Origin of the sequence: Extensimonas perlucida, assembly GCF_007655255.1 — a bacterium.
GTDB classification, from domain to species: domain Bacteria; phylum Pseudomonadota; class Gammaproteobacteria; order Burkholderiales; family Burkholderiaceae_C; genus Extensimonas; species Extensimonas perlucida.
This window is the reverse complement of record NZ_VMYE01000025.1, coordinates 1-49,387: the sequence shown is the minus strand read 5'-3', so window position 1 is coordinate 49,387 and position 49,387 is coordinate 1. Positions and strand designations below refer to the sequence as shown.

General features: G+C 65.6%; 49 protein-coding genes and 3 pseudogenes. 9 read left to right on the top strand and 43 right to left on the bottom strand.

Annotated elements, in window-relative coordinates; translation table 11 throughout:
• The 3 genes and pseudogenes from FK527_RS15470 to FK527_RS15460 form a co-directional block, all read left to right on the top strand.
• A pseudogene (locus FK527_RS15470) lies at positions 1–131 on the top strand (IS481 family transposase); the annotation flags it as partial.
• Positions 128–355 (top strand): hypothetical protein, encoded by a 228-nt coding sequence (locus FK527_RS15465; protein ID WP_246072838.1) that lies wholly within the window; start codon positions 128–130, stop codon positions 353–355. The pseudogene FK527_RS15470 and the gene FK527_RS15465, both read left to right, overlap by 4 nt.
• Positions 356–357: 2 nt before the next feature.
• The gene (locus FK527_RS15460; protein WP_144735372.1) at positions 358–1,227 is read left to right on the top strand and encodes an ImmA/IrrE family metallo-endopeptidase; all 870 of its coding nucleotides are present in this window, start codon (positions 358–360) and stop codon (positions 1,225–1,227) included.
• Positions 1,228–1,284: 57 nt separating this feature from the next.
• On the opposite strand, the gene FK527_RS15455 is transcribed toward FK527_RS15460, so the two are convergent.
• The 8 genes from FK527_RS15455 to FK527_RS15420 form a co-directional block, all read right to left on the bottom strand.
• Positions 1,285–2,034, bottom strand: coding sequence for a TIGR03747 family integrating conjugative element membrane protein (locus FK527_RS15455; protein WP_144735370.1), 750 nt, complete (start codon positions 2,032–2,034; stop codon positions 1,285–1,287).
• Positions 2,031–4,190 (bottom strand): type IV conjugative transfer system coupling protein TraD, encoded by a 2,160-nt coding sequence (gene traD / locus FK527_RS15450; protein ID WP_144735368.1) that lies wholly within the window; start codon positions 4,188–4,190, stop codon positions 2,031–2,033. The genes FK527_RS15455 and traD overlap by 4 nt, the downstream gene beginning before the upstream one ends.
• Before the next feature lie 10 nt (positions 4,191–4,200).
• Positions 4,201–4,752, bottom strand: coding sequence for an integrating conjugative element protein (locus FK527_RS15445; RefSeq protein ID WP_144735366.1), 552 nt, complete (start codon positions 4,750–4,752; stop codon positions 4,201–4,203).
• Positions 4,749–5,327, bottom strand: coding sequence for a lysozyme family protein (locus tag FK527_RS15440; RefSeq protein ID WP_027350516.1), 579 nt, complete (start codon positions 5,325–5,327; stop codon positions 4,749–4,751). Before FK527_RS15440 ends, FK527_RS15445 begins: the two co-directional genes overlap by 4 nt.
• Positions 5,312–6,058, bottom strand: coding sequence for a TIGR03759 family integrating conjugative element protein (locus tag FK527_RS15435; RefSeq protein WP_425460456.1), 747 nt, complete (start codon positions 6,056–6,058; stop codon positions 5,312–5,314). The genes FK527_RS15440 and FK527_RS15435 overlap by 16 nt, the downstream gene beginning before the upstream one ends.
• A gap of 14 nt (positions 6,059–6,072) precedes the next feature.
• Complete coding sequence (locus tag FK527_RS15430) at positions 6,073–6,720, bottom strand: hypothetical protein (RefSeq protein ID WP_095377285.1); 648 nt, start codon at positions 6,718–6,720, stop codon at positions 6,073–6,075.
• Positions 6,717–7,301 (bottom strand): PFGI-1 class ICE element type IV pilus protein PilL2, encoded by a 585-nt coding sequence (gene pilL2, locus FK527_RS15425; RefSeq protein ID WP_144735364.1) that lies wholly within the window; start codon positions 7,299–7,301, stop codon positions 6,717–6,719. The genes FK527_RS15430 and pilL2 overlap by 4 nt, the downstream gene beginning before the upstream one ends.
• A gap of 180 nt (positions 7,302–7,481) precedes the next feature.
• Positions 7,482–8,078 (bottom strand): helix-turn-helix domain-containing protein, encoded by a 597-nt coding sequence (locus FK527_RS15420; protein WP_144735362.1) that lies wholly within the window; start codon positions 8,076–8,078, stop codon positions 7,482–7,484.
• Positions 8,079–8,189: 111 nt separating this feature from the next.
• On the opposite strand from FK527_RS15420, the gene panE reads away from it, so the two are divergent.
• The gene (panE, locus tag FK527_RS15415; protein ID WP_144735360.1) at positions 8,190–9,116 is read left to right on the top strand and encodes a 2-dehydropantoate 2-reductase; all 927 of its coding nucleotides are present in this window, start codon (positions 8,190–8,192) and stop codon (positions 9,114–9,116) included.
• A gap of 93 nt (positions 9,117–9,209) precedes the next feature.
• On the opposite strand, the gene FK527_RS15410 is transcribed toward panE, so the two are convergent.
• The 24 genes from FK527_RS15410 to FK527_RS15290 all read right to left on the bottom strand — a co-directional run bounded on the left by FK527_RS15410 (position 9,210) and on the right by FK527_RS15290 (position 30,763).
• Positions 9,210–11,480 carry a helicase-related protein gene (locus tag FK527_RS15410; RefSeq protein WP_186298450.1) on the bottom strand — a complete coding sequence of 757 codons (2,271 nt, stop codon included), beginning with the start codon at positions 11,478–11,480 and terminating at the stop codon, positions 9,210–9,212.
• Between the two features lie 99 nt (positions 11,481–11,579).
• Complete coding sequence (locus FK527_RS15405; RefSeq protein WP_024889622.1) at positions 11,580–11,885, bottom strand: hypothetical protein; 306 nt, start codon at positions 11,883–11,885, stop codon at positions 11,580–11,582.
• Positions 11,886–11,986: 101 nt separating this feature from the next.
• Positions 11,987–13,096: a DUF6094 domain-containing protein gene (locus tag FK527_RS15400; RefSeq protein WP_144735356.1), complete on the bottom strand. Its 1,110-nt coding sequence runs from the start codon at positions 13,094–13,096 to the stop codon at positions 11,987–11,989.
• Positions 13,097–13,161: 65 nt separating this feature from the next.
• The gene (locus tag FK527_RS15395) at positions 13,162–13,812 is read right to left on the bottom strand and encodes a hypothetical protein (protein ID WP_144735354.1); all 651 of its coding nucleotides are present in this window, start codon (positions 13,810–13,812) and stop codon (positions 13,162–13,164) included.
• A gap of 84 nt (positions 13,813–13,896) precedes the next feature.
• Positions 13,897–14,262, bottom strand: a complete 366-nt coding sequence (locus FK527_RS15390) for a hypothetical protein (RefSeq protein ID WP_003141031.1) — start codon at positions 14,260–14,262, stop codon at positions 13,897–13,899.
• 89 nt (positions 14,263–14,351) lie between these two features.
• The gene (locus tag FK527_RS15385; protein WP_033990364.1) at positions 14,352–14,963 is read right to left on the bottom strand and encodes a DUF3275 family protein; all 612 of its coding nucleotides are present in this window, start codon (positions 14,961–14,963) and stop codon (positions 14,352–14,354) included.
• Positions 14,964–15,018: 55 nt separating this feature from the next.
• Positions 15,019–15,570, bottom strand: a complete 552-nt coding sequence (locus tag FK527_RS15380) for an STY4534 family ICE replication protein (protein ID WP_144735352.1) — start codon at positions 15,568–15,570, stop codon at positions 15,019–15,021.
• Positions 15,571–15,914: 344 nt separating this feature from the next.
• Positions 15,915–16,280, bottom strand: a complete 366-nt coding sequence (locus tag FK527_RS15375; RefSeq protein WP_144735350.1) for a DUF3085 domain-containing protein — start codon at positions 16,278–16,280, stop codon at positions 15,915–15,917.
• A 66-nt stretch (positions 16,281–16,346) separates the two neighbouring features.
• On the bottom strand, positions 16,347–17,144 hold the full coding sequence (locus FK527_RS15370; protein WP_144735348.1) for a GTPase: 798 nt from the start codon (positions 17,142–17,144) through the stop codon (positions 16,347–16,349).
• A 291-nt stretch (positions 17,145–17,435) separates the two neighbouring features.
• Positions 17,436–18,152: a DUF5983 family protein gene (locus FK527_RS15365; RefSeq protein WP_144735346.1), complete on the bottom strand. Its 717-nt coding sequence runs from the start codon at positions 18,150–18,152 to the stop codon at positions 17,436–17,438.
• Between the two features lie 249 nt (positions 18,153–18,401).
• Positions 18,402–18,794, bottom strand: coding sequence for a hypothetical protein (locus tag FK527_RS15360; protein ID WP_003141051.1), 393 nt, complete (start codon positions 18,792–18,794; stop codon positions 18,402–18,404).
• Between the two features lie 25 nt (positions 18,795–18,819).
• Positions 18,820–19,056, bottom strand: coding sequence for a hypothetical protein (locus FK527_RS15355; protein WP_144735344.1), 237 nt, complete (start codon positions 19,054–19,056; stop codon positions 18,820–18,822).
• A 799-nt stretch (positions 19,057–19,855) separates the two neighbouring features.
• Complete coding sequence (locus FK527_RS15345) at positions 19,856–21,898, bottom strand: DNA topoisomerase III (protein WP_144735342.1); 2,043 nt, start codon at positions 21,896–21,898, stop codon at positions 19,856–19,858.
• A gap of 279 nt (positions 21,899–22,177) precedes the next feature.
• Positions 22,178–22,627 carry a single-stranded DNA-binding protein gene (locus tag FK527_RS15340; protein WP_144735340.1) on the bottom strand — a complete coding sequence of 150 codons (450 nt, stop codon included), beginning with the start codon at positions 22,625–22,627 and terminating at the stop codon, positions 22,178–22,180.
• Positions 22,624–23,175, bottom strand: a complete 552-nt coding sequence (locus FK527_RS15335) for a DUF3158 family protein (protein ID WP_124175341.1) — start codon at positions 23,173–23,175, stop codon at positions 22,624–22,626. Before FK527_RS15335 ends, FK527_RS15340 begins: the two co-directional genes overlap by 4 nt.
• On the bottom strand, positions 23,172–23,951 hold the full coding sequence (locus FK527_RS15330; RefSeq protein WP_144735338.1) for a PFL_4669 family integrating conjugative element protein: 780 nt from the start codon (positions 23,949–23,951) through the stop codon (positions 23,172–23,174). The genes FK527_RS15335 and FK527_RS15330 overlap by 4 nt, the downstream gene beginning before the upstream one ends.
• A gap of 189 nt (positions 23,952–24,140) precedes the next feature.
• Entirely contained in the window at positions 24,141–24,893 is a 753-nt protein-coding gene (locus tag FK527_RS15325; RefSeq protein ID WP_144735336.1) for an OST-HTH/LOTUS domain-containing protein, read from the bottom strand.
• Positions 24,894–25,130: 237 nt separating this feature from the next.
• Complete coding sequence (locus FK527_RS15320) at positions 25,131–26,315, bottom strand: STY4528 family pathogenicity island replication protein (RefSeq protein WP_144735334.1); 1,185 nt, start codon at positions 26,313–26,315, stop codon at positions 25,131–25,133.
• Between the two features lie 3 nt (positions 26,316–26,318).
• Positions 26,319–26,879, bottom strand: coding sequence for a DUF2857 domain-containing protein (locus FK527_RS15315; RefSeq protein ID WP_144735332.1), 561 nt, complete (start codon positions 26,877–26,879; stop codon positions 26,319–26,321).
• Positions 26,880–26,896: 17 nt separating this feature from the next.
• Complete coding sequence (locus FK527_RS15310) at positions 26,897–28,540, bottom strand: ParB family protein (protein WP_144735330.1); 1,644 nt, start codon at positions 28,538–28,540, stop codon at positions 26,897–26,899.
• Positions 28,533–28,781, bottom strand: a complete 249-nt coding sequence (locus FK527_RS15305) for a hypothetical protein (protein WP_029578162.1) — start codon at positions 28,779–28,781, stop codon at positions 28,533–28,535. The genes FK527_RS15310 and FK527_RS15305 overlap by 8 nt, the downstream gene beginning before the upstream one ends.
• On the bottom strand, positions 28,765–29,631 hold the full coding sequence (locus FK527_RS15300; protein ID WP_024889635.1) for a ParA family protein: 867 nt from the start codon (positions 29,629–29,631) through the stop codon (positions 28,765–28,767). The genes FK527_RS15305 and FK527_RS15300 overlap by 17 nt, the downstream gene beginning before the upstream one ends.
• A gap of 41 nt (positions 29,632–29,672) precedes the next feature.
• Positions 29,673–29,891, bottom strand: coding sequence for an AlpA family transcriptional regulator (locus FK527_RS15295; protein ID WP_032963682.1), 219 nt, complete (start codon positions 29,889–29,891; stop codon positions 29,673–29,675).
• A gap of 110 nt (positions 29,892–30,001) precedes the next feature.
• Positions 30,002–30,763, bottom strand: coding sequence for a hypothetical protein (locus tag FK527_RS15290; protein WP_144735328.1), 762 nt, complete (start codon positions 30,761–30,763; stop codon positions 30,002–30,004).
• A 515-nt stretch (positions 30,764–31,278) separates the two neighbouring features.
• On the opposite strand from FK527_RS15290, the gene FK527_RS15285 reads away from it, so the two are divergent.
• The 3 genes from FK527_RS15285 (at position 31,279) to FK527_RS15275 (ending at position 34,909) form a co-directional block, all read left to right on the top strand.
• Positions 31,279–31,935 carry a hypothetical protein gene (locus FK527_RS15285; protein ID WP_029578164.1) on the top strand — a complete coding sequence of 219 codons (657 nt, stop codon included), beginning with the start codon at positions 31,279–31,281 and terminating at the stop codon, positions 31,933–31,935.
• On the top strand, positions 31,932–32,636 hold the full coding sequence (locus FK527_RS15280) for a hypothetical protein (RefSeq protein ID WP_029578165.1): 705 nt from the start codon (positions 31,932–31,934) through the stop codon (positions 32,634–32,636). Before FK527_RS15285 ends, FK527_RS15280 begins: the two co-directional genes overlap by 4 nt.
• A gap of 419 nt (positions 32,637–33,055) precedes the next feature.
• Entirely contained in the window at positions 33,056–34,909 is a 1,854-nt protein-coding gene (locus tag FK527_RS15275) for a tyrosine-type recombinase/integrase (protein WP_144735326.1), read from the top strand.
• A 244-nt stretch (positions 34,910–35,153) separates the two neighbouring features.
• On the opposite strand, the pseudogene FK527_RS17825 reads toward FK527_RS15275, so the two are convergent.
• From FK527_RS17825 to FK527_RS15260, 3 genes and pseudogenes are all read right to left on the bottom strand, one after another.
• Positions 35,154–35,222: pseudogene (locus FK527_RS17825) on the bottom strand (SEC-C metal-binding domain-containing protein); the annotation flags it as partial.
• Positions 35,223–36,619: 1,397 nt separating this feature from the next.
• Positions 36,620–38,860, bottom strand: coding sequence for a P-loop NTPase family protein (locus FK527_RS15265; RefSeq protein WP_246072836.1), 2,241 nt, complete (start codon positions 38,858–38,860; stop codon positions 36,620–36,622).
• 340 nt (positions 38,861–39,200) lie between these two features.
• Entirely contained in the window at positions 39,201–39,827 is a 627-nt protein-coding gene (locus FK527_RS15260) for a LysR substrate-binding domain-containing protein (RefSeq protein WP_124074592.1), read from the bottom strand.
• A gap of 106 nt (positions 39,828–39,933) precedes the next feature.
• Here FK527_RS15260 and FK527_RS15255 point away from each other — a divergent pair, with 106 nt between their 5' ends.
• On the top strand, positions 39,934–40,233 hold the full coding sequence (locus FK527_RS15255; RefSeq protein ID WP_003282197.1) for a helix-turn-helix domain-containing protein: 300 nt from the start codon (positions 39,934–39,936) through the stop codon (positions 40,231–40,233).
• 26 nt (positions 40,234–40,259) lie between these two features.
• On the opposite strand, the gene mobH is transcribed toward FK527_RS15255, so the two are convergent.
• The 3 genes from mobH to FK527_RS15240 all read right to left on the bottom strand — a co-directional run bounded on the left by mobH (position 40,260) and on the right by FK527_RS15240 (position 43,985).
• Positions 40,260–42,110, bottom strand: coding sequence for a MobH family relaxase (gene mobH / locus FK527_RS15250; RefSeq protein WP_144735322.1), 1,851 nt, complete (start codon positions 42,108–42,110; stop codon positions 40,260–40,262).
• A gap of 203 nt (positions 42,111–42,313) precedes the next feature.
• Positions 42,314–43,234 carry a nucleotidyl transferase AbiEii/AbiGii toxin family protein gene (locus FK527_RS15245; protein ID WP_144735321.1) on the bottom strand — a complete coding sequence of 307 codons (921 nt, stop codon included), beginning with the start codon at positions 43,232–43,234 and terminating at the stop codon, positions 42,314–42,316.
• Entirely contained in the window at positions 43,227–43,985 is a 759-nt protein-coding gene (locus tag FK527_RS15240; RefSeq protein ID WP_186298449.1) for a type IV toxin-antitoxin system AbiEi family antitoxin domain-containing protein, read from the bottom strand. The genes FK527_RS15245 and FK527_RS15240 overlap by 8 nt, the downstream gene beginning before the upstream one ends.
• 230 nt (positions 43,986–44,215) lie before the next feature.
• Here FK527_RS15240 and FK527_RS15235 point away from each other — a divergent pair, with 230 nt between their 5' ends.
• Positions 44,216–44,581, top strand: a complete 366-nt coding sequence (locus FK527_RS15235) for a DUF3742 family protein (RefSeq protein ID WP_425460457.1) — start codon at positions 44,216–44,218, stop codon at positions 44,579–44,581.
• A gap of 7 nt (positions 44,582–44,588) precedes the next feature.
• Here FK527_RS15235 and FK527_RS15230 read toward each other — a convergent pair whose 3' ends face one another.
• The 5 genes and pseudogenes from FK527_RS15230 to FK527_RS15210 all read right to left on the bottom strand — a co-directional run bounded on the left by FK527_RS15230 (position 44,589) and on the right by FK527_RS15210 (position 49,192).
• On the bottom strand, positions 44,589–46,112 hold the full coding sequence (locus tag FK527_RS15230) for a conjugal transfer protein TraG N-terminal domain-containing protein (protein WP_144735315.1): 1,524 nt from the start codon (positions 46,110–46,112) through the stop codon (positions 44,589–44,591).
• A 15-nt stretch (positions 46,113–46,127) separates the two neighbouring features.
• Complete coding sequence (locus tag FK527_RS15225; protein WP_144735313.1) at positions 46,128–46,481, bottom strand: hypothetical protein; 354 nt, start codon at positions 46,479–46,481, stop codon at positions 46,128–46,130.
• The gene (locus tag FK527_RS15220) at positions 46,478–47,884 is read right to left on the bottom strand and encodes an integrating conjugative element protein (RefSeq protein ID WP_144735311.1); all 1,407 of its coding nucleotides are present in this window, start codon (positions 47,882–47,884) and stop codon (positions 46,478–46,480) included. The genes FK527_RS15225 and FK527_RS15220 overlap by 4 nt, the downstream gene beginning before the upstream one ends.
• A gap of 10 nt (positions 47,885–47,894) precedes the next feature.
• Positions 47,895–48,839 carry a TIGR03756 family integrating conjugative element protein gene (locus FK527_RS15215; protein ID WP_144735309.1) on the bottom strand — a complete coding sequence of 315 codons (945 nt, stop codon included), beginning with the start codon at positions 48,837–48,839 and terminating at the stop codon, positions 47,895–47,897.
• Positions 48,836–49,192: pseudogene (locus tag FK527_RS15210) on the bottom strand (TIGR03757 family integrating conjugative element protein). Before FK527_RS15210 ends, FK527_RS15215 begins: the two are co-directional and overlap by 4 nt.
• Positions 49,193–49,387 lie beyond the last annotated feature (195 nt).

The following is a 49,387-nucleotide window of genomic DNA, read 5'->3' as shown; positions in this document are numbered from 1 at the left end:
ACAACCACCACTTGCCCCAATCAGCCCTGCAGAGCAAGACGCCTATGCAGGCTATGAGTGGGTGGTACGATTCATACCCTCATTTGTTCCATCGGCGGCCTTATGATCGTCCGGGACTGGACAGCTATTGAAGGTTCTCAAGCCGGGGGAAAGAGATGCCGCACTCGTGATGTGGCTGGTTGACCACGCAGATGCTGATCCAAGCCTTGTTGAATTCGTGCTACAAGATCCCTCGATCAGCATCGATGTTTTTTCAGCCGCGGCTGGAGTCAGGCATCGGGGAAATGCAAGGCCTGATCCCGCGACGCTCATCGCCCGAATCAAGAAGGCCTTTGACGACGACGAGGACGACTGAACATGGACGAGGCGGATGTCAGGCAGAGAGCGCGCGCGTTTGTCGCGAGAGTCGATGTTTCGAACATCCGAGAAGACCTGTCCCCGTATGTGAACGCGGCTAACGCCAAGGTCAAGAAGGATGAGCTTGGCGATGGGGAGTCCGGCTATACCGTTACCAAGCCGAACGGGAAGCACATCATCACGGTGAATTCGCTGGAAACCGAAGAGCGCCAGCGCTTCACTGTCTGCCACGAAATAGCTCATATCGTGCTCGACTTGGAATCAAGTCACGACGAGGTGCCGTCATGGTCCTATGCAAAGCGACATCCGAACGAGATCGCCTGCGACACGTTTGCCGCTGAACTGCTGATGCCCTATCAGCAATGGCTCTCCGCTGTTCCCAAGGAAGAGCCCTCCCTGGATCTCATCCAACACATGGCCGACTTGTTCGGCACATCATTCCCTGCAGCGGCGTCAAGGTTTGCCAGTCTTAGTGACATGCCGTGCGCATTCGTCACCATGGAGCGCGGTGCGGTGCGATATGCCGCACGCTCAACGGCCTTGCGGCAAGCTGGGGCCTGGATACCTCCCAGGTCGGTCATTCCAGCAGGCTCCGTAGCTCACCGAATCCGCTCTTCAGGGAATAGCGCTACTGAGACGGGGGAAGTTTCACAGGATGTCTGGTTCGACAACTGGGAGAAGGGCCTTGATCTATGGGAACTTTCAAGACATTACCAGCGCACCGATACCACCATCTCCTTGCTATGGTTCGACGGCGACGATTTGCCGGAGGTTGAGGTAAACCGCTTCGGCACACGTGTCGAAGACGATGGAGGCTTGGCTGAATTGACGGGAGAGCTGCCATGGCCGGGGCGAAGCAGGCGCCGCTGAAAAGCCATCACGGCCACGACCGCAAGGAGGTTACTCTTATGCGCCATTCGCGCGTTCTTACAGGTACTTCTTGAATGTCGCCGCCGCAATGCACACCGCCACGCCGAGCAGTGCGGCGCTGGGCAGCAGGATCAGCAGCGGGTTCATGCTGACCGGTAGCGCCAGGTAGGTCACCCACGGGAGTACCGCCAGCGGGATCAGGCTGGCCCTGGCGCGGTGATAAACGAACCCGGACTCGCGCCCCGCGCCGAAGCGGCGGATGTCCCGGCGCACCAGACCATCCACCAGCCCGACGAACGCGGTCATCAGGAACAGCGGCAGGGTCAGGCACAGCACCAGCAGCCGCACGAGGAAGATCAGCGTCGTATAAGCCGCCGCGATCAGGTAGCTCTCCACGTTCACGTAGACCAGGCCAATGTAATAGCGGAAAGCCTTGGTCGGGCGATGGCTGCCGGCGCTAGCCTGCGCCGAGGCGTCGCGCATCCAGTCCAACAAGCCCGTCTTCACGAAAACCCACTCGTAGGTGCCCTCCACCAGCCAGCGCGCGGTGCGTCCCGGCTCCTGCACGACGGCGCTCCGGGTGAAATGGGTGGAGAACTGATTCAGTTCGTAGTCGAGCATGCCCTGCGCGTGGCGCCAGCCCTGGTCGGGCCAGAACAGGTGCATGCCGACACATTCGATGACGATGGACAGCAGCAGCGAGGCGACCAGCACGCCGAACAGGCGCCATGGCAGCGTGACCACGCTGGCGACCAGGCCGCGTTGGCGTGCCTGCTGTCGCTCGGCGGTCGCGGCGGGCTCTTTCACGATGGCGCCTCTTCATCCGGCGTGCCTTCTTGCACTTCCTCGGCCAGATCCGCTGGCAGCGCGTCGTCGTCGAGCAACCGGGGCAGCCCGTTGCCCTCCCACCATTCGCCCGCCTCGGCATAGTGCTGGCGCATGTAGCCGGCCAGCTGCTGCAGGTCCCGGGGCATGGCTTCGTCCGGATCGGGCGCAGGCAACGGCATGCGGACCTTCCACAGGTTACCGCCTTCGATGAGGGCGAAGCACTGCCCCTTGGGCAGGCCGACCACGTGCGCGGGCTCGATGAGCGGCACGCTCGACGTGCTGATGCGGTCCTGCGCGTTGCTGGTGAAGTCGGTCGGGCCGTGGATGTCGGAACTGTCGGTGGCGCCGCTGACCAGCGTGGTGGTGTAGACCTCCACCTTCGGCAGTTGTCGTGTCAGCAGTTCGGCGGTGGCGGTCTCGCGCACCCGCAGCATGAACAGGTTGTTGAAGTTGCCGATGACCTGGCCGGCCTTGGCGCGATTGCCGATGCGCGCCTCGATGTCCGAGAGCGTCTGCGTATAGGCCGTGACCTGCATGCCCGCACCGCCACCCTTGTTGATGAGCGGGATGAACTCATCGCCCATCAGTTCGTTGAACTCGTCCGCATGAACGTTGATGGCGACCTTGGCATCGGCCGATGCCCCCGGCAAGCCGTCGTCGATGCCGTGCTTGTAGATGTGCCCTGCCACCGACACCAGGTCGCTGAACATGCTGTTGCCGACGGCCGCCGCCACTTCGGCGTCGGACAGCGCATCCAGTCCCACATAGACCACGGCCCGCTTCCTGATGATCTGCATCCAGTCGAAGATCGGGCGCGGGTCGGACAGGTCGGAATAGTTCGGCGCGAGCAGTTGCGCGATCTTGCCGGTGGTGAGCTTCTCCAGCAGCGGCAACAGCGAAGCGACGATCTTGTCGAAGTAGGTGCGGTCGTAGCGCACCGCGGAGCGCAGGCCGTCGAGCACCGCGTCGTAGGTTCGCGTCTGCGACAGGTACTGCTCCAGTGCCACCACCCGCTTCTCTCGCCCGACCATGTGGCGCGGGATGGTCTTGTCGTTGAGGCGTCCTTCGAGCTGGACGATCACCTCCCAGGCCTTGGGCTCGGTTCGGGCGAAGAAGTGCTGGGCGTACTCGATGAACAGCGCGTCGATGTTGACGACGTGGCGCTGGATCAGCAGGTAGTCTGGCCGCTGCCCCAGTTCCACCAGGGCACGCGCGATGATGTTGACGAAGCGCCAGGCGAACTCTCGGAACGCGGCGCTGTTGCCCTCGCCGGAAAGCTGCCCCGCAACGCGCGTGGCGACCTCCGAGATGCGCCCGAACCGGCCCACGGCGTTGTAGCGTGCCGAGATGTCGGGCCAGCCCAGGTGGAACACGTACATTTCGCCCTCGCGTCCGGCTCGCCTGGCCTCGACATACATGCGCTTAAGCAGATCGGCATCGCCCTTGGGATCGAAGACGATCACCACCTCGTGCTCGCCATGGACCTTGCGGCGGATGTCCTGGGTGATGAACAGTTCGGCCAGGCGCGTCTTGCCCACGCGCGTGGTACCGAGCACCAGGGTGTGGCCCACACGCTCGCCCAGCGGCAGGGTGACGTCGGTCTCGTGCGGCTCGATGCCATGCAGGCGCGGCATGCCACCCACTGGCGGCAAAGGCCGGACCGGGTTGAGCGGGTTGTCCCAGGCCAGTGCCCGCGCCAGCCTAGGCAGCGGCGGCGGCGCGAACTCCAGCCGCTCCTCCAGGCGGCGCGCCAGGCGGTAGAACGTCGTCGGTTCGGCGTAGCGCCGGAACTCGGGCTTGTAGGTCTGCGTCAGCCGATGGGTGTGTCGTTGCTCCCAGCGGAAGCCACGCCCAACGAACAGACGGTACTGGCTCACTGGCACGTCACGGCTCGTCATCACGTAGCGTGGCAGACGACGGATGTGGCGGCGGTACCGCAGGATGGCCCAGGCGTCGCGCAGGCGAATCGCGCCGAAGGCCAGGAAGGCCAGCGCGCTGCCGAGGCCGAGTACCGGATTCAGCGCGAGCGACCACGGTGCCACCACGCACACCACCGCGGCGCCTGCGCATACGGCAACGGTGTATAGCTCCACCGCTGGCCGCAGCAGGACTTCGACGGCGTGCGGCTGGGCCATCGGGCAGTTCTCACTGTTCGATGCCGGTGGCGGTCACCAGCACCGGGTAGTGGCGCAGCCCCAGGCGCCCGGCCAGTTCGTCCCCGGACGCCGGTGCCAGCATCAGCCCGGGCGCCAGGGCACGCAGTGACGCCAGTGCCTGCGGTGACTCGACCTGGACCACCAACCCCACGGCCCCGAGCTCGCGCAGCGCCGGGGCACGCTGGCGCAGCCAGGCATGGGAGCGCTGGTCATCACCAACCAGGAACATCGGCGTGAGCCCCGGCGCCTGGATCGCCCGGGGAGCCACATCGCCAGGGACCAAATGGGCCGAGCGCACCGGCAGCATGGCCGCCTCGCCAGAAGGCCCTTCGGGCAGGCGTGGCATCTCGATCCTGGGTGATGGCCGGTTTCCGGTGCGCGGTTGCAGGTCGAGGGCCTGGTAATAAGGCAGCGCGGAGGCCCTGCCGCGATCCTCGACGACGATCAAGGGCGGCGATTGTGCGAAAGCGGCTGGCACGGACACGAGCGGCAGCAAGCCGATCAGCCACGGCACAGCCGGACGGAAGATTCGAGGCTTCATGGCAGGGTTCTCCGGTTATCCGAGCCCCGCGCTGGCTCGCCCAGTACGCGGGCCAGGTGGCGGCCAACACTCTGGCGGTAGCGCGCAGCGGGTGCGCCACCAGCGGGACGGTGGTAGCGGCCGATCGTGATCAGCCAGTCCTGGCCAGGCGCGTGCTGCTCGCGCAGGATCTGCGCGGCCAGCGCCAGGTTCCGATAGGGATCGAGCAGTTCGCAGGGGTGGTCGTAGCGGTGACGCTGGTAGCCCAAGTTGATCTGGCCCAGGCCGGCGTCGATGCGGGTGCGCGGCACGTCGCGCAATGCCAGGTGCAAACCGGCGCAGGCCTCGGTACGGGTGGCGAACCGATGCGATGCCCCGGCCACGTTGAGCGTCCAGGGCCAGGGCACCAGGCGGCCGTGGTACCGGGTGCCACTCTCCTGCAAGGCCACCGCGTACAACACCGCCGCCGGAATGCCCGCACGCTGTGCCGCGAACTGGTAGGCCGGCGGCGGAACCTCCCCGGCCTTCGCCTGGCCGAGTGCCCAGCAAGCCAGCAGCAGGAGCGCGAGACGCGCGAGGCCTACTGTCGCTGCCATTGGCCGCCGACCTGGCGCACGACGGCGGGCAGTTCGCCCTGCAGGCCGAGGGACAGCCAGCGGCCACCGTCGTGGTTGAGGGTGATGTGCCGGGCGCGCACCTTCGCCGGGTCGATACGGGCCCGGCGTGCCCATTCACGGATGCGCGCGTCGTCGGCGCGACTGCCGACGACATAGACATCGAACTCGACGCCCGACGCCTGCAGCCGCTGCACGGCCTGGTCGCAGGCGGTACAGCCGTCCTTCACGAAGATGGCGGTTCGGTCGGTGCCTGATGCGATGGCGGTGCCCGCGCCGGTCGGCTTGGCACCGGGTAGGTTGACCCTCGCCATGCCCGGCGCGATCCGTTGCCAGGCGGCGTTGTAGGCACGCTGGTAGGCCAGCGTCTTCTCGACCCGCCGGGCTTCGGCCCGAACCTGCAATTCCGCGTAGTGGCGGCGCTCCTCGTCGGAACGTGCTTCGATGCCGAGGGCCGTGAGCGGGTCGAGACTGGGCGAGTAGACGCCCAGCGGCCCCTGCATCAACTCGCGATAGCGCGTCCATTCGTCCGCGCGCAGCCCCCAGTCCTGCGCCCGCTGTTCGTCGCTGCGAGCGATGGCCGCAGGCGCTTCACGGCTCGGCGCCGTCCTGGCCGCGGTGGTTGCGCCGGTGGGCTGCGCGAGCGCCGCCTGCACGGCGGAGGCGGCCAGCAATGCAACCAGCAATGGCGGGGTCAAGTGGCGCGGGACCATCGGTGTGGGCCTCCTTATCGGGGCGGGATGGGCAGCCTGCGGATCTCGTCTCCCCGCCGGAAGACGGCGCCATCGCGCTCGATCCCGTCCAGTCGCCAGCCACCCTCCGACTCTCCGACGCGCAGCAGGCGGACATCGGCCAGCCCGGTGCCATCGGCAGGCATCACCGACACGAAGTGTTCTCCCGCACGCAGTTCCACTCCGATCAGGCGGAATGAAGGCTCAACAGGCTTGGGTTGGGCCGCCACAGGTTGGGATGGCCGTGGTGCGGGCAGCTTGGGCTGGCGCGAGACCGGGCGGGCTTCCAGTCGCGTGACGCGGGTTTCCAATGCGTGCAGCGCATCGGTGGCGGCGTATTGGGCCTGCGCCAGCTCGATCGCCGCCAGCCGCTGGTCCAACGCCGCGGTGTCCTGCTCGTAGCGCGCCTGCGGCAAGGCGGCGGGCTGAGTATGGCGTTGTTCGATCCGATGCGAGAGGCCGTCCAGTCGGGATTCGAGCAGGGACACCTGCGCGGTGGGCGCGAAGGCCTGGGTCTGTTCCGCCAGCCCGGACAAGGCCATGTGATCCACCAGCACCACCGCGCTGACGAGCAACAACCAGGTTGCGGCCGCGACCCGCAGCAGCGTCGTGCGCTGGCCCGTCGCCGAGTCCCGGATGGTCATGGCGAAACCTCCCGGATCAGCGGAGGGGGCTCCGCCGAACGGTTGATTTCCGGTGGCTTGGGCTCGTGCGGCGTACGAGCCTCCCTGAGCCTGCGGATGAAGCACACCTTCCGATCGCCGTCGTCAACCTGCAGATCCCAGGCGGGGCCGGCCAGGGTCAAGAGCGCGTCGCGCAGCAGGACCGGGCCGAGCCGGTAGTGAGCCGCCGGCAGCGGCAAGGCCAGCAGATCGGCGGACTGCTCATCGCACAGCCGGTAGCCGGAACGCAGGACGAGGTGCCGGAGGGCATCCCCGACGGTGGCGCCCAGCGTGCCGGGGACCTCCACATCCACCACTTGCAGCAACAGGTCGTGCTGGGCCGCCGTCGGCGCGAGTTCAACCAGGGTGTAGCGGCCATACCGCGTCACCGGCACGAACTCCATCACGGCTTCGGGCGCGATGTCGGTGACTTTGGATGCGGGCGTCGGTGGCACGGCGTTCGTCATCGCGCAGCCGCTGGCCATGGCGGCCAGGAGCAAGCCGGGCAAACGGATCAGATGGCTGCGTCCGGCAATACGGAAGGGCTGGCAGGATGGGCGCATGGATCGGTGTCCTGAAACAACGAGCCATCACCATCGCCGCGCAGGCCCTTTGTCACAGCAAACAATGCGAATCCGTCGGCTCCCGATTTGCCGAAAGCAAATGCCTGCAACCGCGCGGTCGCCAGGACGCATGTCGGGATCATGCCGCGGCGAATGGTCGTGCCGGGGCGATCTCGCCGCCTACCGCCGCGTCCGATCGTTGATCACGATATAGAAGACAGCCGGCTCGCCGCCTTCATTGCGGAACTCATGCACGCAATCCGAAGGAAAGAACAACGTATCTCCGGCAGCGACGTCGAAGCGCCTGCCGTCGATGACCACGGCAAGCGCCCCCTCATGCACGACGAGAAACTCCTCCACGCCCGCATGGTGGGGGGGAAACTCGACGGACTTGCCCGGTGGCAACACGTTGAAGGCCAGATCGACCGCGCCGTCCTCGAACAGCGGCGAAAGAGATCGGCGTTCGAAGCCGGAAGCGGGGTCGTGATAGACCGCCTGGCGCTCCCTGCCATGCAGCCTGGGCTGGCGCGCATGGAATCCCCCCAGGAGTTGAGACAGGCTGACCTGCAGTGCCGCGGCAAGCTTGCCCAGCACCGTGGCAGTGGGAACCGAGGCGCCACGTTCGATCTTGGAGATCATCGCGCGGCTCACGCCCGACAACGCCCCGAGCCGATCGAGGGTGAGCTGCGCCTCCAGGCGCAGACGTCGAAGATTGGCTGGGAGCGCTTCGGCGCGCTCACCTTTCTGCCTGGTCTGGGGAGCAGAGGAGTTCGGCATGGGCCGCGATCAAGTCAGGATGGATGCGTGGAGTCTCGATGGCGCTGAAATCGATCGCGCCACAAATTTCTACTATAGTAGAAGTTCTCAACTTCAAACAGGAGCATGGCCATGCGTCTTCTGGTGCTGGGTGCTGGTGGGATCGGGGGCTATTTCGGCGGGCGTCTGGCCGCGGCCGGCGTGGACGTGCGTTTCCTGGTTCGGCCGAGACGCGCCGCACAACTCGCCGAGACCGGGCTCGTCATCAAGAGCCCTTTGGGTGACCTAACCCTTCCCGTGAAAACAGTCGTCGAGGCACCGCCTTCCGTGGATGCCGTGCTGCTGGCCTGCAAGGCCTACGATCTTGAGGGCGCGATGGCTGCCATCGCGCCCGCCATCGGCCCCTCGACATGCATCGTTCCGCTGCTCAATGGGGTGCGGCATCTGGATCACCTGGATGCGCGCTTCGGCGCCGAGCGCGTTCTGGGCGGCCTGTGCCACATCGGTGTTGCGCTCGGCCCGGCCGGTGAAATCCAGCATCTCAACACGCTGCAGCGCCTCGCCGTCGGCGCACGCACCCACACCCAGCAGGACGCGGCGCAGGCGCTGCATGGATTGATGGAGCGCGGCGGTTTCGCACCTGTGTTGAGCCAGGACATCCTGCAGGAGATGTGGGAGAAGTTCGTATTCCTCACGACCTATGCCGGCATGACCACGCTAATGCGCGCGCCCGTTGGCGCAATCGTGCAGGCACAAGATGGCGAAGCGCTGGTGCGCCAGATGCTTGGCGAATGCGTGGCTACCGCCGCCGCCTCAGGGTACATCCCATCGCAGGACGCCTATGCCCGCATGTTCACGACGTTGTCCGAGCGCGGGTCCACCGGCACCGCATCGATGCTGCGCGATCTGCAACGTGGTGGCCCCACCGAGCATGAGCACATCATTGGGGACATGCTGCGACGCGCGCATGAAGCTCGACTGGATGCGCCGCTGCTGAGGGTGAGCCTTGCACACATGCAGGCCTACGAGGCGACCCGCATGGCCCATGGCGGTGGATGAGGCCCTGTCTTCCACTTCCCGGATCGATGTCACAGTCAGGATGGCCAAAAAAGAACGGCCCCCGGAGGAGCCGTTGAAGTGAAGCAGTGAGGTTCAGCACACCAACTGTCGTGCCAGCGCGACTTCCACCGAATCTCCGTCCTGATTCAGGACATCAAGCCCGGACTCCGGCACGTCGCCCGACGTGCTCTGCGACACCATGATCTTCCGGGCCATCAACCCCAGGCAGGTCATCTGCGAGGAGTTGGCGTAGCCGAGGTAGATCACTCGCACCGGCTGCTTCTGGCCGATGCGCCAGGAGCGCCGGGCGGCCTGCTGCAACGAATACACGTTGTAGCCGGACTGGAGGAACACGATGGTCGGGAACTCCAGCAGGTCCAGGCCGGTTTTCACCAGCTCGGGATTGGTGATGAGCACGTCGATGCCACGGTCGAGCTGCTCGGCGATCCAGTCCTCGCGGCGGGAGGCATCCACGCTCGCGCGCAGCACCGCCACCTTGAAGCCTTCCTGCTCCAGCAGCACCTTCAAACGCGACGTGGTGTCGCGCGTGCCGGTGTAGACCGAATAGACCAGGGTCTTGCGACCTTCTGCCTTCTCCTGCTTGCAGATCTCGATCAGCTCGCGTTCCTTGGGCATCACCTCCAGCTCGTTGAACTGAGCCGGCACGAACGCCAAGGTGTTGCGCGTGCGCGGATGCACCACCGTTTCCGACCGGAAGCAGCAGTCCGGCCAAGCCAGCAGCACGTTGAGGACCACACCGAGCAGCGTCGTGTCGCGCTTCGCCAGGGCCTGCTTCAGCTCCTGGGTCAGCCGACCCGCCAGATCGCGGTAGGCCGCGGCTTGCGCCGTGTCCATCGCGACTTCGCGGAACTCCTCGTCGTAGGGCGGCAGCACGTTGCCACCGATGTCCTTCAGCTTGAGGAAGACCGTGAACGGCAGGACGCAACGCAGCACGCCCTTCGGACCGAAGCCCGGCGCCTTGACCGTGCGCACCGATACCTTGGTGCCCTTGGCCGTCTTGTGCGCCGTGCCCGTGCTCTCGGAATAGATGTCCTTGAGCACGCCGTGATCGCGCATGAACGCCATCGCGGCCGAGGTCATGCTGCCGCTCTTCGTCGGCCGGTAGCCGTCTTCGATCATCCGCCCCGGCAGGGCTCGGAACAGCAGGTGGAACAGGTCGTCGCCGTAGCCGCCCATCAGTGTGCCGGTGAGCAGCAGCGTCTTGCGCGCCTTGGCCGCCAACACCCCCATGGCCTGGCCCTGTGCGGAGCCTCCGTTCTTGTACTCGTGTGCCTCGTCGGCAATGAGCAGGTCGAACGTGCCTTGGGGAAGCTGCCTCTTGATGAACTCTGACGGCTGGTAGCCGCCCTCGCCGAAGCCGAACTCCATGTTGGCCATCGCACGTTCCATCCGGTGGGCTTGCCGGTCCGAGAAGACCAGCTCGCCGTTGCCATCCATCAGGTTGATGAACTCGTGGATGTTGTCCCCGAGCATCGACGCGAGGAAGGCGTCACCGAACTTCTGCATCAGCTTCTGCGCGGTGACTTCCCCGATGGTTGGAATACGCTTCAGTGCCTTGAGCACGGTCGAGGACTGGTCGCTGGCGGACAGGCCTCTGGGACGGATCAACGACCACAGCGGTGCACGGCAGTGGCTGCACTTGCGGCGGGACTCCTCGGCTTCCAGCTCGACCGGGTTGATCGGCTCGCCGTCGAGGTCGGTGATGACGTGCCCGCAATCCGGGCAGGCCCCCATGTCGCCGTGAGGCGTGCGCCGCCGAACGAAGACAGGTTTCCAGTGGAACCCCATCCGCATCCGCACGCGGCCCAGGACGAAGAACTCCTGGCCCTGGGCCGGCACGCCCAACTGCTCGCGCAGTTTCAGCAGCTTGACCAGCGTGTCCGGGCCATTGAGCACCCAGACCTTGGCACCGGTCACCGTCTCCTGAATCTCGCGCCGCCACTTGTAGACCAGGTGGGGTGGCGAGAGCACTAGGGTGCGGCGGTAGCCTTCGGCGTTGAGCACGGCGGCGGTGGCAATACCCACCGTCGTCTTGCCGCAGCCCATCTCGCCATTGACGATCGCGGCGCGTTCGCCGCGATCGACCAACAGCTCGGTGACGGCGTGGACCACATCGGCTTGCGCCGGGAACAGCTTGCGCTTGAGCGCGGCGAGGATAAGTTGCCGATGCACCCGCACCTGGCCGGTGTAGACCGGAGGATTGGCGCGGTTCAGCGAATCGAGCAGCTCGTCGCCGAACTCGGAGACGAAGTCCTGCAGGCTGAGCGTGAGGGGTGAAGCAGCCGTTTCGAGCAGGTCGCCCTGCACAGCGGTTTCGGGAACGGTTTCGAGATCGAGGGACATGGTGATGCTCCAAGGAGATGGGGCATGCACCTCCCCCACGGGGCGGTGACATGCCACTGGGTGGGAAGAAAGAAGCGGCGCGAGGCCGCTGGATGCGGATCAGTATTCGCTGGGCAACAGCAGCGTGGTGACGCTGCGATCCCATTCGGTGATGATCCAGAGCTTCAGGTCGCGCGTGACCTGGTAGGACGAGAACAGTCGATCCTCACCGGACTTCAGCGCGGCATCGTTCTGCCGCCGATCGCTGTCGTCCAGGTCGCCCCAATCGCCATGAAGATGGCGGCGCAGGTACGGCGTGGGGTTGAGCCGACCCTGTCGAACCAGCTCGTCGACGCCGGCGGTCATGACCACCTGCCCGGGCGAAAAGCGTGCTTGTGACGCGAGGTTGAGGACTGCGAGTGCCATGGTGGTATCTCCTTCTGGAAGAAGGGGCCACGGCACCCCATCGGGGCAACGTGACCCCGGTGGGTGGATGAAAGCGACGGCGAACCGTCAGGGAACAGCGATCAGCGGACGGTCAGCACTTCGCCCCACGTGGGTGAGCCCAGCGTCAAGTCCCATGCACGAATGACCGGCACGAACTTGTCGGTGAGGATGCGCGTCTCGGCCACGGAGCCGTCGTCGCGTTCGGTGTATTCCGTCTGGAGCGTCTTCTCCTTGTGGGTGTCACCTTTGACTACCAGCACGCGCCCGGTCTTGGACGTCACTACGCCGGAAATCGCGCCCGCGGCCAGGGCCAGGGCGAGATGCCAGTGCGACAAGGCCCGCGCGGGCGGACGCAGCGATTGCTGCGCGGCGCCCAGGTGCGTATCGAGCGCTGGCCAGAGTCCTTGCAGCCGGCCGACTTCCTCGGCGAACTGCTCGGGCTCCATCGTCACGCGATAGAAGTGCTCCGGCTCGGCCGGGCTGGCAGGGACGGTGTACGGCAGGAACGGCCATTCGAGCGGCAGCTCCTCGGCTTCGGCGTCGCCCTGTCCGATCTGCAGCAGCAGACCGCGTACGGCTTTGACCGACTCCGACGCCTGGTCGCGTTGACGAATCCTGCGACCGAAGATCACCACCTGCTTGAACTGCGTTTCCACCGCACGGTAGATGCGCAGGTCGGCGAAGTGGCGCGTCAGCCATCCGACCAGCTCGGGGTCGAGCACGTAGGACGGCACGATGAAGATCAGCACGCCACCGTACTGCAGCAGCGGCAGCGCGCGCTGATAGAACAGCTTTTCCAGCCGCGCACGGCCCTGGCCTTGATAGCCGATGTTGCCGTTCACGTCCTTGCTCAGGTCGCCATACGGCGGGTTCAGCCACAGCAGCCCGAATGACTGGCGCGAGATCAGCGTGTCCATCAGGTCACCGTGGATGCAGCGATCGACCAGTTGCCGTGCGTGGCGCGCACGCTCGGCGTCGTACTCGACGACGAAGGCCTGGACCTGCTCGCGCCCGAGGGCGTGGGCGGCTTCGGCAATCGCCACGCCTTCGCCGGCGCAGGGATCGAGGATGGACATGGAGCCGGGAGACGGCGCCAGTGCGGACAAGGCCCGCTCCAGCGTCGGCTCGTCGGTGGGGAAGTAGCCGTTACGAATGAAATTGCGCGCCAGGCGCGGAAACATGAGTGCCATGGATTTCTCCTGATGATGGATGAGGGAAGGCGGGCACGCGCGGCGCGCATGCCCGTGGGGATGGCTCACGCCACGCGCCGAAGCGGTGCGTTCGCGGCCAGTTCGTACTGCGTGGCGCCGAGGGTGCCGTTGCGGATCAGGTCGCCCAACGCCTTCGTCAGCGCCGGGACATCGAGGGCCAGCCGATGGCCTTCCAGCGGCCCGAGGGCCAAGGGAAGACCGGTCAGCATCCGCCGTGTCTGCAACAGGTCCAGCACGGTGTCGCGCCAGTGGTCGAGCAGTGGCAGCGGGCAGGTGTCCTGCACCAGCGTCCACAACCGGTCGAGCCGGTGCGCGGAATCCCTGGGCAGAAGCGCCAGCGCGCTGGCGTTGGCCTTGTCTGGCTTCACGCAGCGACGATCGAACAGCCACACATTCGTCAGCGAACCGAACAGCGTTCGCCGATAGGCGCGGGTGATGCGCTTTTCCAGGTTCTCGACGTTGCCGACGAAGACCGGGATGGATGCACCCTGCTCGGTGATGACGTGGAACTGATCCAGTCCCTGGTCATCCCGGCCGAGGGTCAGGCGGGCGAGGAACTCCTGAACGGCGGTGTCGCGCGCCCAGATCGAGAGAAAGACGAGATTGCCCTGCTCGTCACCGACGCAACCGTCGGCCATGAGATCGGGGCATTCGTCGATGCGGTACAGCGGTTTCGCGGAAGAAGGTGCAGGCATGGTGATGTCCTCTTGGAAAAGAAGGAGCAACCACAGCCCGCGGGGCAGTGCTCGCCCCGGTTAGGTGAAGGAAGATGCGTGCCGCTAGGCAGCGCGCCCCGCGTGGAAGCGGTGAACCCGCTCGCGCCACTCGGAGCTTTGCACCGGCGCCATGTCGAGATAGCGCAGCGGGCACGAGTAGTAGTACGGATGCACGGACTCATCGAGGGACTTGTAGCCCCAATCGCCGCCCGAGCTTTCCAGCAGATGGCAGCCGATGTAGCAGACGGACTCACCGGCCGCGAGGCCCATGACGCCCGCCTGCCTGGCGGTGACGCGAACCACGGTCCACAGAACGTCGCCGTCCAGTGTGTGGTCGATGACTTCGCAGCAAGCGCGTTCGGACGCCTGCGGAGCGAGCAGCTCGCGGATCAACTGATCGCGCGTCTGACGAACAAAGGTCCAGCCCATGAGGGTCTCCTTGAAGAAATGGCCGGAGCCCTCCCCGTCGGGGGAGAACCCCGGCGGGTGGCGGAATGCCGCGCAAGGCGGCGGATGGATCAGGCAGCTTTGAGGTGCCAGTCCTGGGACAACGGAGCGAACTCGTAGCCCAGCTTGTCGAGACGGTCGCGCTGCTGACGCAGCACACGACGATCCACGGTCGCATCGAGCTTCACGGTCTCGCCCAGGGGCCACAAGGCACCGAACAGCGCCGCGTCGTCTGCCTCGGCCGAGGCCGCAGCGGACACGGGAGCCGGTTCGCTGCCGAACGGCGTGGTATCGACCAGGGGATCGCGCGGACTGCGCGACTTCGCCTTCGGCTTGGCCGGGGGCGATGCCGGCGCGGGCGTCTGCGCCTCCTCGTCGATCGGATCGACTTCCTGCGGACTCAGCCGGCGGGCTTCGTCGCGGCTCAGGGCGTCGATGTTGGACAGCGTCATCCCGCCCAGATGGGCGCGGATCTCGATGACCATGCGGCCGTTGGCGTTGTACGTGGAGGGGCGAATCTCGACGATGACGAAATCACCGTCGTACTTGCCCTCGCGGTACTGATCGAGTTCGGCGTTCTTCACGACGAACTCGCCGATGGAGGTCGCCAGGCGGCCGACGTTGAAATCGCCGTTGCGGCCGTGGATGGTCTTGATGGCCAGTTGGCCGGGGATGGTGATCATGAAGGTCTCCTGCTGACGAAGAGAAGACAAGGCCCCGGGGATGGGGCCTTGCGGATCAGAACGACTCGGCAACGGCCAATGCGGGGGCATCGGCAGCGTCGTCGGCAGCATCGGCGACGGGCTTGGAAGGCTCCGGTGCCGAGGCTTGCTGCGCAGCGGGCGCGTCGGACGTCACAGGGACTTCCGGCTCGCGCTCGTCGGTCTCGGTCGGCTTGGGCTCGGCCTTGTAGACGAGCTTGCCGTCGACCTTGATCCAACTGACGAACAGCAGGCGGGCCTTGAGGCTCACACCCTGCTCGCCGGCACGCTTGCCCTTGGAGTAGGTGAAGGTGTCGGTCCACAGGTCGCCCAGGCGGAAGCCGATCATCACCTTCTTCTCGGCGTCGATCGCCTGAATGCAGCGGCGCACCAGGTGCTGCGCTTCCGATCCCGATACGCGCGTGTCGAAACGCACATACGAGACGTCATCGCTGGGACCGTTCAGAGCCGCGATGTCGCAGGCCAGGAACGCATCGCCTTTCTTGGGCTTCACTTCGCGGATGCGATTGAGATACCCGAGGCCGGTGATGTGCAGATCGAAGTAGGATTTTTCGGTGGAAGTGGTCATGGTGAATCTCCTGGGAACAATGAGGCGGAGACACACCCGACCCAAGGCGGGGAAGGTGTGGAACCCCCGCGTGGGTTGATGGAACAGCTTGGAGGCATCGCCATCGAGAACCGATGGCCGTTCGCGCATGGATGCCGGTGCGAACTGGAGTGATCAACGCGGCCGGAACCGCGTCGCAGCCTTGAAGATCGTGGCTGCCTGGGCATGTCGCTGACGGATGTCAGCGGAACATGGCCGGAAGCGTGGCGCCGGGACGGTGCGCAGGCGAGCGGCAATCGGCACTCGCGGCTGTCCGCATTGCCGGGAAGAAAGAGGCCCCCGGAGCGGGGGCCAGGGGTGGGCGGTCAGTTGCCGCTGGGCGTGGAAGGAACCGCCTGCAGCGACAGGTGTGTCGCGGTGGCGGACACGTCGAAGTCGTCCTCGCTGTGCAGGATGCGCGCAAACACGCCCTCCTGCGGATCGAAGAACTCGCCGAAGTCGTCGCCGCCGAACTCGGCGCGCGCCAGCTCCCACCAGTCATCGAACGCATCGACATCCGGGTTGAAGCCGGCGGCATAGGCGATGGTCTTCTGGCGACCATCGGGTCGGCGCTCGCCGCGCTCGGCCAGGAAGTACACGCCGTGATCCTTGACCAGGATGACGCGGCACTGATTCGCCACCGCTTCGGCGAGCACGGGCCGCAGCTCCGTGCCTTTGAATCGAACAGTCATGGGTGTGATCTCCCGGGAGGCAGGAAGAGAGGCTTCCCGCCGCGAAGGCGGGAAGCTGCTGGGAGGTCAGTGCCGGACAGCCTTGCGACCCGACAGGCACTGCACGCGGATGCGTCTCCAGCTCCCGTCGTCGATCAGCCGTTCCAGCGTCTCGCCGAGGATGTCGAAGAACACCTCATCGACCCGTTCGACCAGCTCGCCGGCGCGATGCAGCTCCACCGCGTAGAGGTCGAGGCCACGCTCATACAGCACGGTGACGCGACCCTGGAACTTCATCGTGGCGACGGTGAAGCCGATGGCCGGCGGCGTGCGGATGATGTCGGCGGGCAGCGGATCGACCCAGGTGATGTCCCGCGCACCGGCATCCACCAGCATGTGGGTGACGCGCCGGAAACCGTCGGGAGCGGGCAACTGCTCCAGTTGGACGATCAGTTCCTGCAGCTCGGGGCAGCGCGGCTCGGGGATCGGCAGCTTCGCCGGTGCGGACCCGAGCACGAACCGCTTCACCGTGTAGGGCTGGCCGTCGGCGGTGAACTCGGTTTGCTCCTCGGGCGTGTCCGCCCGCTGACCGTCGAAGCGGCGTCTGACATAGGGTTCGACCTGCACCTTGGCGCCCTCGTCGGGCACCTCGGTCACGAGCGTGCGATCGAGCACCGCGAACTCGGCCCGTGCCGTCTTGACGACGATGGCCTCGTCGGTGGTGGCGATGACCTTGCCCTCGAAAGGCTTCGGGTCGATGTGAAAGCCCAGCGTCGAAACCTTGGGCTGGCCGTCGAAGATGTTGAACTTGAACGAACGGACGTTGGAAGGCACGTGACCGACGACGAGCGTTGGCATCTGTGCACGGATGGCTTGGGTATCCATGGGGAGACTCCTTGTGGCAACCAAGGGACTCCCGCCCGCAAGGGAGGTCTGTCCCTTGAGGGTGAGGTGGATGGACGCGGTATGCGTCCGGCGAAAGAAACGACCAGCACGGCGAACCGCGCCGCAGTCTCGAAGGTCTCGACTGCCTGGGCATGCTGCCGGCAACGCCAGCGAACATGCGGCCAGCGTGCGGCACATGGCGGCGGCCGTCCGTTGGGAATCGGCAATGCGCCGGCACCGCGTTCCGCGAAAAAGAAGAGCCCCGACGTGGGGGCTCGAATGGGTTGCGGGTTACTCGTCGTCGTAGAGCGTCAGCCCGTCCAGCACGGGCGCGTCGGCATCGAACACCAACATGCGAACGTCAGCGAGCGCAGCCAGGTGCAACACTTCCACGAGGGACTCCGGCACGCCCTTGGCCCGGTGCTCCTGCCGCAGCTCTTCGTCGGTGATGCCCTCGACATGCTGCAGGTTCGCATCCGTCCAGGGCGTGGCGATCAGCTTCACGCCGACCGCCGGGCTGTAGGGAATGCGGAAGGCCACGAACAAAAAACTGCTCGGCGTGGCGATGTCCGCCAGTTCGGCGAGGAAGCGGCCGGCCTCCTCGGTGATGTGCGCCGAACTGATTTCCCAAGCACGGCTGTAGAACCCGGTCTCGAAGCGCAGGCGCCGCACCACCTCGCGCGCGGCTTCCTCGGAGTAGGTATCGGCGACGTGCAGCGGTTGGCCGGCTTCTTCGGCCATGACGGCGTAGACGAGGTTTCGGGCGATGCCATGGCTGGGGCACTGTGCGTCCAGCTCGGGCGGCACGTTCTGGCCCTCGGTGATCAGCGCGAAGTCGTCGCAGAAGACGCAGGCATGGCGCTCGACCTGGCTGTCCGGCAGGTGCGACTGCGAGACGTGCAGCGGCAGATAGCTCAGTGGGCAGTCGTCGTCGTAGGAAATCGCCAGCAGCCGCTGCACGGACAGGCCATCGTAGCCGCGGACGAAGGGGTTTTCGGAATGGGACATGGGATTCCTCCAGCAGAGGATGGCCGAGGCAATCCCCTGCCGGGGATTGAACCCCAGCGAGTGGATGAAGTGGCAGCCGGTCAGCCGGCCGCGGCGTCGGGCCGCCCTGGTGGGCGCGGTGCAGGTCAGTGGAAGATGCTGATTCGGGACATGGCCGCTCCTGCGAAAAGAAGGAGGGACATGGCCCCGAACGGGGACGCATGTCCCTCGTGGGGTGGGATGAAAGGACCGTGGGTTGCCAGGCGCGGCTCACCAGCCGTTGTAGTGCAGCGTGAGGTCGGCGATGACCTGGCGCCGTTCCAGATCGAGGCCGCCGAAGTCGGACAGCCCCTCGAAGCCGCAACGCTTGAGCATCGCGCCGCCCTCGCGGGAGTTGTAGAAGCTCACCATCGCGGACAGGAACATGCGTTGACCGCTGCTCAGCACGCCCAGGGCGTCGTTGAGCATTAGCATGTTGGGCCGCAGATCCCACTTGGTGGTGGCACGCTGCAGACCTTCGCGTGTGCCGTCGCCGAACCACTCGTGGCCGGCGATCTGCGCGCCGCGCTTCCAGGCCTCGAAGAAGGCCTGCGGTGCAGCGTCGAAGTGCGCCTGTTCCAGCGCCATCTGATCGAGCACGTCTTCGGGTAAAGACAGATTCATGAGAGAACTCCTTGAAGGGTGGGAATCAGGGGTGAGCGCGCTGTGTCCAGGCACGGGTATCCAGGGCGCGCTGTGCTGCGAGGTGGGTCGGGAAATACTCGACGGACTCCCGCGATACCGGGCCTTCGTCGTCTTGTGTGCCGATGTAGTGGCCGGCCGCGCTGCGCAGCACCTGTAGCGGCAAACGCTTGCCGGTCCAGGTCAGCGCCAGCGCACCACTGCGCACTGCGGTTGCAGAGGAAGATGCGGAAGGTTCAGACATGCCGTGCTCCTTGGTGGGTCGGGGAGCACGCATCCCGCAGGGGATGGGGTTCCCCTCGGGTGGTTGAGAAAAGTGCATCGTCGCCAGGCCGGCGAGCGTCCGCGGTGGGCGGTGCGGAGCGGACTGGATCGGTCAACGCGGCGAACCGCGTTGCAGCCTTGAGGACCGAGGCTGCCAGGGCATGGTGCTGACGACCGTCAGCGACACACGCGGGAAGGATGGAAGCGCGGCACCGCGCCGTCGCCGATCAAACGGAACCGCGCGCCGTCCGGTTTGGCCCGAGCACTGCCGGCAGCAGCAGTGCACGATCCTTCCGCCCACGACAAAGGCGCCGAAGCCCCGCAAGGCTTCGGCTGGAGAGGAATCAATCCACCTGTGGGCTGCAAGCAGGCCAGGCCGTCGTCAAAGCCATTCGCTGCGTCAGCAATCTCACCCGGCCCGTTTCGTGGCTGGGGCCGGCATCCTCTGGCGTGTATCCACACACAAAGGGAACCCGTTGTTCCGCCGGCGGGCTCCGGCACCGAATACCGTCGACCGCAAGCGGTCTCCTGGCACCTCGCAGCCTTGCGGGCCAAGGCGTCAGGAGACCGTTCGTGGATGGACGGAAACACCTCGATCAACGGAACCGCGGCGAGCGCGATTCGACGGAGCAATGACCTTCTCGCCCTGCAAGCCGTGATTGGCCTGTGCAGGACGCGCACACCGTTGCAGAAGGGAACGCGCGCTGGGGAGTCCCGCGGGGCGCGGGAGGTTTGCCCGCCGTCGGCAGCAGCCAGCGTGGCAGAGGGAGACGTGGGCGTCAGTTCGCCTTGGGGCGCCGACGCGGTGGGCCGGATGTGCGGCCGGAAGTACGGTTGGACGGGCCGTGCTTGCCTGCCGCGGCGTTTTCGACCGGCTGCGTGCCCTTGCAGTCCGGGTAGCGGCTGCACGACCAGAACGTGCCGCTCTTGCCGCTACGCGGGCGCATCGGGGCGCCGCATTGCGGGCAGTTCGGCGCGGGCGGCAGCTTGATGACGAGCGTTGCGCCGCGGTACTGCTGCACGAGTTGGGCGACCCAGCTCGATTGCTTGGCAATGAAGGTGTCCAGCGTCATCTGGCCGGCCTCGATCATGTCCAGTGCCTGCTCCCACACCGCCGTGGTCCCGGGGTCGGCAATGGCCGCCGGCACGGCGTCGATCAACGTGAAGGCCGCATCCGATGCGCGGATGGCGCGGCCTTTCTTCAAGAGGTAGCCGCGGGCCAGCAGCCCGCTGATGATGTTGGCGCGCGTCGCCTCGGTGCCGATGCCCGTGGTGTCCTTCAGCTTCTGCTTCAGGCGCGGGTCCGTCACGAGCTTGGCGACGCCCTTCATGGCCTTGACCAGTTCGCCCTGCGTGTAGGGCTTGGGCGGCAGCGTCTTCAATGCCTTCAGTTCGACCTGGCCGACCTGGCAGGCTGCACCAGCACGTAGCGCCGGCAGCGCCTGGCCGCGCTGTGCGTCCTCGCCGTCACCGTCCTCGGGCTCCGGCGCCGCCAGCACCTGGCGCCATCCGGCCGTCGCGATCTGCTTGCCGACCGCCACCAGCGACTGCCCGCCGCACGTGAGCTGCGCCACCGTCCGGTCAAACTCGTGATGCGGCAGGAACTGCGCGAGGTAGTGGGCGCGGATCAGCCGGTAGACGGCCAACTCCTTGTCGGTCATCGCCGAGAGATTGGCCGGCTCCAGCGTGGGGATGATGCCGTGATGCGCCGTGACCTTGCCGTCGTTCCACGCTCGCGAACGCTGCTGCCGGTCCAGGCGGTAGATCAACGGCCGCAGGCCGGGATCGGTCTTGACCAGGCTGTCGAGCACGGCCGGCACCTCGGCCAGCATGCTCTCGGGCAGGTAGCCCGAATCCGAGCGCGGATACGTCGTCGCCTTGTGCGTCTCGTACAGCGCCTGGGCAATGTCCAGCGTCTCCTGCACGTCGAGGCCCAACTGCTTGGAACATACTTCCTGCAAGGTGCCGAGGTCGAACGGCAGCGGCGGGCCTTCGCGCACGCGCTCGGTCTCCACCGACAGCACCTGGGCGGTGCCGACCGCGCGCAGGCGTTCCGCCGCCTGCTGCGCCAGAGGCTGCTGCAGGCAACGGCCGGCTTCGTCGGTGCTACCCTGCGGCGGTGTCCAGCTTGCGACAAAGGTCTGGCCTGCATGCGAGAGTGCGACCTCGATGGCCCAGAACGGCACCGAGACGAAGCGCACAATTTCGCGATCCCGGTCCACCACCAACTTGAGCGTCGGCGTCTGTACGCGGCCCACCGATAGCACGCCGTTGTAGCCGGCCTGGCGACCCAGCAGTGTGAACAGCCGACTCAGGTTTATCCCGATCAGCCAGTCGGCACGCGATCGGGCGAGTGCGGAGAAATACAGCGGCAGCGTCTCGGCGGACGGCTTGAGCGCACCCAGCGCTTTGCGGATCGACGCATCGTTGAGCGCCGATAGCCACAGGCGCTGAACCGGCCCGCGGTAGCCACACAGATCGATGATTTCGCGGGCAATCATCTCGCCTTCGCGGTCGGCGTCAGTCGCGATCACCAGCTCGCCTGCCTTGGCGACGAGCTGCTGCACGACCTTGAACTGCGCCGCGGTCGCCGCCTTGGGCTCGACACGCCAGCGCTCGGGAAGAATGGGCAGTTGTTCGATGGCCCAGCGCTTGTACTGCTCGCCGTAGCCTTCGGGCGGAACCGCCTCCACCAGATGACCGATGCACCAGGTCACGACGACACCGGCACCGCTGTAGCAGCCGTTGCCGCGTTGGCCGGCGCCCAGCACACGGGCGATGTCCTTTCCCTGGGACGGCTTCTCGCACAGGAACACGCGCATGAAGCCTCCTCGAAAAGTGTACGGTTCATCGGATGGCCCCAGCTTGGCCGGGCCAGCGGATGCCGGCAGCAAGGAAGCTGATTGGTGCAGACACCGCTTTGTGATCGGCAGGCGATGCGTTGCCGCAGCGGCATGCGCGCTACCGCAACGGCTGGCGCAACGGGGGCGTCGTTTCGGAAGGACGGCTGGAAACCGGTGGACCACCCTGGCGCTATCCCCTGGGGATAGCTGGTGCATGGCGGGCGTCTGACGGTTGCTACAGCCGCCCCCTGCGGGGAGTCAGCCCTTGGCCTTGGTTTCCTTCGGCGCCTTCGTCCCCTTGGTTTCCTTCGTCGGCGGTACTGCGGCCTCGGGTTCCAGCGTCCTGGCGCTGAGGGTCACGGCCTGGATGCGGTACGGCAAGATGCCAATGCGGCGGGCCTCGATCTTGAAGGTCGTGCGCTCATTGTCGTCAGCGTCCTCCCATTCGTCCTTCACCGTACGGCCTTCCACCAGCACGCGCATACCTTTCTGGTACAGGTCTTTCCAGTGGTCGGCGTCGCGGTGCCACAGCTCCACGGGCGCCCAGAAGCCGCCGCGGTCCTCGAACTCGCCGTCCTTCTTCGGGATCGGGTTGTCGAAGTAGACGTTCAGGCGCAGCAGCCGGTGCGGCTCGTCGTTGCCGTTCGGAAATTCGCGGTAGTCCGGTGCAGAACCGATGTTGCCCTCGCCGACGAAGTGCGTGCTCATGGTGACTCCTTGGGGGTGGTGGATGGAACGGACGCGGCATGCCCGTGGGCGCGCCGCAGGTAAGCCGCTTCGGCCTGCGCGGCCTTGCTGGCGCACTCCTGGGCTTGGCGGCCCAGCGTGTGAAGGAGGCTGATCTGCATGTTCAGCGCGATGCGTTGCAGTTCCATCGCGTACAGGTCGTCGATCAGCGAGGCCGGCGTCGCCGGGCGGTCGAGCAGCGACTCCCACAGCGCCACGCCCATCAAGGAACGATCATGGTTGCGCCAACGCAGGAAAGTCGTGCCTGCGCCAGTGGTCTGCTGGGCCAGTTGGACATCGAGCAGCGAGAAGGGATAGGCCCGAGCCTGTTGCAGCACGCGCCGCTGCGCCAGGGCGATCAAGTCGTCGCGCAGTGCCATGCACTGGTTGGCCCAAGTCTCCAGACTTCCCTTACCTTTAAAGGGCTGTAAAAGGCCTTTTAGGTAGCCGGCGTGTTCCAGACGTTGGAAGTCCGCCTGTTCCAGCGACGTGAAGCGTACTGGTCGGCTGGTCGGGGTCGATGCCGTCATGTGCTGGCATCCTCATCATCCAACGCGGCATCGGCTGCGCGATCCTTGGTGGCCGGAGCAGCAGCATCAGCGGCCGGTTCAGCAGCCGGTGTGCCAGGCGCGCCTGTGCGGCGCGCGATGGGTGGTGCAAAGCGCGAACGGCGCGTGCCTTCCAGCACGTCCTGCGGCAGCTCGCCGAACTTCTCCAGCGCCGCTCGCGCCGCGGCGTTCTTCGCCGCGAAGTCGTCGCGCGTCGTGCCCGAGTAGCGGTACTGCTGGGCCAGTGAGAACAGGCTGCGCAGCGCGTGCGCGCCATCGTTGAGCCAGCGCTCCATGGTGCTGCGGTCGATCAGCGCGGTGTGGTGGGCGAGGATCAGCTTTCGCGCCAGGTCGTCGTAATCGGCCAGCAGGTACACCGCCATGAAACCGAGCTGCGCATTGACGAACAGCGGCAGCTTGACCGGTTGCACGTTCATGTTCTCGCCCAGCGACAACGCCGCAGGTACATCGGCGAGGGCCTGGACCACCTGTTCGCGCAGGGTCTGCAGGCGGGTCTTGGTGTCGGCGAGCTTGTCTTCGACCCGAAGCATCCACCAGTCCGAGTACGGGTCGTCTTGCTCGGCGCCGCGCTTCATCTTGTTCATCACGCTGATGAAGCCGTTGAGGCCGATGATGCCGGCGCGTCCTTCTGACGGTGCGCGGCCATGCCAGATGCGGGAGGCGTGGTGCGTGTGCAGCGTCAGCGACATCGCGCTACGCAGCGCCCCGAGATTCAATTGCAGGGGTTCATTGGCCATGAGTGACGACTCGCGGTAAGGGAACGAGTCGCCAGCATCGGCACCAGCCGGAAGACCGTCAGTCAACAAACCGCAGCCCATGCGCGCCCGGTTTGTTCCGCGCGGAAGGCTGTGGGTGCTGCCTATCCCCTGGGGATAGCGCGGCGGACTTGTTCGCGACTCGCGCGAACTTGGGGCCGCGTTGTGGGCCTATGCCTCGCGAGGTCTGTACCAGGCGGCCCGTTGGCCCTCCACCTCACGGTAGCGAAGCTCGAACAGGCGGCACTCGTGCACCACCTGACGCCAACTGCTGCAGCCGTACTTGGCTGGAAGCTGCTCTGGATGCCGGCCCGCGATCCAGCGGCCAGCAGCGGCAATCGGTGTCCAGCCCTCGACGGCCAACTGCGCGGCGGCCTCGCGCAGCGCGCGGACGATGCCGGCGGCCGGCCAGTCCACCGTGCCGTCCGGCGCGATGCCATTGACCACCAGGTCGTGGAACACATCCGACTGGACGAACTCCGCTGCCAGGCGCCGCGCCTGATCCATGTGCTCGGCCCAGCCGCGCAACTGCTCGAAGTGTTGATCGATGCGTGTGTAGGCGGAACCGAGTTCGTCCTGTGCGGTGCGGCACCCGTCCACGGTCCATAGATCGTGCTGGTCGATGAAGTGGTGCACCAGGGTGTTGCGCAGCGATACCAGGTCTTTGAGGTCGGCCTGGGTCTTGGCGTAGTCCTGCGCAGACAGGCTCAGTTGCACGCGCGTGCGAAAGGAAATCACATCGCCGGGAAGATCGTCGTCGCGTTCCTCGCCGCCATTTCCATCGGTGACGACATACGAACCAAACAGTTGTCCGACCAACGTGCCCAGGGTCTTGGTCGCGGCATCTTCAATCCGCGCTGCGCGAATGGCCTCCAGCGAATGCGCCGGGCCTGAAATCTCGTGGTGGGCCACGATGGCTTTCATGAGGCGCTCGTATTGTTGAAGGCGCAACAGGCATCTGCCCAGCAAGCGCTGAACGTCTCGCTGTAGTGGTTGCAGTGCGTTTGTGGCGGGGGAGGTCGTCATGTCCATCGTCGGCCGGGCTCGTGCGTGGCTGTCCTCGTCTGATTCACAGGCGACAGTTTCGCCTGTCATTCGGCGGGCGACAATCGAGCGCTGCGGAAAGATGTCTGTTCCAGCTATCCCCTGGGGATAGTCAACTCAGCGATCACGCAAGGCTTCTCGGAGCTGCGCCAGGTAGGCACGTGCCACCTCGGGGTCAGCCGCACGGGATACCGGCGGTGACGATGGCGCAGGTGGCGGGGGCGCTGGCGGTGCCGATGCACTTTCTCCGGCCCAGGCCTTGAACTCCCCGCGCAGTGCCTTCTGGATGATGCCAAACAGGTAGCCGGCCGGGTTGCGTACCGCGCTGTTGTGGCAGCGTGCCACCCACTCGTCGAGAACAGCCTGCCTCTGCGCCTCGTCCACCTGCTGCAGCGCCACCAGCGCGCCGGCCTGCTGCTCGTCCTTCAAGCGCAGGAAACGCTCGGGCAGCCGCAGGTTCTGCAAGGCCCTCGCGCGCGGTACTGTACGTACTTCATTTATACGATCATTACGTACTATACGGTCCTCCTTTGGAATCCGAAGAGAGCCGTCCGGCGCGGGTTTCGGCCCTGCTTCGGATTCCGAAGACGGGCGCGCAGCATTCCGAAGAAGGGCTTTCTGGCCTTCTTCGGATTCGTGGTCCGCACCCTCCTGTGGATAACCTAGCGTCGTCCATCCATGCCGCGCCATGCGCTGCGCGAGCACCTGCAGGCGGGTCGGCAGCGTGCGCCCGCTGAGCAGCGGGTCTTCGGCGATCTCCCGCAGCGTGTTCATGCCCACGACCTGCACCGCCTTGGCGGCATGGGTCAGCGCCTGACTGACCAGGCCGAGGTAGTCGGCATCGAGCTGCATCGCCTCGAAGGGCGACAGCGGTTCGTCGTGCAGCACGTAGAGGTTGCCTTGAATGCGGCCGGTCTTCGGGTCGCGCCGTCGTCGCACCAGGCTCAGCCAGCGTGTCAGCCGCAACAGCGTCAGGGCGCGCGCCACGGTCTCGTGCGAGGCTTGTGCCGCGCAGGGCATTGAGGCCAAGTAAGGGCGCAATTGGTCGTAGGTGGGAAAGGCGGTCACGCCGTCGTCGTTGAGCTGCAGGCGGAACACCTGCCAGGCGTTGCGCTCCAGCGGCGTCAGGCGCCGGTCGAGGAACAGCCTGCGCGGCACGCTCTCATGGCGGTTGCCGCTGTAGAGGAAACCGTCGGCGGCCGGCGCCGTTCCCTGCGCTGGCTGCAGGTGCTGCAGGGCCTCGTCGAAGAGCGCGGACAGCGCAACGGGGCCTTCGCGCCGTGGTGCGCCGCCCGTGGTCATGGCCTACACCAGCCCCTGGTCGATCCAGTTCCGTATCGCCGCCCACACCACCGACATCGGCAGGCTCAACGCCTCGGCCAGGTCCATGGTCAGCGCCAGCATCGCCATGTCGTCGGACAGGGCGATATGGCGCTCGGTGACGCCGGCCTTCCAGCGCTCCCACAAGATCACGTCCTGTGCCTCGTCGAGCACCGGATGCCGGCCCTTGCGCTTGGGCAGCCCAAGGATGTCGCGGCGCAGCGCCACTTCCTGATGCGTGAGGCCGTAGAACTTGCTGACCATCTCCGTGCTCGCTCCCAGGCGCAGCATGCGGTCCACCGTGGCGATCTCCCGCTCCACGTCGTGCATCTGGCTCAGCAGCCGCTTCAACACATCCCGGTTCACCGACACCGAACACCACGATACCGTGGCATTCACCAGCATGCTCACGAGTTCGGGGTGCTTCAGCGCATCCAGCTCTTCCTCGCCGAAGCCCATGGCCTTGCAGCGGCGCAACTGGCCGTTGCGCAAGTCATGCAGGGCCTGAGCGATCACGGCTTGGTTGAGTGGGTGCGGTGCCGACATGCGGAAGCCTCCTGCGCTCAGGAATCCTGGCTCGCTACGCCGGCTTCCAGATCCAGCAGCCGGCGCGCCAGGCGCAGCAGACGGAACAGCTTCACCAGCGCAGCATCGCTCAGGCGTGTAGCCGAGCCGCCATGGCCATGCAGCAGCGCAGCCAGCTCGTCGGCCAGCCGCGCGCGGTCCACTCCGTTCGCGGAGGGCGGCGCCGCACTCAGCACATGCAGCAGGGTCAGCACCGCCCGCGCGAACGCCGGCAGCGCCTTCGCCTGGCCCACAACCGGCGCCGCGCAGACGAAGCCGATGCCGCCGACGCTGGCCTCGATGTGGTCGGCGACCGCCGCTTCCTCGCCGATTTCGCGCGCGAACTGCGCGATGTGCACACGCAGGCGATCCGGCACGTCCAGGCCCGGCTCGATGTACCAGACATCCGAGATGGGAAAGAGCCCGCCAACCTGCACCGGGATCGCACGCAGCGCATCTGCCTCAAAGTCGGGTAGCTTGTCGCCGAGCTGATCCGCGACCATCCGCTGGATGGACTGCAGGCGCTCGGTGGTCGGGGCCGGCGTCACGATGTGCCCCTGCAGGCGCTCGTCGCGCTGCCCGTCCCGGGCGTTTGGTGCAGCGGCAGGTGGTGCCGAGGGTGTCTCTGCCGGTGGCGCGACGGGCGAGGTGTCCCGTGGCGTTGGCGCCGCGGGCGGCAGTTGCGGCGTGATGGCTGGCGCCGCAGGTGCGACAGGCGTTGCCGGGTTCGGCGCGACCGGCTCGCTGGTCAATGCTCGCTGACGGCTTTCGCTGTCATCGACCTCCAATGCCAGCGTGTCGTAGTCCGCTTCCAGCAGCTCGGCCATCTGACCCACCAGTTCGTCCTGCACGCGCTGGGGCGAGAAGCCCTCCGGCCGCGTGTCGAACTGCGACAGCACATCCTGAAACAGCGAAGCGAAGTCCACGGTCAGCGGCCGGCCCAGCGCACGCCGCTCCCAGGTGCGCTCGCACGCCTTGCGCAGCACCGCGAGCCGGTCCACCTGATGCCGGCCCAGTCCGCCGTACAACAGCGTCGGGATCGCCGGCAGCAGGTAGCGCACCGCATCGTTCATGCGGCTGATGTGCGACTGCGGCACCGGATAACCGTCGGCAGTCAGCCGCCGCGCGAGTTCGCTCTGCGACAGTGCCTGGCCGCTTTCCTGCTCGTAGAACTCGCGCGCCTTCTCGATGCCCAACGCCCGCTCGATGAAGGTCAGCCCGCCACGCAGCTCGTTCTCGGCCAGATGCCCGGTCAGCGCCACGATTTCGCCGCGCGCCGGCCACGGGCGGAACAGGCACGCGATGCGGAAAAAGCGTTCTTCCTTGGTTTCGCTCCACAATTCGCGCAGGATCGCCAGCCGCGTATTGCCACCGTTCCTGATGATGTAGTGCGCCTCGCCCGGCCGGCGCGTGATCGCAGGCGGTGCGTCCAGCCCGCGCTCGCGGATCGAGGTCTTGATTTCCTCGTAGGCCGGGTTGCGCGTCACGCGTGGGTCATGTTCATAGGGGCGCAGCTCGTCCAGCGTCACCACCATCGGTGTGTCGGCGATGGGGTCGGTCAACGCCGCGGCCGAAGGACCGTTGCGTTCGAAGCCCTTGGCCAGCAGCTTGGTGGCCATGTCCTGCGGCGTCGGATCAGCCATCGCTGCTCTCCCGAGATGCCGTCAGTGCCTGTCGATCGGCGCGGCGAAGCTGCGCGCGTGCGTTGCGGCTGGCGCGGTGATCGCTCGCAGTCGAGCTGGTATAGATCGCGGCGCAGCCGGGCTTGGTGAACATCAGGTGCCCGCCGCGCGTGCGTTTCACGTGCCAACCTTCGCCCAGCGCGAACTCGATCAGCGCGCGTAGCCGCGCATGGCCGCGGGCCAGTTCATGCCCGATCGCCATGACTGGCTCCTCCTGCGCGGCCTCTGCCGGTAACGCATGCAAAGCGCTCCCGCCATGCCGGGAACAGCTCGCCAGCCAGCGCACGCATCGTCTCCAACGCCGCAGGCGCAGTACGGCCCACTGGTTGCCGGTATTCGACGCGATGCACTGGCAGCCCCCGTGTTGCGGCACGTGGGTAGGCTTCAATGGCCGGGACGTCGGTGCTCAGGACCTGTATGCCAGCGTGCGCCTGGAACACTTGTCGCAGGGCCTGCTGGATCAGTCGGGCGTTCGACGAAACCGGATGCACACGGTTGATGAGCAAGCGCAGCGGTGGCGGCTCGATGCCGAGGTGCCGATACGGAGCGATGTCCTCGATCAGTTGCAGCGTGCCGCGCCTCAGCTCACGCGCCGCCAGGATTTCCGGCGTCACCGGTGACAGCGCCAGACTGGAGGCCAGTACCGCCATTTCCAGCAGCACACTGCGCGCTCCCTGGGTATCGATCAGCAGCAGGTCGTAGTGCGACGCCAGCGCGGGGAGCAGGTGACGCAGGCGTAGCCGACCGTCGGGTGCGTGCAGCAGCAGTGTGTTCAGTTCGCCGCGATGGTCGTTCGACACCACCAGGTCGAGACCCGCCACAGCGGTCTGCGAAGCCAATTGCTCGATACGCTGCTCATTGAAGGCCAGCATCTCATAGATGCCGGCAGGCGCATGCGTGCCGAGCGTGAAGTAGCTCGACAAGGTGGGCTGTACGTCCAGGTCCAGCAGCAGCACGCGCAGTCCCGCATCGGCGATGAAGCCGCCCAGGTTCGCTGCGGTGGTCGTCTTGCCGACGCCACCCTTGGTCGAAATGATGGATACCACCTGCATGGTGCGACTCCTCGTGGAAGGGATTCCGGGGGGGCGCGGGCTCACGCCCGCTCCCTGAGTCGATCGGTGATCCACTGATCGATCTCCACCGAATCCCATCCGATGGCGCGTACCCCGAGGCGCAGGGGCTTAGGAAACTTGCCCTCCTTGATCAGGTTGTAGATGTGGGCGCGTTTGAAGCCGGTCTTGGCCTCGACTTCCGCGCGGCGCAGGATGCGGTGATCGTTCGGCGTCGCGGTGGCGATGGTCTGGGCAGTCACGAGGGACACTCCTTGGCGCTGTGTAGCGGCGGTGATGGAAGTGCCCCGTATTCAATAGCGCGGTTCCCGCGCGGTCACCGCAAGTGCAGACACGCCGTCTGCACTTGCAGTCAGCGGTCCTGGGTAGCGAGATGACGCTTGGCTGCCGAAAACTTCGCCCACAGCGTTCGCTCGCTGATTCCGGATTTGTCGCCGTAATGGGCAACCAGCGCATTGATGACCGATTCCAGCGTCTCGAAAGACGAATAGGGAACGCCATTGGGTGACTTGCCCAACAGCAGGGTCAGAAGACCGCCAACGATGTTCAGGTAGGTGGATTCACTGCGGGCGCCCGGCGTCCCGGACCGCTTCTCGCGCTCCGTGCGCGCCTGGTGCTCCTGGCTGAGCGTCTGGAACTGCTCATAGAGCGCGTCCCAGGCTTGCACCTTGTCGGCAAGCTGGAGCTTCAACGCCTCGCGATCCATGACCAGTGCCTGCACGGCATCGACACTGACGGCCGGATGCAGGTGACGCTCGAAGGCATCGAACAGGAAGGCCGGTCGCTGGTCGGGATAGAAACGGATCATCCATGCCTTCAGATCGACGTGGCGGATCGTGAGGCCAGGATCATCGAGCAAGGCGGGATCGTTGCTCGTGAGGCCATCCTTGCCGTAGGGAAGGTCGAGATGCACCAGTGCGTCGTAGATCCGTTCCGCGTTCAGGCGAAGCTGTGGCCAGCGCGCCAGCGCAGCGTGCTCCGGCAGCCTGTTCATCCCTTCGGCAATATCAAGGATACGGCGCTCGAAGCGTGACAGTCCCGCCCACTGGATGGCCGCCTCGATCGGACGATAGAAGACCTTGGCTTGGGCGCCGGAAGAAGATGACTTTCTCATGGGCTACTCCCTGGTGAACGGGTTCAGGACATCGGCTTTTCTCGTGGTCTGGTCGACGCCATCCACACCTTCGCGGCGCGGAGCGGTGGCGACTTGGCTTGTGGAAAGGTTGTAGTGACGGCGAATGGCTGCAATGCTCACCCCAGCAACCAGTCGATGTGGCACCTTGTCCACCAACACCGAGCCTCTGCGTGGCGGTATGCTTCAAGATGTTTCTCGCCCGAGGCGGGGAGGCTTGGTGGTGAGGTTTTGCTACAGATGCCATCGCGGCGAAAGACGCATTCGGTCTACGTGCTTTCAAGTCTGGGCATCACCCGCATGTCAGACGCCGAGGGTCTTTCAGCAGACGCGGTTCGGGTGGCACCAGGCGCGGCGACGCCGTCTCGACGGGCAACGATGAGGCTTCGAGCCAGACGGCACGGGTCTTCGTTCAGATCAAGAAAGAATGACAGGCGAATGCCATCGATTTACCGACAAGTTTCAGAACATCAACAGTTCTATTGCGGGCAACCGAAATGACAGAAAAGCCGATCACGGTCTTCCAGCATCTTCACCTCAGGGGCAAGACAGCAACCGCAATGCGCAGTGGCATCCTCGCGCAGGTGGGTGGCTCTTGGCGTCACGACGCTGAGCGGGAAGAAGACCTCAAGCAACACATGGGCGACGACGATGTGATCGTGCTTGTACGATCTGCATTCGACGACGTCGATGAATCGGCTCTGGTGCTGTGGCAAGAGCCTGATGGCTACAAGGTTTCCAATATTGTGCCGCGAAACGTCGGTGAGCTTGGTATTGACAAGTACAACGCGATTCTTCGCGACTTCGTCGCCCAAGTCGCGGAACCGGCGTCCCGGGCCGGCGGTTTCGGCGTCGAACTGACCTCTCCCAACCAGACTCTTGATGATTGGCTGGATGCCGAACCGGCAGCAGCCCTGCGGCGCTTTTCGCGGCTCGCCAATAAGTCCACAGGTGCGGCCCATCCCATGGACAAGGAGCGCTGGTACGCGTTCCTGATTGCCGCGCACCGTGCATCGAAACGACTGGATAGTGACCAATTGGCACGGTGGCTTGTCGAGGTGGAGGCCTGGTCCGCAGGGCGGGCGCAGGACTTGGCCATCGACTATGAATTCGCACTCGGACTGCTTGAACAGTATGACCAGTCGCATACATGAGCCTGAATACTTCAGTCATTGACGACTTGGTTGCTTTAAACGCGCCAGTGTTGTGCGTGGATACATGCACCGTCCTTGACGTCATCCGTGACATCACGCGCGAAACAGCGGTAGCACACGATGCCAGCGCCGGGCTTGCCTTGCTTGCGGCAGCCGAGGCCGGCTCCGATCTGATTGTTCTGATGGCAGAACAGGTGACCATCGAGCTTGCTGCTCATGTCGCTGGCGTCGAGGTAGAGGCTCGAAACGCTTTGGCAAGGTTCCGGGCACAAGCTCAACGTATCCATGAAGTGGCCTTGGCCTACGGTGCCCAGGGAATGTTGCCGCTGGACCACCTTGAGGGACACGTCGCGCGGGCCAGGACAGTGCTGAACAGGTGGCGGGACGTTGCCAGCGTGGTGCCGCACAACGATGGGGTCGCCAGCCGTGCGTTCAAGCGAGTCAACGAACCTCGTGCTCCCGCCCGACTGGGTAAAGAATCAATGAAGGATTGCGTGATCGTCGAAGCCTATATCGAGGCGGCTGGCCAGCTTCGCTCCGCAGGGCTGGTGGCGCCGATCGTGTTCGCCTCGTCGAATACGAAGGAGTATTTCGCGCCGAACACCCGACGTCTTCAAGATGAAATCGCTGCCGATCTAGAGGACGTTGGTGTGGAGTACGCCCCAAACTTCGGCGCAGCGAAGCACAGTCTCGGCCTATAGGCGCATCTGGACATGAGCCTGGTGGCTGTGCATGGACGTTGCTGGGCGATGGCAGACGATCCCGGGTTGCCGGGCAGGTGGGGCTGGTACATAATCTGGTCTAATTCCGTGGCGCTCACGGAAGAAACCCGTTATCAATCAACGGGTTGAGTGCGGCGTGATGTTCCCATCGCCCGCTCCACTGCATCAATCTGCGGACTTCCGCAGAAGTCCAAGAGAGTCTGCAAGTCCTTGCCGCACAAAGACTTTTCCTCTCTTTGATGTTCTGCCGTGGTCCATTGCGATCCGCCTACAGCCGGGACTTTTAAGTCCACAAACAAGTCCATTTTTGCGGGCGCGGCTGATTCCGGATTGTTGATGGAGGGGCGAGGTCGACGTGACCAGCATCTGGTTCCTGACTCATGTTCAGGAGCAAGAGCATGGCACTCTCAGACCTGGCCGTTCGACAGGCCAAGGCAACTGGCAAGGCATACACCCTCCCTGACCTGGATGGCCTCTCCCTGGCCGTCACGGCTTCAGGGGGCAGGACTTGGCACTTCCGCTACTACTGGGCGGGCAAGCAGAAGCGGATGTCGCTCGGCACCTACCCGGAGGTGACGCTTCGCGAGGCCCGCAGCCTGCGCGACGAAGCGCGCGCCCTGCTGGCCAAAGGCACCAATCCTCGCGTTCACCGCAAGCAGAAGCGCACCGCTGTCCGGCTCGCCGACGAAAACACCTTCGAGGCGGTGTATCGCAAGTGGCTCAAGCATCGCGGGCTCAGCCTCAAGGAAGGCCGGCAGACGACCCTCTCGATCCTTCCGCGCATCTTCGACAAGGATGTGCTGCCGACCTTGGGCAAGCGGTCGGTCTATGAGATCAAGCGTCCCGACCTCTTGGAGGTGATCGCCAAGATCGAGAAGCGCAAGGCGCTCTCCGTTGCCGAGAAAGTCAGGACGTGGTTCAACCAACTGTTCCGCTACGCGCTGGTGATCGTGCCGGGCCTGGAGCAGAACCCCGCCTCCGATCTCGATGTGGTGGCGCTGCCGCTGCCACCCGTCAACCACAACCCGTTCCTGCGCATGGCCGAGCTGCCAAAGCTGTTGCAGCGGCTGCGCAGCTATCGCGGCAGGCGGCAGACCCAGCTCGGGCTGCGGCTATTGCTGCTGACCGGCGTGCGAACCGGCGAGCTGCGACAGGCGATGCCGGATCAATTCGATCTGGACCGGGGGCTGTGGATCATCCCGCCCGACGTCGTGAAGCAACTCCAGTTGGATATGCGCAAGAAGCGGCAGCAGCCGAAGGACATCCCGCCCTACATCGTGCCGCTGTCGATTCAGGCCATGGAGATCGTCCGGCACCTGCTGGATGAGTTCAAGCCGGCCCAGCGCCACCTGTTCCGGCACGACAGCGACTTGAAGAAGCGCATCAGCGAGAACACGCTCAATGGTGCGCTCAAGCGCATGGGCTATCAGGAACGCCTGACCGGGCACGGTATCCGCGGCACGATGTCCACTGCGCTCAACGAGATCGGCTACCCGAAGGTCTGGGTGGATGCACAGCTCTCGCATGTCGATCCCAACAAGGTCAGCGCGACCTACAACCATGCCGAGTACGTGGAGCAGCGTCGCCGCATGATGCAGGACTGGGCCGATCGGCTCGACCTCTTCGAGCAGAACCAGGTCGAGGCGGCCAGCATGCCGCTCACCGTGCATCTGGAAGGCGTGCCCGCATTCCCGAGTGAGCAAACCGCAAGCGCACCCTCCACGCCGGTTGCCGCTTCGCCAATCCTGCTCGTGACGAAGGCGGGTGACGCCATGCCGTTGGTTTCTGCCGCCGCACATCGGCTGCCGGCGGTTCCGCCCCCTCGATCGGCCGCGCCGCTGGTGCCTTCGGACATTCAGCGCGAGAGGATGGAGCTGTTCGATGTCTTCGAAGCGCCGCACAACCTTCCCGTCGCGGCGTTTGCCAAGATGGCGGGCAAGTCCCGCAGGTGGATCAGCTACGAGATCAAGGCGGGTAACTTGCTGGCGTTGAACGTAGGCAACCGCGGCCAGCGCGTGCCGGACTGGCACCTCGACCCACTCAAGCACGAGCTGATCCAGTCCGTCCTGAAGCTGACCAGGGGTGCGGACCCTTGGCAGATCTACCATGCACTGCTGCAACCGCGCTCGATGCTGCGGGGGCGTTCGGCACTGGAGGGTGTGACTGCCAGCAATCTCGACAAGCTCGTCATGGCAGTGAGCACAGCCGTGAAGGAAAGCGAATGGACCGCGCCGCGAGTCGGGGTCGCCTAGTGCGTATTTCAGTTCATTGGACCGGTCCATCGATCTGAACAGGAAGATCGGTGATCATGATTAGCGACGGCAGCCGGCCATGAGCCGACGGTCGCCTCAGCCGGTGGGTGACCGCTTAAGTCAGGGCGCGATCTTTCACCCTGTTCTGGCTACCATTTCTTCGAATGGTGCTTCCCCGATGGTTCAGATGACGCGGCCTGGCTACTCGGGCCGGGCAACGTCGTCTCGACATCTGCGCATGTTTTTAACCATGGCATCTCTTGTATTTTTTCCCTGAGCCGCAGGGACACGGCTCATTGCGGCCGACCTTGCCGGGCTTTGTCGGCTTGGCGGGGCGCGGAGGCCGCACGAACCGCGTGACGCGGTCTTGGAACTGCCGCAGTGCAGGTGTTCCAAAGAAATTCCACTCCTTGTTTAGCTCTTCGTAGTGGGCCTTCGTCTCCTCGGGCCAGGCCTCGCACGGCATCAGGATGAAGTCCTCGGCCACCGTGCCGCCGGAGAACTTCGGGGCCTCGATGCCGATGCCGATGACCTTCACCAGTTTCGGGAACCTGTTCTTCGCCGCGCCGCAGGCGATTTCCAGCAGCGTCTGCCGCTTCTCGCGGAAATCCGTCGCCGCGCGGAATTCCTCCGGAACGCGCAATTGCAGGAGGACGTAGCCGACATTCGGCTCGCACGAGGGCAGGAAAGTCACCTGGCGCGTGAACGAACCCGTGTCCGGGAAGCGATCGACGGCGGTGAGCATCTTCTCGGAGAGGCCCCGGCGCATGAAGCGCGGCTCCTTGACCATTTCGTAGATCGCACTCTCGCCGCGTGCGATGTTCGAGTTACCGCCGAGCGTCCCCTCCAGACTGTTCTGGCAGGTCTGCTGGATCAACTGGTCCCAGAAGTACGAGATGCGGTCTTCGCTCTTGGTGTTCTTGTAGACGCCGGTCTGCACGAAGTCGCGCCACTCGCCCTCGCCGATCATCACGCCGTTGACCTTGCCCCTGTCCTTGCCCTTCGGCCCGATGACATGGCGCTTGGTCACGGCGTCGTAGTTCATGAGGTAGTGGCCGAGGAGGTCTTCCTCGCCGCAATAGCTCAGATAGTCGAAGGCAGCGGCGGCGCGGACCTTCTCGTCGAGATAGGCCGAGAAGTCGCTGACCGTATCCAACTCGCGCAGCACGATGGGCATGTTGTGGCTGTCGAGGACATGAACCGGGTTGTGCCTGTCGATCTCGATATGGAACGGATGGGTCGGGCCTCCGTCGGCCTCCGTGTAGGTGATCGCAAGGCTGCCATACACGTTCTGCGCCGATGCCCGCTCGCACGCCTCCTTCGCGCCATGGGCGACGATGATCTTGTGGATGACCGCCGTGTCCTTGTCGAAGGGGATCGGGAAGGGTTTCTCGCGCTTCGCATCAAGAAAAATCGGCCTGCCGCTCCGGATATAGCGCTCCGCCCCGTGAGCGGTCTTGACTTGGCGGTCGATGACGTTGCGCTTCCAGCGGTCCCACAGGACCTGCGGGTCCTTGTCGGGGATATCGGGTAGCGTGTTCTCGCGGTCGAAGAAGATGAACACGGTGTCGCCGAACACTGCGAGCAGGTCGCACAGCTCGTGCCCGTCATCCTTGTGCGGGTTCGGATAGCTCCAGAGCTTCAGGAACGACCGCTCGCAGAACTCCGCGAGCAGCCGCTCCGTCGCCGTGACGCCACTGGCCTTCTCGCTCACAGGAGCTTTGCTCCGACGGCTTCGGTGGCCTCGCGCGTCGCTTCCGCGACCTCCTGCAGGAACGCATTGCGGTCCGGCGATGGGGTCACGTCGGGGATCGGCGCGGCCCGGTCGTAGATTTGCGCCCCGATCAACTCGGCGCGTCGGAAGGTCGAGCGGTAGCCGGATTCATCGAACGCGCTACGCCATTCCGCCTGGCGCTCGGTGCGGATGCGCCGCGAGGCGAGGTCGATCAGCCTGCGGCTGAGGTCCTCTGCAATCGTGCCGTAGAGATGCTGCTTGTCGTCATCGCTGGGCTCCGGCCCCGACCAGCCGACGGGGCTCTGCAGCAGGACGTAAAGGCGCTGCTGGAGAAGTTGCTTCAGGTCCGCGACGGGCTTGAGGCTGTCGTATTCGTCGGCCTGCCCCGTCGCGAGGCGCCGGCTGAGCGCCTTGACCCGCGTCCAGTGTTCTTTCTCGGCTCCCTGTTTGACGGTGAGGCCGAGGCGCGGACGCCAGGCATTCCGGAAGGTCTCGGCGGCCCGTTCGACCGCGATTCCCAGATTCATGCGGTCATAGACGGGGCGCGAGTCGGCGGGCTTGGGCCGCGCGATGATGCCGTCCACTATCTCCAGCAGCTTGCCGATTTGCTTGATCGTCCGCTGCCCGTCGGTGGAGGTGGTATCGAGCTTCGCGTCGATTCCCGAGAGGAACACCCGCGCCGTGTTCAGGCGGGCGCGCAGGGCCCGCTCCGCGAACGGCCCGAGGTCCTCGCCGATGGAGGCGAGGACGTTCTCGGCGGAGGCCAGGACATGGTGGACGCGCGCCGCCGGGGTTGGCAGGTTGTCGCCTCCGACCTGATCGAAATGCGTAAAGGCGAAGATCAGCTTCGGCGCACTGCCCGAGGACACCAGCTCCTTCATCGCCGCCACCGGAGCGGCCAGCATCGGCTGGGTCGCGTTATCGACAAGGATCACGGCATCGACCATCTCGATACGCCTTGCGAGCGCCGTCGAGATCGTGGACATCGAGCGCGGCGTGTGGCCGAGGCCCTCGCCGTCGAGCAGGACGAGCTTCGGCACGTCGCCGCTCCATGTCGGATGGAACGGCCCGGCGACGCGGACACCGTTGACCAGCGGCGTCAGAAGGGTGCCGAAGAACGGGGCGTAGTTCGAGGAGAAGCGGGCCAGTGTGCGGATGAAGGCGTCCCGGTCTTCCGTCTCCCACGTCCAGCTCATCGGCCAGCCGACCTTGGTCTTCTGCAGCTTGCCATCGAGAGCGGCGAAGCGCTCCTCGATCTCGTCCATCAGCGCGTCCACGACCTGCTGGAAGGCTTCGTCGTCGCGCGTCCGGTTGTCCAGACCTTCCTCGAACAGTTCGTCGATGACGCGCTGGTCCTTTTCATCCGTCGCGTTCAGCTCCTGCCGCAGCGCATCGCCGTGCCGGGCGGCGACGGCCTGCAGCGCGGCGAGGGCCTGCGCGAGAACCTCGTTCGTGCGCTCCATCATCTCGCCGGTTTCCGTGGCGGACCCCGCCTCGGGCTCGTCGTCGAAGTCGCTGACCTCCCTGACCGGCCCGTTGCCGAGCACGTAGTTGAAGCGGAAGCGCTGGTTGACGTGGGTAAGGAGGCGGCGCATCTGCTCGCCCTCGGGCTCGCCGCGATAGGCCGCGAGGACCGCCGCCGACGCGCATTCCTTCAGATGCTCGCGCACGTCTTCCATCGGGAAGAACGTCACCACGGCGCGGTAGGGCCCCTCGCTCAGGACGATCTCTGTCTCATGAACCGTCGTCTTCGCGGTGGAGGTTGACGGGAAGCGCTCGCGGGCCGGGTCGGTGCCGATGATCTGGCGCAGCAGCGTCGTCTTGCCCGCACCGGTCGTGCCGAGCATCAGGGCTCGCCGGTAGTCGCTGTTCTGTGCCGAAGGCATGGCGATAGCCGTCTCGCGCAAGGCCAGGAAGTCGGTCTCGCCACCTTCGAGCTTGTAGTAAAAAATGTCCACGACGCGGGGGTCGAGCGCGGCGAGGGCCTGCTCGCGCGCGCCGAGGTCCCACAGATGCGGGCTGGAGAGCAGGACGTTCATGTCGGCCCGCAGCTTGGCCGCCTCGTGGTCATCGTCGGTCTTCAGGCTCTGCCGCACCCGCAGACCTTCCTTGCCCGTTGTCGGGTCGGTGCGCTTGGGGTGCCGGAAGATAATGGCCCAGGTGCTGCGGCCCTGCGTCCGGCTCAGGCTTGCTGTGTAGAAGGTGTCCGCCATCATTCAATCCCGTTGTTCCAATGTTGTTCCGCATCGAAGTATCGTTGATTGGTTCGGCGCCGTCAATGGTTTTGGAACAACGTCGGAACAACGGTCTGCAGCACCTCCCTTCCGGTCGGAATCGGCTGCGATGAATGTAAAGCGACAATCGCCATGCTGAGCACGAACGGCAGCAGCGGGTCCGCTTCCGGTCGGCCGGTTGGTTATGTTGTCGGACCAACGGTCACGACGAACCGGCGACGTTGATCGTTCCGGATCGGTTTCGGTGGTCACGAGTGACCGGAATCCGCACCTAGCAGCAGCAATGCGGGATCGTGGCGAAACCGCGATCCCCGCGCGCTCGTCAGGACACCAAGCGCGCGCGGCGGGCGAATCTTGCCTGGGTGTCCGACAAGGAAGCATCGCGGCGGAGCAGGTAAGCCATCACGATCGTTGGTGCACCGGCCAGCGGCCGCACGGCGATGCCTCGGCGTAGGTAGCTCGCCAGTCTCGCGGCAGGCGCAATGGCGATCCCGTACCCGGCGGCAACCAGCGTCATCGCCACATCGAATGTCTCCACCGTTTGCTCTCGCTCTTGCAGCGCGTTTTCGAACACACGCTGCACGGTCATGCGCCATGGTTCATCGGCCGTGGACTGCGAGCAGATCAAGGGCTGCTTGAGCACTTCCCCGCACGGCACTTCACGGTAGGCCAGCAGGTGGGAGCGCTTGGCCACGGCGACCGCCAGCGTGTCATGCCACAGCGGCTCGCATACCCAGCCAGGCCACTGCCGGGCAACCGCAGACAAGGCGAAGTCGAAGCCGTCGTCCGGCAGCTCCGCGCCTCGACCGGGATCTGTCCATCCGGCCAGGACGGCATGAGTCTCCGGCTCTTCGGCACGCTGCAGGGCGAGCACGTCGGCGAGCTGGGGAGGCACCCATTCGCCGAGGACGGCCATGCGAATTTCGGCGGTGATGTCACTCGATTCCACGTCCAGCTCCCCCCAGGCGGTGAACTCGTGGCAACTGATCTCGAAGCCGTTGAATGAGTTAAGTTTAACGTGGTTTAAATCGTGACCGTGTTCGACGCTCTTGGCAATGCCAAAGCGTTCGATCCAAAGGGGCCGCCCCACCGGCACCACTACCTACGAAGCGGAACCAGCCATCGCGTTTGGGGCTGCCGTGCGGGAAGAAAGAACCAACCAGGGCATCGCTCAGGAAACGCTGGCCCACATGGCCGGCATCGAACGGTCGCACATGGGCAAGATCGAGCGCGGCGAGCATGTCCCCACGCTCCCTCTCATCCTCAAGATTGCCCGTGCGCTGAAATGCAGTTCCGCCCACTTGATGACTCTGACCGAAGCCAAGCTGGCAGAGTCGGCCCCATCTGCGGATTGAAGCCGGCCCGCACAGCGGTCGCATGTCTACGCCTGATCGTCGTCCTTGCCCCCAAGGGCTGAATCTTCGCGCTTTGCGGCCTCGTTGACGAGCCGCAGGTATGGGTTGTCTGGCGGCGTCTCCTGGAACAGCGCATCCGGGCTGACGAGCAGGTAGCCGTGCAGCCGGCGCGACTTGCGCGGCCCCGTGACTTCGCAGGTCCAGATGTTCAGCCCGCTCGGCTGCTTGCGGTGCTGTCCCAACTTCTCGAAGCGCTTCTGCACCCACTGCCACCCCTCCAGCTTCTCCTGCTTGGCCAGCGCGGCGACTTGAAGGTACTCCTGCGCGTAGCGCTGGAACACGCCGGGGCTGACGAGATAGGTCGTACCGGCGACGGTATGCACCAGGGCCTTGGCGTCGTTGATGATGAGCTTGCGCGTCTGGACGCTCTGACGCAGCCAGGCCATGAAGTGCGCCCCAGAGGGCTCCGCGCGATCCTGGGAAGGCGCGAGGCTCATCTGCGGCGGGGGCATGGTCGAAGGGGCCGGCTTGGGCTCGGCAACAGGGGAACTCGGGGTCTCCGGCGCGGTGGGTGGAGCGGTGTCGCCCAGCAGGTCGAGCAGCGCTGCGACGCCGGTGTCCATGGCTGCGGATGCGATCGGCGCCGCGCTCGCGGGTGCAGCTTCGGTGCCTTCCACGCGCGGCCCATCAGCCACCGCCGGCGCCTGCGGCGTCGGCTCCGCCTGTTCCTCTTCGACCTGCACACGGCCTGCGAACGGCGCCGGCCGGTCGGCGGCATCCCAGATCATCGCCGGCGAGAGCTTCAGGAAGGTGAAGGCGTGCGACCAGCCGGCGTCGCTGGTGACGGTAGCCTTCCAGATCGCCTTGCCATCCGGCGTCGGTTGCACGATGCCGTGATCCTGCAGCACGTTGAACACCGCCGTATTGCTGGCCGGGATGCCGTCGATGCCCTGTGACAGCAGATGTGCGCGCAGCTTGTCGGAGACAGTCTTGCTCACCAGCCACAAGGCGTCCTGGGTCAGCCAACCGTCCGCCGGGCCGGCCTGGTTCAACTTGAACGCTTCCTTGAGCAGGTAGCGCAAGCCGTCGAGCAATTTGCGTTGCAGCGCATGCTTGGGCGCCGCCAGCGCCTTGCTGGGATCGCCGCCGAGTTCCTGGGCGACCGATGCCTGGTCGGCCTGCACGACCAGCTCGCCGAGCGTGCCGGAGTGCTCGTACTGGCCGGCCAGCACGTACAGCAGCGCGGCCCAGAGGTCGGGATAGCCGCTGAGCCAGTCGAAGATGTCCCGATCGAGAAGGCGCGCGTAGAGCAGCCCGGTGGCGGCGCTGTGCAGGCGGTACTCACGCTCCTTTCGGTAACGGAAGCGGTAGGGCTTTCGCAGTGGGCCGTGCCAGGGATGCCAGACGCTGCCGTCGGCATGCTCGACGTGCAGATCGACCGCAATCTTGCCGATGTCGTGCAGCAGGGCCGCGTAGGCCGTGCCTGCGGTCCAGGCCTCGGCCTGGGCCGCCTGTGCCTCCGGCGTGACGCCCGCAGGCAGCAGGTATGACTGCCGCAGCTTCAGCGCATAGGCGACGATCTCCAGGCCGTGGTCCAGCATGCCGCCCGGATAGGCATGGTGGTGGTTCTCGGAGGCCGGGAACTGCTGGACCAGCTCGGCGTAGCGCTCCAGTGGGGCGAGGTAGAGCGTGGCGAACTGCCGGCGCGAGAGCGATGTGCGCTGCCAGATGTGTTCCAGCAGTTTCTGCCGGCGCGGCGTGGCCAGCAGCGATGCGGCCGACTCCGGCCGCATCGACCCTTTCGGAGTTTCGATGGCGGAGGTGGGCGGCGTGCCGGCGGTGGGTGGCACCCTTTTGCGCTGGAACAGCGAGAGCATGGCGAACCCCGGATGACGGGCTGCTCGGGGGCGCCTTTTGGCCTTTTCAGGATAGGGCCTTTCCCCTTGGCGCCCTTCCTTTGCCCCTTCCCAGCCCTTTGGCCTTTGTCGGAAGCTTTTGGGTATAGGGCCGCTGCTGCGCGGGTGCCACGATGAATGCGGCATGGGGCAATCCCGGCAAGCCGGAAGCTGCGGGATGTTCGTCAGCTCTGGCCCAAGCCGGTGTCGAGGGCGGCGGATTGCGCTGCGAAGTCGTCGGGACGGCGCTTGCGGAAGGTTTCGAGATTGGCGAGCTTCCAGCGCAGTGCCGGCAGTTGCGCGGCGTGCTGGCACTGCACCAGCGACCAGTCCGGTTCTGCGCGCGCCAGCCCGCTCAGAAACTGCCTGTGCGCGGTGCTCAGTCGCTGTGGCAGCTCGCGCCGCAGCCTGGCGCGAGCATCGAGCAGCACCTCCAGGGAGCAGTCCACTTCGGTCATGCCGACAAAGGCCCGCTCGTACTCGCCGGCGATGTCCTTGTCGTTGCCGAACAGCACTTCGTGAGGCGGCCGGTTGTGGCCCGCCAAATAGATCACGAAGCACTCGACCATGCCGTCGCTGATGTCGCCCGATTCGTAGAGCTGCCACACGTCGAACAGGTCGCGGGGGTGCTGTCGATCCAGCGCGGCCACCAGCTTGCTGGCGTACAGCTCGTCCGGTGCCAGAACCGGCAGCTCGAACTCGACGCCGAACAGATCGCTGGTCTTGGCGCTCAGCGGCCGCCGCTCGACGGGCAGCACGCTGCCGCGGAACACGACATTGACCTCGATCTTCACCTGGCTGGCGTCGTTCTCGACGATCAGCTTGGTGTCTCCCAGGTCCTTGGCGCGAACCAGGCGCGTCTGCACACCCAGTGGTGCAACGCGCGTGGCGATGGCGGTCAGCTCCTGGTTGATGGCTTGCAGCGCTTCGTCGCGCGGCGTCTGCCACGGAAGGTACACCACGTCGATGTCCACCGACAGGCGCGGCATGTCTTGCACGAAGAGGTTGATGGCCGTGCCGCCCTTCATGGCGAAGATGTCGTTGGCGAACACGTCGGGCGCGACGGCCAGCAGCAGGTGAACGGTGTCCGCGTAGGTCTTATCCATGAGGTCTCAGGCTCAGCAAGGTGCCGTCATCGAGCCGGCTCATCCAGCGCGTGTTGCTGCCGGTGCGAACCGGATACTGCTCCAGCAGGGCATCGACATCCACGAGGCTGGTCTCGCGCGCCCAGGTGAGGAACAGGCGCACGGCCTTCACGCTGGTGCAGCAGGACAGCAGTTGTCCGAGCAAGTCCTTGCGGGGGGAACGCAGTCCATCGAAGAGGTTGCGAGCCTCTTCGAGGCTCTGCTTGACGCCGGCTTCGTACAGCAGTTCCAGAACGGCACGCTCGGAGGCAGCCACCCGCAGATCCTCGGGCAGACCTGGCGGCGTGGTCAGAGTCTTGCCGGCCAGCGCCGTGTCCGGCCAGTCGAACAGGCGGGCGTGGACATAGCGGGCCGGAAAGCGCGAAGTGAACCAGGCCGGCAACGCGAAGCGACCGTCGCCCCACAGCACCAGCGCCTCCCGGCTGCCCAGGTTGTGCCGCACACCCTGCAGGGCCAGGGCGCTCTTGCCGCCGACGTGCAGGCCGGGCACACGCAGTTGCAGGAACTTCAGCGCACCGTAGACCCCGAACTCATCGTTCGGGAAGGCATAGACGCCATGGGCCAGGCGCACGAGCCACCCGCCGTCGGCATAGTGGGCGGCGAGCTGGGGCGACACCCCGAACTGGCTCAGGGTGGCAAGGTCGAACGGCGCCCCGCGCGGGAGTCCCGCCTGCAGCCGCTTGATTACCTGATGCCTCGAATTTCCATCCATGCTATAAAAATAACACGGAATCCAATCACCCCCTAGAGCCATCGCAAACAACGCGCAGGGAAAGTAGCATAAGGTTTGATTTATCGTGCAGAATCTAATCGAACTGCGACCCGAGCCAACCCGGCTCTGCCAGCCGCAACCCGCCCTCCTGATCGCGGTCTATGCTGGAGGGCAAGCCACGACCGGCCACTCCGCGAGGTGAGGCACCACTGAAGCCGAGGCATATGAGCATGACCACCAACACGCACAACGGGCGCTGGAGCCACCAGCTGGGCCGGGGGACTGGCCGAGCCTGGCGTGGATACCTGCGTCGCGAGCAGCATGTCGCCGGCTGGCTGGTGACGCGCGGGGTGCCCGCGGGCGCGGCGACGGCAGTGCTCTGGATCGTCAAGCTCGCCGTGCTCGGTGCGCTGCTCTACTCCGCGTTCTGGCTGGCCCTGCTGCTTGCCTTTGCGGTGACTGCTGCATGGCTCGTGCAGCACGACGACCCTGATCAAGAGGAACCGCAACCCGAGTGGAGGGAAGGCCCCAACGGCTTCGGGCTTTATGACAAGAGCGATTGGCGCATCGACCCGCATGTGACCGACGACGACTGAACGGCGGTCACTTCTTCGATACGGCGCTCATTACCATACCAGCGCCACGCCCCCCAGCGCCCTTGGCGTCCGAGGTGGCGGTGGACAACCCCTGCACGATATTTCCCGTGCGAACGCCTGCCCAAGCCAATGCCATGACCCAAAACGTCGGCAGCACGATGAACATCATCGCCATGACGAAATTAAGGAGCATGTCGCCAAAGACGTTGTTCAAGCCGATCAGCGGATCGAAGTTCGTGTGCGGCCTGTCCGCGCCAAACCCCCAGCCGTAGAGCGCATCCAGGATCGTGCTGTCGATCCAGCGTGCGAGCTGGAACCAGAAGTCCACGAAGAACAGCGCGAACTGGACGCAGCTCACCGTCATCACCGTCTTCAGGTCGTAGGTGCCGATCAGCAGCACCAACGGGATGCAGATGACGAGCGCCATCTTGAGCATCGTCAGCACCATCGGCAGCGCCTGGCGCACCACGTCCATCGCGGGGAAGAAGGCCAGCGAGCCGACGGTCAGTCCCAGGTCGCCCGCGCCGCGCGTGACGATGTTCGGCAGCGTCTTGTCGATCTGGCCGCCGTAGTCGGTGTAGACGGCGCCCTGGTTCATCTTCTGCTGTCGCGGTGAGACGACGGCGCGGATCACCGAGTCATTGACCTCGCTCTGCGACAGGAAGCCCGCCCAGCGCCCGACGCGGGTCAGCAGGTCCGGGTCGACCTGCGCCAGCAGCCGGCTGCGCAGTCCCTGGCCGCCATCGGCCCACCACTGCCGGCAGGACGGATAGCCGCCGCCGCTGTCCACCTGTGCCAGCCCTGCATCGCGGGTCGCGTCGTAGGGCCAGGCCGTGCGTGGGGTCTTGGAGCGATAGGTGTCATAGAAGCCGGGCGTGTCGAGGAAGTAACTCGACCCGATCCAGGTGACGTCGTTCATCTGCTCGTCGGAGAGCGTCGGCCGGTTCATGAACAGCTTGGCGCGCGACGGCCCGTAGCAGTCGTGCGTGAAGTCGGCGACCTCCTGTGCCAGCACCGGATCGTCGATGCGCGTGGCATCGACATCCATGCGAATCTGACGCAGGTCCGTACCGCAGGGAATCGCCGCCACCGCGGCGCCGGTGACCGCCTTTGAGATGGCGTGCATGAAGAACCACCACACCGGCACCAGCGCGCTCTGGTCGTTGAGCGCCGTGTAGACGTTGGACCAGCCCGTGTCGTTGGGCAACGGGACGTTGACCTGGCATTGCGCGGAGCGCGTGGTGTCGAACCTGATCGTGGCGAGATCCACCGGGATGAACGGGATGCCGGCGAACATGATGACCACGATCGCCACCCACACCCGGTTCTCGATGCGCATCGACGACAGCACGCCCTTGTTGCCTTCGTCCGCACCTTCGCTGCGGGCCTTGAGCCATTCCTGGATCACGATGGCAACGAACGGCAGCGCGAACACGCCGCTGGCCACGAGAATGCTCCAGATGCCGTTGTTGACCACCCAAGCCACCAGGGTCAGGTAATACTCCAGGTAGTCCGTGGTGTAGAGCGTCATGCCTGCCTCCCGGTCTCAGCCGTGCCGCAACAGTTGGCTGGCTTCCAGCGCGACCACGGCGACCACGGCCGCGGTCTCCGTGCGCAGCAGGCGCTGATGCGTCTCGCGGGACGGCTCCCGCCGTAACAGGCGCCGACGCATCCACCACCAGCCGTAAGCCGTCGCTCCGTAGAGGCACAGCCGCCACACGAAGAAGTGGCCGGCGTGCGCCTGCAGCCAGTGCTGCCAGCCCTCGACGCCGCCGACCACGTGGATGCCGGCGATATTCACCGCCACGGCGGCGGCCACCACCAGCAAGGTCCACAACAGCGCCACGCCGACGCGGCGGTTGAACAGCCATGGCAGCCGCAGCCAGGCAAGCCGGCTCATGGCGTACCGCTCCGCGGCTTCTGGACTTCCCGCAGACGGTCGCGCGTGGTGTCGCCCTCGAAGACGCCGCGCGAGCCGGCAGCGCGGGTGCTGTGGCGCTGGATGATCGCCATCGCCGAGTTGCCGGCCAGCGTGCGCCGCAGCTCCAGCTCGGTCTTGAGGTTGTTGATCTCCTGCTCCAGCGCGCTGTTCTCCTGGTCGACCGCCTGCACGGCCAGTTCGTTGGCGGCGACGTTCGGCTCCTTCTTGCCGGTGAGCAACGTGCGTTGCAGCAGCAGGGCCTTCTCCAGCACGCTGGACAGCGCAGCCTCGGACGCCAGGCGCTTGCCCAGCACGTCCTGGTCGGGTTCGTCCCGCAGGGCCTCGATCACGCCGCGGGTGATCGGCAGCGAGCTGCTGCCGGCCGCGTCGAGATTGGCCGGCGTCGTCGGCCGGGCGCCCGTCACCAGCTCCTGCAGCACCTGCAGCTTGGTCTCGTACTCTTCCTGGATCACTGGCGTGAGCCCGACGCCAGGCGTGGTCTGGGTCTTCGTGCAGTTTTCGCAGGTGCGCTGCTCGCGTTCGCCCAACACGCGGGTCGCCCAGTCCGCGGCCGCCTGGGGCGAGGACCAGGTTTGGCAGGTCAGGCGGTTGCCGCAGGCGCTGCGCGCGATCGACGAGCTATCGGTGGCTCTGCGCCCGTTGAGCAGGTTGTAGCCCGCGCGCGTCACGTCGCCGACCACCTTGATCGAACTCTGACCGGAGCCGCCCGCGTTGCCGCCGCCGACCCATGGCACGCCGTTGTTTCCTTTGTTGGACTCGGCCTGCTCGATGGCGGAGACGGCATCGGTGCTGCTGACCGCATCCCGCAGCGCCATCCCTTCGGCGAGCTGGTCCCAGCCGGCCTGGCCGCCGGCCATGTCCGCCATGCGATTGGCGATGGCCCGGCAGGTCATCTTCGAGCGGTCGAAATCCAGGCGCGCCTGCAGGATGCCGTTGGTCAGCAGGTTGTAGAGCCCCGGGTCGGCGCGCTGGATGATCAGGGCCGGCAGCGAGGCCACGGCGCTGGTGGCGTTCTGGATCACGTTGCTCATGATCGTCTGGAAGCCGTTGGTGATGCCGTTGAGCTGGTTCTGCAGCGTCGTGGTGATGCTCATGTCGCCGCAGATCAGGTTGCTGTTCCAGCCGATCCCCACGCCGATGCTCTGCATGTTGCCGGCACCACCCATCGACACGGCCCGGCCGCCGCCGATGCTGTAGAGCACGTCGTCGCCGATCACGCTGCCGCTGACGTTCACGCCATTGGGATCGATTCGGGTCTGCGCCCAGGCGACGCCGACGACCAGCGTGATGGCCGCCACGAGCAGCGTGGCCCGCAGGGGCGACTTCGCGCGGCGCAGGAAGTCAGGGAGGGAGGCGTTCATCGTGGGTTCCTCACATGAAATCGACGCTGCCGAGGAAGACCTGGCCACGGCGCCGGCAGCAGGAGTACGGCCGCCACAAGGCCCAGGCGTAGTCGCCCTGCTGGGCCTGCACGCGGGCGCGGCTGTGCGGGAAGACCACGCAACTGTTCGAAAGCGTGGGCGTCAGCTCCTGCCACTTGCCCGTCGAGGCGTCGGTCTCCATCAGCGCGCCGGCCGGCCAGTACCCGTCGCGGGCGTTGGCCAGCAGTGGCTGGTACACGTGAATCTGGTTGCGGCGCGTCACGATGTCGCCCGCGCGCTGCGCAACCACGGCGCCGCTCTTGTGGTCGTCGGTCTGGTGCAGGAAGCCACCGCGGGGATACACGTTGCCCCAGAGGTTCAGGCCGGTGCGCGTACCGATTTCGCGCCGGCCGGGGATGAGCGCTTCGGGGTAGAACGCTTCCGGGATGTTGTAGCGCCAGGCGATCGTGTCGAGCGTGCTCAGCAGATACGGCATGAAGGCCGTGCCAGCGCCTTCGCAGGTGTAGCCGGAGGCGCTGGCGAACTGGCTGAACACCATCCCGGCCGGATGGCCGATGACATCGGCGTTCTTGAACTTGGCGAGGTTGTTCTCGTTGTCGTGATTGGTCGTGCCGTCACCGCCAGCCTTGGCGGTCGGGTTGGGCATGCTCATCGCCGTGACTTCCAGCCACGGATTTTCGCCGGTGTTCGAGTAGCTCGACACCACCGCATCGGGGACGTAGTGGCGCACCTTGACGGAGGTGCGAACCGAGCAGCCGAAGGGCGTGCAGTACAGCCAGTAGCAGATTCCGACCACGCGGTATTCGAGGCAGTCGGGGGACAGCGCCGACGAGACGATGGTGGCGGTGTCCAGGGCGAACGTCGACGTGGCCGTGCCCAGCAGCAGCGAGGCGGCGGTGGCGCGCAGGCGCCGGCGTGCCAGCAGGAGGCTCATGGCTGCGTGCTCCGGTAGGCGTCGATGCGCGCGACGGCGCGGAGCACGTCGGGCTCGCCGTAGACCACGTAGCGTCGATCGACCACCACGGCGGGAATCTTGGCGATGCCCAGTCCCCAGGCATCCGCGACACCTTGGTAGGCATGGCCGATGCGACGCTGCAGCGCCTCGCCGCCGTCATGCAACCGCTGCCGCACCAGGGCTGCGGCCTGTTGCGGGTCGGCCGGCAGGTGCGCGGCGAGTTCGACCTCGATGCGCGTGGCCTGGTCCAGCTCGATGATCCGCACGCCGGCCGGGGCCTGCACCGGATAGTCTTATCCAACGAGGTATGAGCCTGAAGCCCGCCCCGTGATTCCAAGGAAGAATGAGCCTGAAGGCAGGCCAGGGAGAAGCGACACAAGCGGCTGATAGGCAGCAGCTTAGGTGTCGCATCCCTGACGATTGTATAGACTCCCGCCGCTACCCCCTGTTCATGGCTCGTGCCGTTTTGCAAGCCCTGATTGAGGAACATGAGCAAGCCAGCAAAGGAGCCCGTACACCATGATGAT

What these genes read in the sequence shown, in the direction of transcription:
- FK527_RS15460 (WP_144735372.1), top strand. Translation starts at nt 358, where the DNA reads ATGGACGAGGCGGATGTCAGGCAGAGAGCGCGCGCGTTTGTCGCGAGA.
- traD (WP_144735368.1), bottom strand. Translation starts at nt 4,190, where the DNA reads ATGGCCCAGCCGCACGCCGTCGAAGTCCTGCTGCGGCCAGCGGTGGAG.
- FK527_RS15445 (WP_144735366.1), bottom strand. Translation starts at nt 4,752, where the DNA reads ATGAAGCCTCGAATCTTCCGTCCGGCTGTGCCGTGGCTGATCGGCTTG.
- FK527_RS15440 (WP_027350516.1), bottom strand. Translation starts at nt 5,327, where the DNA reads ATGGCAGCGACAGTAGGCCTCGCGCGTCTCGCGCTCCTGCTGCTGGCT.
- FK527_RS15435 (WP_425460456.1), bottom strand. Translation starts at nt 6,058, where the DNA reads ATGGTCCCGCGCCACTTGACCCCGCCATTGCTGGTTGCATTGCTGGCC.
- FK527_RS15430 (WP_095377285.1), bottom strand. Translation starts at nt 6,720, where the DNA reads ATGACCATCCGGGACTCGGCGACGGGCCAGCGCACGACGCTGCTGCGG.
- pilL2 (WP_144735364.1), bottom strand. Translation starts at nt 7,301, where the DNA reads ATGCGCCCATCCTGCCAGCCCTTCCGTATTGCCGGACGCAGCCATCTG.
- FK527_RS15420 (WP_144735362.1), bottom strand. Translation starts at nt 8,078, where the DNA reads ATGCCGAACTCCTCTGCTCCCCAGACCAGGCAGAAAGGTGAGCGCGCC.
- panE (WP_144735360.1), top strand. Translation starts at nt 8,190, where the DNA reads ATGCGTCTTCTGGTGCTGGGTGCTGGTGGGATCGGGGGCTATTTCGGC.
- FK527_RS15410 (WP_186298450.1), bottom strand. Translation starts at nt 11,480, where the DNA reads ATGTCCCTCGATCTCGAAACCGTTCCCGAAACCGCTGTGCAGGGCGAC.
- FK527_RS15405 (WP_024889622.1), bottom strand. Translation starts at nt 11,885, where the DNA reads ATGGCACTCGCAGTCCTCAACCTCGCGTCACAAGCACGCTTTTCGCCC.
- FK527_RS15400 (WP_144735356.1), bottom strand. Translation starts at nt 13,096, where the DNA reads ATGGCACTCATGTTTCCGCGCCTGGCGCGCAATTTCATTCGTAACGGC.
- FK527_RS15395 (WP_144735354.1), bottom strand. Translation starts at nt 13,812, where the DNA reads ATGCCTGCACCTTCTTCCGCGAAACCGCTGTACCGCATCGACGAATGC.
- FK527_RS15390 (WP_003141031.1), bottom strand. Translation starts at nt 14,262, where the DNA reads ATGGGCTGGACCTTTGTTCGTCAGACGCGCGATCAGTTGATCCGCGAG.
- FK527_RS15385 (WP_033990364.1), bottom strand. Translation starts at nt 14,963, where the DNA reads ATGATCACCATCCCCGGCCAACTGGCCATCAAGACCATCCACGGCCGC.
- FK527_RS15380 (WP_144735352.1), bottom strand. Translation starts at nt 15,570, where the DNA reads ATGACCACTTCCACCGAAAAATCCTACTTCGATCTGCACATCACCGGC.
- FK527_RS15375 (WP_144735350.1), bottom strand. Translation starts at nt 16,280, where the DNA reads ATGACTGTTCGATTCAAAGGCACGGAGCTGCGGCCCGTGCTCGCCGAA.
- FK527_RS15370 (WP_144735348.1), bottom strand. Translation starts at nt 17,144, where the DNA reads ATGGATACCCAAGCCATCCGTGCACAGATGCCAACGCTCGTCGTCGGT.
- FK527_RS15365 (WP_144735346.1), bottom strand. Translation starts at nt 18,152, where the DNA reads ATGTCCCATTCCGAAAACCCCTTCGTCCGCGGCTACGATGGCCTGTCC.
- FK527_RS15360 (WP_003141051.1), bottom strand. Translation starts at nt 18,794, where the DNA reads ATGAATCTGTCTTTACCCGAAGACGTGCTCGATCAGATGGCGCTGGAA.
- FK527_RS15355 (WP_144735344.1), bottom strand. Translation starts at nt 19,056, where the DNA reads ATGTCTGAACCTTCCGCATCTTCCTCTGCAACCGCAGTGCGCAGTGGT.
- FK527_RS15345 (WP_144735342.1), bottom strand. Translation starts at nt 21,898, where the DNA reads ATGCGCGTGTTCCTGTGCGAGAAGCCGTCCCAGGGAAAGGACATCGCC.
- FK527_RS15340 (WP_144735340.1), bottom strand. Translation starts at nt 22,627, where the DNA reads ATGAGCACGCACTTCGTCGGCGAGGGCAACATCGGTTCTGCACCGGAC.
- FK527_RS15335 (WP_124175341.1), bottom strand. Translation starts at nt 23,175, where the DNA reads ATGACGGCATCGACCCCGACCAGCCGACCAGTACGCTTCACGTCGCTG.
- FK527_RS15330 (WP_144735338.1), bottom strand. Translation starts at nt 23,951, where the DNA reads ATGGCCAATGAACCCCTGCAATTGAATCTCGGGGCGCTGCGTAGCGCG.
- FK527_RS15325 (WP_144735336.1), bottom strand. Translation starts at nt 24,893, where the DNA reads ATGAAAGCCATCGTGGCCCACCACGAGATTTCAGGCCCGGCGCATTCG.
- FK527_RS15320 (WP_144735334.1), bottom strand. Translation starts at nt 26,315, where the DNA reads ATGACCACGGGCGGCGCACCACGGCGCGAAGGCCCCGTTGCGCTGTCC.
- FK527_RS15315 (WP_144735332.1), bottom strand. Translation starts at nt 26,879, where the DNA reads ATGTCGGCACCGCACCCACTCAACCAAGCCGTGATCGCTCAGGCCCTG.
- FK527_RS15310 (WP_144735330.1), bottom strand. Translation starts at nt 28,540, where the DNA reads ATGGCTGATCCGACGCCGCAGGACATGGCCACCAAGCTGCTGGCCAAG.
- FK527_RS15305 (WP_029578162.1), bottom strand. Translation starts at nt 28,781, where the DNA reads ATGGCGATCGGGCATGAACTGGCCCGCGGCCATGCGCGGCTACGCGCG.
- FK527_RS15300 (WP_024889635.1), bottom strand. Translation starts at nt 29,631, where the DNA reads ATGCAGGTGGTATCCATCATTTCGACCAAGGGTGGCGTCGGCAAGACG.
- FK527_RS15290 (WP_144735328.1), bottom strand. Translation starts at nt 30,763, where the DNA reads ATGAGAAAGTCATCTTCTTCCGGCGCCCAAGCCAAGGTCTTCTATCGT.
- FK527_RS15285 (WP_029578164.1), top strand. Translation starts at nt 31,279, where the DNA reads ATGACAGAAAAGCCGATCACGGTCTTCCAGCATCTTCACCTCAGGGGC.
- FK527_RS15280 (WP_029578165.1), top strand. Translation starts at nt 31,932, where the DNA reads ATGAGCCTGAATACTTCAGTCATTGACGACTTGGTTGCTTTAAACGCG.
- FK527_RS15275 (WP_144735326.1), top strand. Translation starts at nt 33,056, where the DNA reads ATGGCACTCTCAGACCTGGCCGTTCGACAGGCCAAGGCAACTGGCAAG.
- FK527_RS15265 (WP_246072836.1), bottom strand. Translation starts at nt 38,860, where the DNA reads ATGATGGCGGACACCTTCTACACAGCAAGCCTGAGCCGGACGCAGGGC.
- FK527_RS15255 (WP_003282197.1), top strand. Translation starts at nt 39,934, where the DNA reads ATGCCAAAGCGTTCGATCCAAAGGGGCCGCCCCACCGGCACCACTACC.
- mobH (WP_144735322.1), bottom strand. Translation starts at nt 42,110, where the DNA reads ATGCTCTCGCTGTTCCAGCGCAAAAGGGTGCCACCCACCGCCGGCACG.
- FK527_RS15245 (WP_144735321.1), bottom strand. Translation starts at nt 43,234, where the DNA reads ATGGATAAGACCTACGCGGACACCGTTCACCTGCTGCTGGCCGTCGCG.
- FK527_RS15240 (WP_186298449.1), bottom strand. Translation starts at nt 43,985, where the DNA reads ATGGATGGAAATTCGAGGCATCAGGTAATCAAGCGGCTGCAGGCGGGA.
- FK527_RS15235 (WP_425460457.1), top strand. Translation starts at nt 44,216, where the DNA reads ATGACCACCAACACGCACAACGGGCGCTGGAGCCACCAGCTGGGCCGG.
- FK527_RS15230 (WP_144735315.1), bottom strand. Translation starts at nt 46,112, where the DNA reads ATGACGCTCTACACCACGGACTACCTGGAGTATTACCTGACCCTGGTG.
- FK527_RS15225 (WP_144735313.1), bottom strand. Translation starts at nt 46,481, where the DNA reads ATGAGCCGGCTTGCCTGGCTGCGGCTGCCATGGCTGTTCAACCGCCGC.
- FK527_RS15220 (WP_144735311.1), bottom strand. Translation starts at nt 47,884, where the DNA reads ATGAACGCCTCCCTCCCTGACTTCCTGCGCCGCGCGAAGTCGCCCCTG.
- FK527_RS15215 (WP_144735309.1), bottom strand. Translation starts at nt 48,839, where the DNA reads ATGAGCCTCCTGCTGGCACGCCGGCGCCTGCGCGCCACCGCCGCCTCG.